At 53.4% G+C, this 56048-nt stretch carries 46 protein-coding genes (1 of these 46 running past the window's edge); 20 read left to right on the top strand and 26 right to left on the bottom strand.

Going from position 1 to position 56048, the window contains the following annotated elements:
- Window positions 1-384 carry the beginning of a glycoside hydrolase family 2 protein gene (locus DUE52_RS14240; RefSeq protein WP_114406676.1) on the bottom strand. The gene continues 2496 nt to the left of window position 1, outside the view, so only the first 384 of its 2880 coding nucleotides appear in the window; it begins with the start codon at window positions 382-384; the stop codon falls past the left edge of the window.
- An 18-nt stretch (window positions 385-402) separates the two neighbouring features.
- On the opposite strand from DUE52_RS14240, the gene DUE52_RS14245 reads away from it, so the two are divergent.
- Together DUE52_RS14245 and DUE52_RS14250 are read left to right on the top strand one after the other, a co-directional pair.
- Window positions 403-633 carry a hypothetical protein gene (locus tag DUE52_RS14245; RefSeq protein ID WP_114406677.1) on the top strand — a complete coding sequence of 77 codons (231 nt, stop codon included), beginning with the start codon at window positions 403-405 and terminating at the stop codon, window positions 631-633.
- The gene (locus DUE52_RS14250) at window positions 630-1091 is read left to right on the top strand and encodes a type II toxin-antitoxin system VapC family toxin (protein ID WP_114406678.1); all 462 of its coding nucleotides are present in this window, start codon (window positions 630-632) and stop codon (window positions 1089-1091) included. The genes DUE52_RS14245 and DUE52_RS14250 overlap by 4 nt, the downstream gene beginning before the upstream one ends.
- On the opposite strand, the gene DUE52_RS14255 is transcribed toward DUE52_RS14250, so the two are convergent.
- The 9 genes from DUE52_RS14255 to DUE52_RS14295 all read right to left on the bottom strand — a co-directional run bounded on the left by DUE52_RS14255 (window position 1073) and on the right by DUE52_RS14295 (window position 14876).
- Complete coding sequence (locus tag DUE52_RS14255; protein WP_114406679.1) at window positions 1073-1864, bottom strand: SDR family NAD(P)-dependent oxidoreductase; 792 nt, start codon at window positions 1862-1864, stop codon at window positions 1073-1075. The genes DUE52_RS14250 and DUE52_RS14255 overlap by 19 nt on opposite strands.
- 179 nt (window positions 1865-2043) lie before the next feature.
- Window positions 2044-3237, bottom strand: a complete 1194-nt coding sequence (locus DUE52_RS14260; protein WP_114406680.1) for an enolase C-terminal domain-like protein — start codon at window positions 3235-3237, stop codon at window positions 2044-2046.
- A gap of 58 nt (window positions 3238-3295) precedes the next feature.
- A complete protein-coding gene (locus DUE52_RS14265; RefSeq protein WP_114406681.1) occupies window positions 3296-4672 on the bottom strand; it encodes an endo-1,4-beta-xylanase in 1377 nt (458 codons plus the stop codon).
- Window positions 4673-4785: 113 nt separating this feature from the next.
- The gene (locus DUE52_RS14270; RefSeq protein WP_114406682.1) at window positions 4786-6234 is read right to left on the bottom strand and encodes a RagB/SusD family nutrient uptake outer membrane protein; all 1449 of its coding nucleotides are present in this window, start codon (window positions 6232-6234) and stop codon (window positions 4786-4788) included.
- A 96-nt stretch (window positions 6235-6330) separates the two neighbouring features.
- Window positions 6331-9330, bottom strand: coding sequence for a SusC/RagA family TonB-linked outer membrane protein (locus DUE52_RS14275; RefSeq protein WP_114406683.1), 3000 nt, complete (start codon window positions 9328-9330; stop codon window positions 6331-6333).
- A gap of 188 nt (window positions 9331-9518) precedes the next feature.
- Window positions 9519-10256 (bottom strand): IclR family transcriptional regulator, encoded by a 738-nt coding sequence (locus DUE52_RS14280; RefSeq protein WP_114406684.1) that lies wholly within the window; start codon window positions 10254-10256, stop codon window positions 9519-9521.
- Window positions 10257-10419: 163 nt separating this feature from the next.
- The gene (locus DUE52_RS14285) at window positions 10420-13224 is read right to left on the bottom strand and encodes a M14 family metallopeptidase (protein WP_114406685.1); all 2805 of its coding nucleotides are present in this window, start codon (window positions 13222-13224) and stop codon (window positions 10420-10422) included.
- Between the two features lie 159 nt (window positions 13225-13383).
- On the bottom strand, window positions 13384-14205 hold the full coding sequence (budA, locus tag DUE52_RS14290; RefSeq protein WP_114406686.1) for an acetolactate decarboxylase: 822 nt from the start codon (window positions 14203-14205) through the stop codon (window positions 13384-13386).
- A gap of 275 nt (window positions 14206-14480) precedes the next feature.
- Complete coding sequence (locus tag DUE52_RS14295; RefSeq protein WP_114406687.1) at window positions 14481-14876, bottom strand: Dabb family protein; 396 nt, start codon at window positions 14874-14876, stop codon at window positions 14481-14483.
- A 275-nt stretch (window positions 14877-15151) separates the two neighbouring features.
- Between DUE52_RS14295 and DUE52_RS14300 the strand changes: the two genes are divergently transcribed.
- Window positions 15152-16474, top strand: a complete 1323-nt coding sequence (locus DUE52_RS14300; RefSeq protein WP_114406688.1) for a DEAD/DEAH box helicase — start codon at window positions 15152-15154, stop codon at window positions 16472-16474.
- Window positions 16475-16548: 74 nt separating this feature from the next.
- Here the strand turns inward: DUE52_RS14300 and DUE52_RS14305 are convergent, their stop codons facing one another.
- On the bottom strand, window positions 16549-18117 hold the full coding sequence (locus DUE52_RS14305; RefSeq protein WP_114406689.1) for a serine hydrolase: 1569 nt from the start codon (window positions 18115-18117) through the stop codon (window positions 16549-16551).
- A 213-nt stretch (window positions 18118-18330) separates the two neighbouring features.
- Here DUE52_RS14305 and DUE52_RS14310 point away from each other — a divergent pair, with 213 nt between their 5' ends.
- A complete protein-coding gene (locus DUE52_RS14310) occupies window positions 18331-18726 on the top strand; it encodes a T9SS type A sorting domain-containing protein (RefSeq protein WP_114406690.1) in 396 nt (131 codons plus the stop codon).
- 76 nt (window positions 18727-18802) lie between these two features.
- On the opposite strand, the gene DUE52_RS14315 is transcribed toward DUE52_RS14310, so the two are convergent.
- Window positions 18803-19519 carry an SDR family oxidoreductase gene (locus tag DUE52_RS14315; RefSeq protein WP_114406691.1) on the bottom strand — a complete coding sequence of 239 codons (717 nt, stop codon included), beginning with the start codon at window positions 19517-19519 and terminating at the stop codon, window positions 18803-18805.
- 139 nt (window positions 19520-19658) lie between these two features.
- Between DUE52_RS14315 and DUE52_RS14320 the strand changes: the two genes are divergently transcribed.
- A complete protein-coding gene (locus DUE52_RS14320) occupies window positions 19659-20423 on the top strand; it encodes a cupin domain-containing protein (RefSeq protein ID WP_114406692.1) in 765 nt (254 codons plus the stop codon).
- Window positions 20424-20678: 255 nt separating this feature from the next.
- Here DUE52_RS14320 and pdxR read toward each other — a convergent pair whose 3' ends face one another.
- On the bottom strand, window positions 20679-22148 hold the full coding sequence (gene pdxR / locus DUE52_RS14325; protein ID WP_114406693.1) for a MocR-like pyridoxine biosynthesis transcription factor PdxR: 1470 nt from the start codon (window positions 22146-22148) through the stop codon (window positions 20679-20681).
- 87 nt (window positions 22149-22235) lie between these two features.
- Here pdxR and DUE52_RS14330 point away from each other — a divergent pair, with 87 nt between their 5' ends.
- From DUE52_RS14330 to DUE52_RS14365, 8 genes are all read left to right on the top strand, one after another.
- Window positions 22236-22856, top strand: a complete 621-nt coding sequence (locus DUE52_RS14330; RefSeq protein WP_114406694.1) for a pyridoxamine 5'-phosphate oxidase family protein — start codon at window positions 22236-22238, stop codon at window positions 22854-22856.
- Window positions 22857-22967: 111 nt separating this feature from the next.
- On the top strand, window positions 22968-23579 hold the full coding sequence (locus tag DUE52_RS14335; protein ID WP_114406695.1) for an RNA polymerase sigma factor: 612 nt from the start codon (window positions 22968-22970) through the stop codon (window positions 23577-23579).
- 69 nt (window positions 23580-23648) lie between these two features.
- A complete protein-coding gene (locus DUE52_RS14340; protein ID WP_114406696.1) occupies window positions 23649-24758 on the top strand; it encodes a FecR family protein in 1110 nt (369 codons plus the stop codon).
- Window positions 24759-24865: 107 nt separating this feature from the next.
- Window positions 24866-28261, top strand: coding sequence for a TonB-dependent receptor (locus tag DUE52_RS14345; protein ID WP_229312168.1), 3396 nt, complete (start codon window positions 24866-24868; stop codon window positions 28259-28261).
- Between the two features lie 13 nt (window positions 28262-28274).
- Window positions 28275-29717 carry a RagB/SusD family nutrient uptake outer membrane protein gene (locus DUE52_RS14350; RefSeq protein WP_114406698.1) on the top strand — a complete coding sequence of 481 codons (1443 nt, stop codon included), beginning with the start codon at window positions 28275-28277 and terminating at the stop codon, window positions 29715-29717.
- Between the two features lie 31 nt (window positions 29718-29748).
- Window positions 29749-31035, top strand: a complete 1287-nt coding sequence (locus DUE52_RS14355) for a polysaccharide pyruvyl transferase family protein (RefSeq protein ID WP_114406699.1) — start codon at window positions 29749-29751, stop codon at window positions 31033-31035.
- Window positions 31036-31123: 88 nt separating this feature from the next.
- Entirely contained in the window at window positions 31124-32398 is a 1275-nt protein-coding gene (locus tag DUE52_RS14360; protein WP_114406700.1) for a polysaccharide pyruvyl transferase family protein, read from the top strand.
- A gap of 88 nt (window positions 32399-32486) precedes the next feature.
- Complete coding sequence (locus tag DUE52_RS14365; protein ID WP_114406701.1) at window positions 32487-33758, top strand: polysaccharide pyruvyl transferase family protein; 1272 nt, start codon at window positions 32487-32489, stop codon at window positions 33756-33758.
- Window positions 33759-33778: 20 nt separating this feature from the next.
- On the opposite strand, the gene DUE52_RS14370 is transcribed toward DUE52_RS14365, so the two are convergent.
- The 7 genes from DUE52_RS14370 to tkt form a co-directional block, all read right to left on the bottom strand.
- Window positions 33779-34669 (bottom strand): alpha/beta hydrolase, encoded by an 891-nt coding sequence (locus DUE52_RS14370; RefSeq protein ID WP_114406702.1) that lies wholly within the window; start codon window positions 34667-34669, stop codon window positions 33779-33781.
- Between the two features lie 140 nt (window positions 34670-34809).
- On the bottom strand, window positions 34810-35544 hold the full coding sequence (gene pgl, locus DUE52_RS14375; RefSeq protein WP_114406703.1) for a 6-phosphogluconolactonase: 735 nt from the start codon (window positions 35542-35544) through the stop codon (window positions 34810-34812).
- A complete protein-coding gene (gene zwf / locus DUE52_RS14380; protein ID WP_114406704.1) occupies window positions 35544-37058 on the bottom strand; it encodes a glucose-6-phosphate dehydrogenase in 1515 nt (504 codons plus the stop codon). The genes pgl and zwf overlap by 1 nt, the downstream gene beginning before the upstream one ends.
- Window positions 37055-38482: an NADP-dependent phosphogluconate dehydrogenase gene (gnd, locus tag DUE52_RS14385; protein WP_114406705.1), complete on the bottom strand. Its 1428-nt coding sequence runs from the start codon at window positions 38480-38482 to the stop codon at window positions 37055-37057. Before gnd ends, zwf begins: the two co-directional genes overlap by 4 nt.
- A gap of 81 nt (window positions 38483-38563) precedes the next feature.
- Window positions 38564-39667, bottom strand: a complete 1104-nt coding sequence (gene tal, locus DUE52_RS14390) for a transaldolase (RefSeq protein ID WP_114406706.1) — start codon at window positions 39665-39667, stop codon at window positions 38564-38566.
- 155 nt (window positions 39668-39822) lie between these two features.
- Window positions 39823-40269 carry an RpiB/LacA/LacB family sugar-phosphate isomerase gene (locus tag DUE52_RS14395; protein ID WP_114406707.1) on the bottom strand — a complete coding sequence of 149 codons (447 nt, stop codon included), beginning with the start codon at window positions 40267-40269 and terminating at the stop codon, window positions 39823-39825.
- A gap of 118 nt (window positions 40270-40387) precedes the next feature.
- Window positions 40388-42400, bottom strand: coding sequence for a transketolase (gene tkt, locus DUE52_RS14400; RefSeq protein ID WP_114406708.1), 2013 nt, complete (start codon window positions 42398-42400; stop codon window positions 40388-40390).
- A 195-nt stretch (window positions 42401-42595) separates the two neighbouring features.
- Between tkt and DUE52_RS14405 the strand changes: the two genes are divergently transcribed.
- The 4 genes from DUE52_RS14405 (at window position 42596) to DUE52_RS14420 (ending at window position 46928) form a co-directional block, all read left to right on the top strand.
- Window positions 42596-44713, top strand: coding sequence for a S9 family peptidase (locus DUE52_RS14405; RefSeq protein ID WP_114406709.1), 2118 nt, complete (start codon window positions 42596-42598; stop codon window positions 44711-44713).
- Between the two features lie 82 nt (window positions 44714-44795).
- Window positions 44796-45116, top strand: a complete 321-nt coding sequence (locus tag DUE52_RS14410) for a DUF4377 domain-containing protein (protein ID WP_114406710.1) — start codon at window positions 44796-44798, stop codon at window positions 45114-45116.
- 21 nt (window positions 45117-45137) lie between these two features.
- Window positions 45138-45791 carry a hypothetical protein gene (locus DUE52_RS14415; protein WP_114406711.1) on the top strand — a complete coding sequence of 218 codons (654 nt, stop codon included), beginning with the start codon at window positions 45138-45140 and terminating at the stop codon, window positions 45789-45791.
- A 54-nt stretch (window positions 45792-45845) separates the two neighbouring features.
- The gene (locus tag DUE52_RS14420) at window positions 45846-46928 is read left to right on the top strand and encodes a Gfo/Idh/MocA family protein (protein ID WP_114406712.1); all 1083 of its coding nucleotides are present in this window, start codon (window positions 45846-45848) and stop codon (window positions 46926-46928) included.
- Window positions 46929-46938: 10 nt separating this feature from the next.
- Here the strand turns inward: DUE52_RS14420 and DUE52_RS14425 are convergent, their stop codons facing one another.
- A complete protein-coding gene (locus tag DUE52_RS14425; protein ID WP_229312169.1) occupies window positions 46939-47883 on the bottom strand; it encodes a YihY/virulence factor BrkB family protein in 945 nt (314 codons plus the stop codon).
- Window positions 47884-48016: 133 nt separating this feature from the next.
- Here DUE52_RS14425 and DUE52_RS14430 point away from each other — a divergent pair, with 133 nt between their 5' ends.
- Window positions 48017-48535, top strand: coding sequence for a thioredoxin family protein (locus tag DUE52_RS14430; RefSeq protein ID WP_114406713.1), 519 nt, complete (start codon window positions 48017-48019; stop codon window positions 48533-48535).
- A gap of 66 nt (window positions 48536-48601) precedes the next feature.
- The gene (locus tag DUE52_RS14435) at window positions 48602-49393 is read left to right on the top strand and encodes a hypothetical protein (protein WP_114406714.1); all 792 of its coding nucleotides are present in this window, start codon (window positions 48602-48604) and stop codon (window positions 49391-49393) included.
- A 459-nt stretch (window positions 49394-49852) separates the two neighbouring features.
- Here the strand turns inward: DUE52_RS14435 and DUE52_RS14440 are convergent, their stop codons facing one another.
- The 5 genes from DUE52_RS14440 to DUE52_RS14460 all read right to left on the bottom strand — a co-directional run bounded on the left by DUE52_RS14440 (window position 49853) and on the right by DUE52_RS14460 (window position 54758).
- Window positions 49853-51082 carry a DUF4374 domain-containing protein gene (locus tag DUE52_RS14440; RefSeq protein WP_114406715.1) on the bottom strand — a complete coding sequence of 410 codons (1230 nt, stop codon included), beginning with the start codon at window positions 51080-51082 and terminating at the stop codon, window positions 49853-49855.
- Between the two features lie 169 nt (window positions 51083-51251).
- Window positions 51252-51629, bottom strand: coding sequence for a DUF4890 domain-containing protein (locus tag DUE52_RS14445; RefSeq protein WP_133299841.1), 378 nt, complete (start codon window positions 51627-51629; stop codon window positions 51252-51254).
- A 163-nt stretch (window positions 51630-51792) separates the two neighbouring features.
- Entirely contained in the window at window positions 51793-52560 is a 768-nt protein-coding gene (locus DUE52_RS14450; protein WP_114406717.1) for a LytR/AlgR family response regulator transcription factor, read from the bottom strand.
- Window positions 52560-53588 (bottom strand): sensor histidine kinase, encoded by a 1029-nt coding sequence (locus DUE52_RS14455; protein WP_114406718.1) that lies wholly within the window; start codon window positions 53586-53588, stop codon window positions 52560-52562. Before DUE52_RS14455 ends, DUE52_RS14450 begins: the two co-directional genes overlap by 1 nt.
- Window positions 53589-53684: 96 nt before the next feature.
- Entirely contained in the window at window positions 53685-54758 is a 1074-nt protein-coding gene (locus DUE52_RS14460; protein ID WP_114406719.1) for an endonuclease/exonuclease/phosphatase family protein, read from the bottom strand.
- Window positions 54759-55033: 275 nt separating this feature from the next.
- Between DUE52_RS14460 and DUE52_RS14465 the strand changes: the two genes are divergently transcribed.
- Window positions 55034-55816, top strand: coding sequence for a phytanoyl-CoA dioxygenase family protein (locus DUE52_RS14465; protein WP_114406720.1), 783 nt, complete (start codon window positions 55034-55036; stop codon window positions 55814-55816).
- Window positions 55817-56048 lie beyond the last annotated feature (232 nt).

Below are 56048 nucleotides of genomic sequence, written 5' to 3' on the forward strand. Positions count from 1 at the left end.
AGAGGCCGGGAGGGGTACGGTTTTCCGGTAATACCAGACTTTTTCCTCCAGCCAGCGGTATTGCGTCGAGTTCTTGTGGTAATAGGGATGTGGTAATTTTCCGGCTTTGAAATACGCCCAGTGAACCGAATTAGGGACGGTAGTCGGGAACGGATCTTTCCGGGGCGTCTTCAAATCCGCTACGGGGGCATCGGTGTGCGACAATTCCCACCCGCTCCCCGACAACGCGATGTGCTGCGCTCCGGTGCGGGGGGTGATGCGGTACGGACTCCAGAGTTTCGGGCTTTTGTCATCCGACGGTGCCAATCCCGGCTGGGCCGAAACCGAACCGACCGTCAGCAGTGTTGTGAGTAGGAAGAACAAATAAATCGGATTATCTTTCATTGTTAAAAAGCTAAGGTCATGGAAGCACTCAAATTTGTACAAAGAGTTACCGACGATACGCTGGTGTTGCCGATGCCCCCATCGTATCGGGAGCAGGAGGTCGAGGTGATTGTTTTGAAGAAAGAATCGATTCCAAAACCGGAACTTACGAAAGAAGAAAAGCTGGAAATTCTTCGCAAATACAGAGGTACCTTACCAAAATGGGAGCCCGGCCCTGATTTTGAAGACGAAATGTATACGCAGGAATGAAAATATTTGTCGATTCTTCGATTTTGATAGAATACATCAAAGATCAAAAGACCGTACTGCTGGAAGAGATGTTCATTCAAAGTCTTCCACTTTATTACAATAGCATTGTTCTTACGGAATACATCTACTACTTTCTGGGGCATCACGGTACAAAATCTCCACGCACCTTGAAAGAAAATAAACGGATTCCTGAAATTGTGATTCAGAACGAACCGCTTGGACTGCTTAGCTTGTTTGAACAAGTTAATAATCCCGAGCCTTCTTCTTCGACTGTGATCCGTTTGATGAAAACATACAATTTGCTTCCGAATGATGCCATTATTTTGGCACATTGCCTGACTGCGGGTATCCATTACTTAGCTTCTTACGATTCTGATTTTCAAATTCCCTGCGCAAGCGAAGGCGTTACGTTAATCGACACCGTCGAGGTGTTTCACACTCATTTTCCGGCTTCGTAAGGCCCCGGTTTTCCGTATCCGCGCATCAGCAGCAAACCGCCGTCGAGGGTGATCGTTGAACCGGTCATGTAACTGCCCGACGCCACCAGATCGACCAGCACTGCCGCCACCTCATCGACCTGCCCCAGTCGCCCGGCCGGAATCCCCTGACTGACTTCCTGAAGCAGGGCCGGATTTTCCCAAACCGCCCGGTTGATGTCGGTCTGAATGGCTCCGATGGCGAGCGTATTCACCCGAATCTGGTGCGGAGCCAGTTCCATCGCGACGCCTTTCATCAGGGTTTCGAGCGCCCCTTTGGTTGCGCCGTAGAGACTCAGCCCCAAACCGGGTCGGATGCCGTTGACTGATGTAATCGTCCAGATGCTTCCCGGAACACCTTGCTTCACCATGTTTCGGGCCACCGACTGGGTCAGGAAGGTGGTGCTTTTGAAATTGACCGCGTTGAACTGCTCAAAATCAGCTTCCGTTACGTCCAGAAAGTGTTTTTTGTACGAAACCCCCGCGTTGTTGACCAGCACGTCCAGCGTCCCCGCCAGTTCCCACGCCTGTTCGCCCAGACGGATGGCCTGAGCGGTATGCTGTAAATCGGCCTGCAACACATGAGCAACACCGCCCTTCTGCCGGATCACGTCGGCGACGGTTTCGGCGTCGGCCCGGTTTTCGTGAAAGTGAATCACCACCTCACATCCTTCCTCCGAAAGCCGCAGCGCAACGGCCTTTCCAATACCGCCCGACGCCCCCGTAACCAGGGCTTTTTTACCCGTCAATCTCATTCAGCATTTCTATTAATGTTGTTCGCTAGTCGTTATTATTTTTGACATCATCGCATTCTGCCCCTAAATCCCCTGAAGGGGACTTTTGGCACCCGAGGTTTCTGCGTCCAAGTCCCCTTCAGGAGATTTAGGGGCAGAATGCGCTATTCGATGTTCAGTATTCACTGTTCCCTATTCCTTCACATCCCTCCCACCGTCGGAAACCAGTCCGGACGATACGGATCCTGGTGAAAACGGGCGTAGTAATCGCCTTTCTCTTCGTAATATTTTTCGTAATGCTTCATCTTGTCCTCATCGAGCGTGACGCCCAGCCCCGGCCCGGTGGGCACCTTGATGCAACCGTTTTCGTATTTCATCAAACCGCCTTCGATGATGTCATCAGTGAGGTAATGGTAGTGGGCATCACCGGCAAAATTCATGGTCGGAATGGTCGAAGCGGTATGTATCATGGCCGCCAGTTCAACACCGAACTCTGCCCCGGAATGCATGGCAACGCCCAAATTGAAGGTGTTGCAAACCGCAGCCAGGTCTTTCACCCCGCGCGGCCCTTCCCAATAATGCAGATCGGTCAGTACAATGTCCACCGAACCCATCCGAATTGCCGGAGCGAGGTCATCGAATTTGGCGGGATACATGTTCGTCGCCACCGGAATGCGAATCTGCTTGCGGACGGCGGCATTGCCTTCCAGTCCCCACGACGGATCTTCAAAATATTCGAGGTTCAGGTCTTCCATCCGGCGACCCATCTGCACGGCGGTTTGCACCGACCACAAGCCGTTCGGATCGATCCGCAAGCCGAAATCGTCGCCCAATTGCTTGCGGCAGAGTTCCAAAACCCGAACCTCCTCTTTGGGAGCCATCACCCCCGCCTTGAGCTTCATCGCCTTGACGCCCAGCGTTTCGTGCAGTTCCTGGCAATAGTCGGCCAGATCCTCGGCGGTTTCGTCGTGCTTGCCATCGCCCGGTCGGTCATACCGCCAGAACAGATACGCGATAAACGGCACTTCGTCGCGGATGCGTCCGCCCAGCAAATCGCTCATCGGGCGACCCAATACCTTTCCCTGAATATCGAGACAGGCCATTTCGAGGGCGGCATACAGGCGGGCATTGGACAGGTAATAAATGCTCCGCAGCACCTTCAACTTCATGACTTCCAGTTGAAACGGATCGAGCCCGATGATGCGCGGTTTCAGCTTTTGCAAAGCGCCCCGCTGGTCTCCACCGCCCACTTCACCCAGTCCGACAATGCCTTCGTCGGTGATGACTTCGACAATCGTCCGGAGAAAATAACCGGGATGCACGCCGGTATTGTGTCGAAGTTGGGCGTTGAGCGGAATGGCTACACAGCGGGTTCGCAGGTCAATGATTTTCATACTTGTTTTTTTGATTGCCGTATTCTACGATTTTAATACGAATCGACCATGAGCGTTTTCAGTCGAGCACCACGACCTGCGTGCGTGCGCCACTTTTCGGAAACTGAACCTCTTTCTCGTATTTCTTCCCATTCCGTTGCGTAACCACTTTATAGGTACCGTAGAAGCCCTTGTAACTTACCGCGTTATTTTTGGGCGAAGTCGTTACATTCGTGCGCCACTCTTTGTTGATAAGCCGGTCTAATACGTCGTAAGCGGGCTTTTTGGTAAAGTCCCGGTTCAACAGCCCGCCTTTCCATTTGTCTTCGCCGGGCACCACCGTACCGTCCGGTTTAATCCGGGCGGGCGCGGCTGTTCCATCTACCAGGTTCCACCAGATAATACCTTCTACTTTGGGGTGACTAAACCATAGCTTGTAATAATTCTCCGTCATGATGGCCTGGTATTCCGGGCCTTTTTCGGACAAAGCCGATACCGTAATTTCGGTAATGTGAATCGGCAAATTGAAGTCGGCGTACAAATCGAGGGTGTGGAACAAGGTAGAAGGCGTCATGGCTTTACCTTTCAGAATCTGCTCATATTCAGGCTCGCTGAAATTGTGAAACTGCATACCGATCGCATTGATTTTGGCATTCCGCAACAGCAGATTTTCAGTGAGCAGGTAATCGGCATTGTATTCGCGCTTGTTGCTACGTCCCCAGATTCCGGTAGTGAAGTTGAGCGTAAACACATTGCTGTTTGGGAAATGGCGCTCGCTTTCTTTGAATGCCTTGAACGCGAAATCTTTAGGCATCAGCACGTCGGGGTGGCGGTCGGTTACTTCATTGACAACGTCCCAAATCTGAATGTCGTGGCCATACCGCTCGCCGATTTCCTGGATCCGTTTGCTGAGTTTCTGCTCCATGATTTTTTCATCCTTCGGTAGCCAGGTTGGCAGCGACCAGCGTGGATTGTCCCACACGAGCGTATGGCCTTTGGGCGTCAGATTGTATTTCCGGACAAACTCCATCACGACGTCGGGTGCAGGACGGCGGTAACTATAGGGGCTGTCTTTTCCAAAACGGAGTTTTCCCGGCTCAGGCTCCAGTTCGGGCCAGTAAAACGGAATGGTCACGAAATTGAACAGTTTGGCAAAATGCTCCTCATACAGTGCATCTTCTTTCGGATTCCGGAACCCCTTCACCATGAAGCCGTTGGCTCCGAAGTAAAAATCGTGGCGGGTTTGTGTTAACGAAACCTCACCGGTTGAAATGGGATTCCCTTCTTTATCCGTAAACTGAATGGTGAAGGCACCCATCCGATTTTCGCGAATGCCATCGGCAATCCGTTGTTGGATGGCGGGGTCGTTCCACTGGTTTTTATACTCGTCGGAAAGCTGGGCCAAAGCCTGAAGTGCTGATAAGGTTAGTAATGCAGCCGTGACAATGTGTTTCATCTTCAATTGGTAACCGGTTAGTAATTGGCGGGCTGGTTGTTTTATCGAAATTTTTATTTGCCCGGTTGAGACTGTTTCAGTGAGCCGTCTTATCGGGTATCGAAAACCGGCGATCAATACCCCGGATTCTGGTCAGTCGCGGTAAGGGCGGTGTTGTAATTCAGCTCCGAAACCGGAATGGGCCAGAACAGGTGTTTATCGGCCACGTCTTTCCCGGTGGCGGTTTTGATCACCTCTTTCAGTTTGGCCGTTCCGAGCCGTTTCAGATCGAGCCAGCGTTTGGCTTCGTACTGCGTTTCGTAGCCCCGCTCTTTCAGCACCAGTTCGTGAAAAGTCGTCGCGGTATAGTCCGCCAGTTTGAAATCCACGTCCGAAGCCACCGTTGGCACCTTTCCGTAGGCCCGGCGGTGCACCTGATTCAGCGCTTCCATCGCAGCAGCCGTTGGCCCGGTTCCGGCCCGGCTGGCGGCTTCGGCATATAGCAGCAGCATATCGGCGTAGCGGTAGATTGGAAAATCATTGCCCGCGCCGTCGCTGGTGGCGGCAACGGGGTCCGAAAACTTCTTGCACAAAATGCTGTTTTTCCCCAGGCCAATGTCCCAGCTATACCAGAAGGCGGTTTTCCGTAAATCTTTTTCGTCCCAGGTTTTCTGCACCGGATTGCTCTGGGTGTCGCTGTAATGTGCATAAAAACCGCCCGCGCCGTGGAGTCTCGAACCCGGATGATGCGCAAACATCGCCAGATACATTCCCTGCCCGCCCTGACGGGTTGCTTTCAGGTACCAGATTTCTTCCGTCGAAGTAACGACCGTCGGGCCGAACACCTTGCTGTCAAAATCGGCGGCAACCGTCACCGGCACCAGCGAAAACTTCCCGGATTTGATGATTTCATCGGCCTTGTCGCGGGCTTCGGCGTACTGGTTTCGGGTAAAATACACTTCCGCCAAAACCGCCTTGGCTGCCCATTTGGTGGTCCGGCCCACTTGCGTACCTTTGTCGGGCAGGTTGGCTTCGGCTTCTTTTAAATCACTCAGGATCAAGGTATACACTTCTTCGACGGTGTTGCGCTTGACATTGGGTTCGCTGAGTGTCGCTTCGGTGCGGATCGGCACCCCGCCCCAGTTGCGGACTAACCAGAAATACGCGAAAGCGCGCAGGTATTTGGCTTCAGCCACATACTTCGTGACGTCGGCCGGGCTGATGCTGCTGCCTTTCGGGGCATTCTGAATCACCAGATTGGCATTGCGGATGCAGAGGTAGAACAACCGCCAGCCGTCGTCGGTCCGCGGAATATTCGTGCTGTTCAGTCCCTGAAAATCACTCAGCACCTGGTAGCTGCCCCGCCCGTAACTGTAATCCGTATACGCTTCGAGCTGCGCGCCCAACTGCCCCGTGATGCCATTGTTGGCCCGGAGCTGGGCGTATGCCGCATTCACGGCAGCTTCTACTTCATTGGCGGTATTGTAAAACGTCTCCACCGCAACGGCTTTGGGCTTCTCAACCAGTACATCCTCGCAGGACAACAGGCTAAGAATCAGGGGAAGGAATAGGATCTTTTTCATATTTTCTCAATTTTGAATGAGTGAATGATAGAATGAGTGAATAGCGCAGAGCGATGTTTTTTTTATTCTGTCATTCACTCATTCTATCATTCAAAATTAAAACCCGACCCGCAGGCCGAAGGTGACGGATTTCGAGGTGGGATAGCTGTAATGGTCGATGCCCTGGCCGATGGCGTTGGCCCCGCCCTGCGAGTTGGTTTCCGGATCCCACCACGAGTATTTCGTGAGGGTCAGCAGGTTCTGGCCACTGGCGTAGACCTGCGCCGTCCGCATCCAGGTGACGCCCATTTTCTGTAACGGCAGGTTGTAGGCCAGTTGAATGTTTCGCAGGCGCAAATACGACCCATCTTCGACAAAGCGGTCGGAATAGTTGTAGCTGTTGGCGCGGGAAATAACCGGGTATTTCGCCGTGGTGTTGGTCGGCGTCCAGTGGTTATACAACACTTCACGCGGCATGTTCAGCCCAAAACCGTAGTCGAGCGTGTTGTTGATCGAACTGACGTTGACCAGATTATTGCCCTGCGTTCCCTGCACGAAGAACGTCAGGTCGAAGCCCCGGAACGACATGGCCGAATTAAAACCGTAAATAAAGTCGGGGTTCGGATTGCCGATGATGGTTTTGTCGAGCTGATTGATCACGTTGTCGCCGTTCTGATCCACATATTTCACCTTGCCCTGTTCGGTGTAGCCGTTTTCCACGTAGCCGTAAAAAACACTCATCGGCTGGCCTTCACGCAGCAGGTTGGCGGCATCACTGATGAGCGTCACACCCACACTGCCGCCCAGAATGTCCTGCCCGCCGTTCAGCTTGACCACCTTGCTGCGGTTGAACGAAATATTGCCGTTGACATCCCATTTAAAGGCTTTGTCAAAAATGCGGGCTTCCAGCCCAATTTCCAGCCCTTTGTTCTGAATTTCACCGACGTTCCGAATCGTGCTCGTAAACCCAAAACCGCTCGGTAACTGCACCGTATTGAGCAGGTCGCGGGTGTGTTTGATGTAATAATCGAGGGTCAGACGGAAGCGGTTTCCCAGAAAACCCGCGTCGATCCCGAAGTCGGTTTGCTCCGTGGTTTCCCATTTCAGGTTGCCGGGCAACTGCGTTCCGGGGGCGAAGGTGTTGTAGAGCGCATCGTCGAACACGGTTTTCCCCGCCGACAGGTTGTTGAGGGTCGCATACGCCCCAATCGCCTGGCTACCCGTCAGGCCCCAGCTTGCCCGCGCCTTCAGGTCGGTAATGAACGGCACATTTTTCATGAACTCTTCTTCCGATACCCGCCAGGCCAGAGCGCCGGAGGGGAAGTAGCCCCATTTGTTGCCTTCGCTGTATTTGGAAGAACCATCGGCCCGGAAACTGATCGTAGCCAGATACTTATTGTTGTAGCTGTAATTCACGCGCCCCAGATACGACAGCAGCGTACTGAGCGAATAGCCCGTCCCCGGAATACCCGGTGTTGCCGCCGAACCCAGATTGGCGGTTTCGGTGATGTCGCTCAGAAAGCCCACGCCCGACGCGTTCAACGATTTGCTCAGAAAATCCTGGTAGGTGAACCCAGCCACCGCCGAAATGCTGTGTTTGATGGCCACGGTTTTGATGTAGCTAATCGTGTTTTCACTCAACAGGCTCATTCCCCGGCTCGTCGACACACTGGCACTGCCCTGGGAATTGACAAATTTGGTCGTTGTGTAGGAATCCGTGCGGTCATCGCTGTTTTCAATACCGCCGGAAATCTTGATGGCCAGGCCGTCGAACGGTTTGAACGTCAGGGCCGCGTTGGCCAGCACCCGGTTGGCATCGACATCGTCGGAAGACTGGTAGATGTAATTCAGCGGATTGGTCAATACATTGGAAATGAAGGGATAAGCCGTTGCCAGCACGCGGTACGAACCGTCTTCGTTATACGGCGTCAGCGTTGGCGGGGCCGAAATGGCCGCCGAGATGAGCGAACCGCCCCGGTTGCCGCCCCCCGAATTCTGGCGGCTCGTTGTGATTTTGGTCAGCGTAGCACCATACGACAGGTTGAGTTTCCGGCTGACGTCCGACGAGATGTTGGCCCGGAGCGAATACCGCTTGTAGTCACTGCCAATCACGATGCCCTGCTGATTAAAAATACTGCCGCCCACCGAATACCGCGTTTTCTCGTTACCTCCGCTGATGGTCAGGTTGTGCGTCTGCATGGGTGCTTTCCGGAAAATCAGATCCTGCCAGTCGAACCCTTCGCCAAACCCATCGATCTGCGCCTGCGTGAAATACGGGGTCACTTTATCGGTCGTGGCCTGTTCGTTGTAGAATGTCGCATACTCGCGGGCATTCATCAAATCCAGCTTTTTGCGCAGGGTCTGGGTGCTGTAGCTGCCTTCGTAATCCACCTGCATTTTGCCGGATTTGCCCTGTTTGGTCGTAATCAAAACCACCCCATTAGCGCCCCGCGACCCGTAAATCGCGGTCGCTGAGGCATCTTTCAGAATTTCAATGCTTTCAATATCCGTGTTGTTGATGATGGTCGGATTGCTGCCCGAAGTCGGAAAACCGTCCACCACATACAGCGGTTCGTTGCTGCCCTGAATCGAGTTGGTTCCCCGAATCCGGACGCTGATGCCGGCCCCCGGCGCCCCCGTGTTCTGCGTCACCTGCACGCCCGGCGCCCGGCCCGACAATGCCTGGAGGACATTCGTTGCCGGAAATGCGTTCAACTCTTTGGCCTTGACCTGCGCCAGGGAGCCGGTCAAATCCGACTTCCGGACGGTTCCGTAGCCTACCACGACGACCTCATCCAGTTGCCGGGAATCGACCACCAGCGCTGCATTGACCACCGACTGGTTTCCGACGGCGATTTCCTGCGCCACATAGCCCACCGATGAAATGACCAGCGTTGCATTGGCCTGATTGGGCAATGTAATCCGGTAATTTCCTTCCGCATCCGTTGTGGTTCCCGTTGTGGTTCCTTTGAGCGAAACCGATGTACCCGGCAAGGGCGCATTGTCGGCCGCTCCGGTCACCCGGCCCGTTATCACCACCGATTGCGTCCATCCGGTCGACGGGATCAGCAGAACCGCCAGACAGACACGAAGCCATCTATAAAGGTTTTTTTTCATAGGGTTCAGTGTTTAATTTTTATATTATAAAATCTAATTTTATTTCATTGCAATTCTAATCACAAATTTGGGTTCACTCCAAATTATTTTCAGTTTTTTTATAAAAAATAGTGCTTTCGGTCGATCGCTGGATTTCTCCGGACACAAAAAAAGGGCCCAAGCCCTGTTTCAATTCAATATAATTACCTTTAAACCAATCGCTTATTAATCTTTTCGGCCGAATCACGAAGTGAGGCAATCAGTTGTCTTTTGTCCAATGCCATGTAGCGGTATTCGGGCAGGTAGATGCTGAGGCTGGCCACCACCAGGCCATTCTTGTAAATGGGCACTGCCAATCCCATGACATGCCGGTTGGCAATCGTTTGCAAGGCCAGTTCTTCCCGGCGAATAAGCGCCAGGGTCTCCAGCAGATTCGATTCGGACTGAATTTCGGGCCAGGAATCGCCGGTTGGAAGACCAAATTTTGCGATAAACCGCTGCTTCTTTTCGTCGGGAAGCATCGCTATCAAAAGCCGCCCAGATGCCGAATCGTACACCGGTTTGATGTCGGTCGTCCGCACCTGCAAGTCCTGCTCGGCGAAGGTTCGATACAACGCAATCCGCTGATTATCTTTAAGAACGGCCAGCAAGCAGTTTTCATTGATGAGCAGCGTCAGGGCATCCATTTCTTCGCGCGCTGCTTCCAGCAAATCTTTCTGGTACGACTTATTCCCCGTTAAGTAATACGATTTGGCCCCCAGAATATACCCCTTTTTGGTGCCGATCTGCTCGACATATCCACGGGTTACCAGCGTCTTGAGAATGTTGGCGCAGGTACCGTGGTTCAGACTTAAGCCGTCGGCCAATTCCGTCAGGGATTTGGGCTTCTCCGGTTCGTTCGCAATTTGCTCCAGCAGGTCAAGAGCGCGGTTAATTACCTGAATCATTTTACATTAATTTTATAATGCAAAATAAATGTAAATTATAACAAACCAAAAATCATCCCGCCAAATCCTTAGCAACTGGCCCATAAAACAAAACTGGCCGGGATCAGAACTGCTTTTTGCAGATCCGATCCCGGCCAGCGGAATCACTCAGTTTCGACCCCGGTTAGGGCATCGACGTCGAATACAACTGGTTAAACAGCAGCTTGAATGTGCCCTGTGCCTGGGCGCGGAAGGTAATTTCCGGACCGAAGGCGTAGAGTTTGCCGGAACCGACGGGTGCCATGAAAGCCGCTACGCCGTCCTGCAAATAGGCCTGACCCCAGGCCCAGCCACTCCGCAGCGGTTTGTCGGTGGAGAACCACGCCAGCGGTTTTACGGTCCCTTTCGCCACAGCATCCGGGGAAATTTTGAAAACCGGGCTGGCGTCGAAATACACATCCGTTTGCTTCGCCATGCCCCAGGTTGCCTGCTGGGTCGAGTCCAGATCAATGCGCAGAATGCTGCCGGGTATGTAGTATTTTTCGTTCGACAAGGGCCGTTCCTGACCCGCGTTGGTCATTTCCACCAGGGCGTTTTTGACCGGCAAACCCAGGTGATAGGCGAGGTTGGTGCTGCTGCCAATGGTAACCACATTGCCACCCGCTTCCAGAAATTTCCGGAGTTCCGGGATCGACTTTTCGGCGGTAATCTTGCCCAGCCACGGCCGGAATTCGGCGGGCAACTCTTCCGCTTTGGGTTCCCGGCTGGCATAACCGCCACCGCCCTGAGAGGCACCGCCCGGGCCTGTGGCCGGAATGGCCCGGGTCACGAACACGATCACATCATATTTCTTTTTCAGATCACCGGCGTCGATGTCCTGCGAATACACTACCTGCATCGGAAAATGGTATTGTTCCATGATCCAGCGCACCCAGCCCGATGGCATCGATCCGCCGTAAGCATCCCACAAAGCAATCCGCATCGGGGCCACTTTGACCAGTGCGCCCGTCGGCCGTTTGGCCACACCCACTACTTCCAGCCCCAGTTCTTTGGCCGATTTGTCCAGAATCGACTTCGCTTTGGCCGAAGCCGGAACAAAGAACGTGCCCGCGCCGAGCGACGATTTCCCGCTAAAACCGGTCGGTAACCGGAAAACATCGACACCCGATTTCAGCAAATCATTGACCGCAATGAAGGTGTTATTGGCCTGCGCGCTCAGTGCGTAGCCAGCCGCAGCCGTCGCATCCATTTTCCCTTTCGGCGACTGCAATTCGCCATACGGCAGTTTTTTGAACGGCCCATCGAAACCCTCCAGAATCCGGTCGACTTTGACACCCATCTGGAACGCCAATGTCCAGCCAGCAGCATCGTAGGGACGAACCGGCGGGCCACCGGGGTATTGAAAATCGTTCGGGTGATCCTGCGGTTCGAACATGTCCAGCACGTGGGGCCGGAACGCCTGATCGGTTTTCACGACGTAAGAACCCGCCGGGTATTTCTTGCCCGCTACCGTAAAATCAGCCGTGGCTTCCTGAATCTGGATGCCAGTTTTGATGAGCGCATTGACAAACTTGACCGCCGTGGCAAAATCCGGCTGATCGGCCGAAATGATGAATCCTCGCGGGTCCCGCAGGGCCGGATCTTTCAAAACCGCATCGAAATATTTCACCGGAATTCCACCACCACGGGGTAGCAAACCGTATTGATCGGGCGTCGTGGCCCCAGCGGCTCCCGGAGCGGCTTTTTTCAAATCCGCCTGGTGCAACTGGTTGATCGCATCGACGCGTTTGGGCGAAAGCGTCCAGTAATCGGTGCTGCCGTGATCGATGGCGTTTTTGCCCATCTTGTAAATGTTGTACAGCAACTGGTCGCCGTGACGGGCCGCGTAATCCAGCGTGGCGTAATTGAGCGAGATCGAATAATCGATCGATTGCTTGAAATGCCATTTCTGGGGCGTCACCGGAAAAGGCGTATTGCCGTTGGGAATCAGCCGATTGGGAACCAGCGGCACCTCTTCCGGCGTCGGATTTCCGATGATTTCCGTCAGCAAACCGATCATGTTGTGGAAGTGCGTCGTGGTGCGCAACCCGCCGTTGTACCAGGTTGAGAAAACCGAACCGCCCAGACGCGTAAAACCGGGTTTGTTTTCGGAATTCAGGCGGTTGATCATGGCCGCGCCGAGGGCATCGATTCCGGTGATCATCAGCGGTTCGAAGACGTAATTGAACGGATCGCGGTAGGGCGGTCCCGCCAGCACCGAACCCGCCGGGCCGCGCTGGTGGTGGTTATACATGATCTGCGGCAGCCATTCGATAAACAACTGACGGCCAATATTTTGCGACTCTTTCATGTTCATGATGAAAAAGTCACGGTTGTTGTCGTGCCCCGCGTATTTCTGATACAGACGCGGCACATTTTCCAACAGACGCTTTTCCGGTTTGGGTTCGCGCATGTACCAGCTACTGACCAGTTCCTGTCCGTCGGGATTGGCGTGGGTGAGCAGAATCACCACATTATCCAGAATCCGCAGCGTTTCGGGGTCCTTGCGGCTCACCAGTTGCCAGGCGGTTTCGATCAGTTGCATGGTGCCGACGGTTTCGGTCGCGTGCAAGCCGCCGTCGATCCAGACCACGGCTTTTCCTTCAGCCGCCATCGCGCGGGCCTGCTCATCGCTGATGCCTTCGGCGCGGGCCAGTTTGGTGGAAATTTCCTTGTAGCGGTCGAGTTTTTTGAGGTTTTCGGGCGACGACACGATAATCATGTACTGGTGCCGCCCCTCTTCCGTCATGCCAATATCGACCAGTTTGGTGCGGTCCGAAGCCGCGAGTTTTTTGAAATACGCTTCGGTTTGGGTGTAGGTGGCGAGTTGGTAGTCGTCACCGATGTTGAAACCGAAATGTTCTTTGGGTGAGGGAATCGTTTGGGCCTGAACGGCGGTTTGGCTCAGAACGAGTAAGAAGAATAAACCTTGTAAAAAATGTCTTCTCATAGGAAATCGGATTAGTTCGTTGATAAGACGAAATAAGCTATTTTTCTGATTCTATAAATCGGTTACAAAATATAATTTTATCATTTATAACGATTGCCATATATTTTATGGAGAATTACAGAAAACAAAGCTGTTGCGTAGCTCTAAACGCCAAACCAGCTACTCAATCTTCTTCAGCTCCTCCTGCCGGTCTTTGTCCAGGCTGACTTTGTCGAAGTCGGCGTTGGTGTTCAGTTCCACGCTGTATCCCTGAATTTTGTCAATCTCGACGGTGAGGTTGTTCGTCGTAAAATCGAAGATATGCCCACCGGCTTTGTGGTCGTCGGTCAGGTAGTGAAAGTGAAAACCGGGGACGTTGACCTTCGCCAGATAGCCCGGCAACAGAAAGCCAATCACCACCCCACGTGTGTTGGTAAGGTTGAAAAGGTATTGTTCTTTGGCGAGGTGGTCTTTCAGCGACGGATACGGTTTTTTAGCGGCACCGGGGGCGCGGGCGGTCAGCTTCGGAAAGTCGCCTTTCATCCGGATGGCATATAGCTCGTTGGCGGGCAAAGCCGCCATCAGGTCTTTTTCAAGCTGGTCGAGCGTGGTTGTTCCTTTGATGGTATAGGTAGAATCCGCTTTGAAAAACTTCACAAAAGCAATCGACGTGCTGTCGGTGTCCGGCATCTCGTGAATGCTGCCGTCGGCACTTACCTTGTAAACCGTACCCTGATCGACGATCAGTTCGCCATCCACCCGGTTGAAGGTTCCGATCCCAAAATCGCCTTTGGTTTTTAGCTGCCCCAGCGTCAGATTGCCGTCGAAGACCCCGGCCAGCAAGGCATCGATGATGGAATACTGGTACATGAAGTCCGTGGCCGAAGTCGTATTGGCGGTTTCGGCGGGTTGTTTTGGGGTGCAACCCTGCATTAAAAAAAAACCACCCAGCAGAATGGTCAGAACGTTGTTTTTAGCCGCAGCCGTTGAGTAAGTAGTCATTTGAAGGAGAAAGGGTTATGTTTATTTACCCCGTAGGGGTTCAACAGCGAAGCGTCGGTAGCCCCCAACAACATGATTTAATTTTCTTAACGTGCCTTTAGGTGCGTAACGAGCGGAGCGGTAGCAGTTGCGTACCTATCGGCACGCTGGGAGCTTGAAATTAACTCCTGCATTACTACCGACGCGTTGCTGTAATGTCCCGATGGGACAACCGTTCGTAAAAATCAATCTGTAATTTCACCCTGTCAGGGTCTTCGACCGCTGACAGGGTGAAATTACCGCTTCGGGCCGACGGAATCGTAGACGATCACTTTTTCCCACAGGGCCGAATAGTCCTCAATAAATTTCAGGTGAATGGGGTGCGTCTGGTAAATCTCTTCATCCATCAGGTTGTTGAAAAAGCACAGCCACGAAACCGCATACGAGCGTTCGATCACGGAACGGGTGGTTGGCGCGGGCGTACCAATGTGTACGAACTTGATGGTCGGGACTTTAGCCAGTTTATTCAGACCTTCGATCAATTTGGCTTTATCGGACTCGCTGCCCGGATTTTTCAGGTAAAAATAAACGTGATGGACAAACAGTTCTTTCGGTGCGCTGCCTGATAAACCCAGACCAAGTCCGGCCCCGACACTGCTTTTGACAAAGGCTCTGCGTGATTGTTCTTTCATAAAAGTTTGCTTCAATACTGAAATTTCGTTGTGTTTTGCCCCTAAATCCCCTGAAGGACGGTCGGCCAGCCGGACTCTTAACATCCAACTTAAGATGCGTCCAAGTCCCCTTTAGGGGATTTAGGGGCAAACCACAAAAATGAACAAGATTCTCCGAATTACTCCCGGGGATTGTCGATTTCTGAAAAATACTTTCCTGAAGCGAAAACCGTTCCGAACACCAGGTTATTCCCGACAAACCATCGGGGTCGGTTAAAATCCCTTACTTTTGCAGGATGGAAACCAACCAAGACCTTGCTCCCCTGCTTTCGAACCTGGGAATTGAAGCCTTCAACCCCATGCAGCGGGAAGCCCGGGAAGCCATTGTGGCCGAGAAAGCGGTTCTGTTGCTGGCTCCGACCGGTTCCGGGAAAACCCTCGCTTTTTTGTTACCCATTCTGCAACTTCTTAAACCGGAGCAAAAAACAGTCCAATGTCTGATTCTGGCACCTTCGCGCGAGCTGGCGTTGCAGATTGAGCAGGTCTGGAAAAAAATGGGGACGGGTTTCAAAGTCAACGTCTGCTACGGCGGGCATCCGATGGCGACCGAGATTCAGAATCTGAGTACGCCACCGGCGGTTTTAATCGGGACGCCAGGCCGCATCGCCGACCACATCGACCGCAAAACGGTCGACCTCGACGGGATTCATACGCTGGTGCTCGACGAGTTCGACAAATCGCTGGAACTGGGTTTTCACGACCAGATGTCATACATCATCGGCGGTTTGCGAAATCTTCAAAAACGCGTACTGGTTTCGGCCACGTCCGGCATTTCCATTCCGGAGTTTACGGGCGTACGTTCTCCGGTCAAACTCGATTTTATTCCGGACGACGACCGTGACAAAAGCCTGACCACCAAAATCGTTATTTCGGAGGAAAAGGACAAAGTCGATACGCTGTTTCGGCTGCTCTGCGCGCTGGATTCGGAAGCGGCTTTGATCTTCTGCAACCACCGTGATGCCGCCGAACGAACCAGCGCCATCTTGAACGAAATGGGCATTGTTTCGACGTTCTACCACGGCGGCATGGAGCAGGACGACCGGGAACGCGCTCTGATTCAATTCCGAAACGGCAGTGTCAGTTACCTCATTACGACCGACTTGGCCGCCAGGGGGCTGGACATTCCCGAGATGAAATATGTCATCCATTACCACCTGCCGCTGCACGAACACGAGTTTCTGCACCGCAACGGTCGGACAGCCCGGATGCACGCTTCCGGAACCGCCTACATTCTGCTGCACCGCAACGAAGAGCGCCCCCGCTATCTGCCCGAATCGCTCGACGAGTTTGTCATTCCGGCCAATCAGCCGCTTCCCAATCCACCCCAATTCCAGACGATTTACGTCAGTGGCGGCAAGAAAAACAAACTCAACAAAATCGACATCGTCGGTTTTTTCTCCCAAAAAGGTGGTCTCGAAAAAGGCGATCTGGGCCTGATCGAAGTCAAGGATTTTATCTCCTTCGCGGCCGTCCGAAAATCCAAAGTCAAGGAACTGCTGGCAAAGATCAAGGACGAAAAAATGAAAGGCAAAAAGTATAAAATTGAAGTGGCGCGGTAGATTTTACATAGACAAGAGAGGTGAGACAAGAGAATAAAGACCGTCTCTATTCTCTTGTCTATACTCTCCTGTCTTTACTTCACTTTCGTAAACTCCAGGTCGTGGAAGTCGTAGCTAAAATCGGTTAAGGGCGAAATGGCCTTCATTTTCATCGAAACCGGTTTTCCTTCGTAATCCAGCCCGAACATCACAAACGCATCGGCTTCCAGACTCAGGTCGTTCCATTTGACCACGAAGGTGTTGCCTTTGTAAGGAAACAACTCGCCGGTTAGGCGCGGAGAACGCTTTGAGACAAACAGCAGTCTCAGGTTATCCGGCACAATGGAAACGTCGCCCAGCCACTTGTCGCGGTAGGTTCCGGTGTAGAAATGAATCGTCGGTTTTGCCGCCGTACTCTCCTTTTCAGCCGCAACGGTTTTCCAGACGTCATCGGTTACTTTGTCGGCGTTGGCGGTATTTTCGCGCAGCCGGTCGCTGTACTCTTTCACCCGATCGGTGCCAGTCATCCCGAAATAACTGTCGAGAATCTGGTTGGTAATGGCCGTGAAAGCCGCCCCGGACTGCTGGTTAGTCAGCACGATAATGCCGAGTTTCATTTCCGGCACCAGCATCACCTGCGTCACCATACCGGGCAAACCGCCGGTGTGCGAAATCTGTTTGTAGCCCTTCGCATCATTCAGTCGCCAGCCCAAACCGTACGAACTGAAATGGGTGTTGTAGGGGCCGGGATTGCGCACGGGAATGATGGTTTGGGGCGACCACATGTCATCCTGCACCTTCGTGCTGAACAGGGTTTTACTCAAACCGTCGCCGTATTTTCCGCCGTTGAGTTGCATGATCACCCATTTGCTCAGGTCGTTGATGCTGCTGTTGATGCCGCCCGCCGAATTCCCGACGTCCAGCCGACCGCGCCTGACCGTCCGCAGTTTGCCCTCGATCACGGCGTGGGCGTCGATAACGTTCGATTTATTTTTGAGCCGGGAAAAGGACGCTGCGCTGTTCTCCATCTGGAGCGGTTTCATGATCCGGGTTTCCACGAATTCTTCCCAGCTTTGGCCCGACGCCCGTTTCACCACCTCACCCGCCACCATATACAAGAGATTATCGTAATCGTATTTGGTCCGAAAACCGGACGTCTGTTTCAGATACCGCAGGTTATGAATCACGTCTTTCAACTGAAAATCACTTGAATCGGGAAAAAACATCAAATCCCCGGCACCGAGACCGAGGCCGCTGCGGTGGGTCAGCAAATCGCGAATCGTAAAATCCTCGGTGACGTATGCATTGTATAGCCGGAACTCCGGAATGTAGTCGATCACCTTATCGTCCCAGGTCAGTTTGCCCTCATCGACCAGGATGCCGAGCGTGGCCGCCGTAAACGCCTTGCTGTTGGAGGCAATGCCGAACAACGTATTCGCATCCACTTTCTGCGTGGAATGCATGGAACGGACGCCGTAGCCTTTTGAATGAATCACCATTCCATCTTTTACAATGGCGACGGCAATTCCCGGCACCTCGAAAGTTTTCAATGTTTTTTCGACCAGCTGATCGATTTGGGGCGACGTGATGACCTGCGCAAAAGCCGGTTCAATACTCAGAAAACTGACCAGCAGAAGGCCGATGAAGTGTCTTGGTGCTCTCATAAGGGGATTTTGATGGGTTTTTAAAGATACACAGTTCATACCGATTAATTATTCATCCCTTCAGCAAACCATTCATCGATCCGTTTAACCGCCGAAGTACTATGCATAGCAAGGTAGCACATTTCGCCGTTGTTTTGACCCATCGAAACGGCGAATCACAAGCTGCCGCAGACAACAACAAATACGAAACACAACACAAAAACAACAAATACCATGAAATCAATTATCGCTTCCGCTTTCCTCGCTTTGACCGTTGCCACTACTTCATCCAGCTTTGCGGCTGATCACAAAGAAACCGCCGGGGCTCAATCTACGTACCAATCGGTCGTTTACCCGGTGATCAACACGTCGAAAATTCGGGTGAATGTTAACAAGGACAAAAATGCCAAAATCAATGTCACGCTGAAAAATGAATCCGGCGAGATCCTGGCTTCGGAAAAATTGGGAAAAGGCCACGAGTCCTCGGCCATTCGATTTGACCTGAACCAACTGCAGGACGGTATTTATCAGGTTGAAATTTCGGACGGCAACACCAAACAGGTGAAAGAAGTAAAGTTGCAGACCTCATCGCCAACGGTGACTACGGAACGTCACATCGCCATGAACTAAGACCCGAAATCTTCGGGTGATAAACCAAAGAAGCCGACTTTTCAGTCGGCTTCTTTGGTATTTAAAAGTCATTCTCTCATTTGCCACCGGGCCGGGAAGGGCGCACCTCGATCTTGCTGGGGAGCGTCCGGGCGGGCATCCGAATCAGGTCAGCAACGATCTGGCCGATGTCTTCGGGCTGGATTTTCCAGGCGTCTTTTTCACTCGGCTCGTGGTTGTTGAAATACGAAGCCACCGAACCGGGCATGATGGTCGTCACCTTGATGCCTTCGCTGCGCAGGTCGAGCATCAGCGCCTGGGAAAAACCGACCAGCCCGAATTTGCTGGCGTTGTAGGCCGTGCCGTTTTCGAAGAAGTTGGTGCCGGCCAGACTCGAAATCGTGATAAAATAGCCTTCCGACTTTTTCAACTCGTCCAGCGTTGCCTTGATCGAATTGAAAACACCGGTCAGGTTGATGTCGATGGTTTCCTGCCATTGGTCGGAGGTCAGTTCCTGAATCGGCGCAAAGTGACCCACCCCCGCGTTGGCGATCACGTAATCCAGCCGACCCCACTGCTGGGTGATGGCATCGACAGCGCGTTGCTGGGACACCAGATCGCGGACGTCGGCGGCAATGCCCAGTGCAAAACCGTCTTTGATTTTGTTGAGCGAAGCGGCCGCTTCCTCGGCTGCTTCCTGCGAGCGGCTGGTGATGGCCACCCGGATTCCTTCGTTGATCAATACTTCGGCAATGCCGTATCCAATGCCTTTCGATCCGCCGGTAACGAGGGCGGTTTTGATGATTTCTGCCATACTGCTAAAAAAATAAAAATGAGTACTTGACGCTTGGTTAAGCTGAAGAGATAACCGTGAGTTTTACGGGAAAGTTTGGTTCATCTCAGTAACCGGTATCAGGATATTGCTTTTGAAGGAGTGATCTAAACCTTATTCCATGAAATTCCTTTTCCTTTTAAGCGCACTTTTAGTTATTAACCACACCGCCTTCTCCCAAACAATCCCTTCCAAAGTCTATTCCTGGGAAAAAGCGCCGGTGGTCAAAAAAGACGGCGTGATCGATCGGACGATTCTGGAAGGCACCACGCGGGATTTCAATGGTTTTTCCGTCCACGGCATCACGCTTCCTCCCAACCGAGCCCCGCAACCCGCCCAAACGCTGGACGATGAGATTCTGATCATTGTCAAAACCGGAGAGCTGACGGTTTCGCTCGGAAGCCGGATCAAAACCCTGGGCCCCGGCAGTGTGGTGCTGATCATGCCCGGCGATGCCCACCGGCTTGAAAACAAAAGTGCCGCGCCCGTCACGTATCACCTCATGCGGTATACCTCGAAAGAAGTGCCGGATCTGGATTTAGAACAAATGAAAGGGCAATCGTTCTGGGTCGACTGGAAGGATGTGGCGTATCAACCCAACGCCAAAGGCGGTCGGCGCAACATCTTCGACCGCGCAACGGTGATGTGTAAACGTTTCGAGATGCACGTTACGACGCTCAACGAAGGCTTGTGGAGTCATCCGCCACACACCCACCGGGCCGCTGAAATCCTGCTCCTGATTGAAAATACCGCCCAGGAAAGCATCGATGGCGTGATGCAATCGGCGAAAGTCGGCGATATTATTTTCCTGGAATCCAACGTTCCCCACGGTATTTTGAATACCACCCAAGGGTCGTGTACGTATTTCGCGTTTCAGTTTGAGTAGCGGCTGGATTGACAGTCAATATCATTCAAAAACGCTCCTCGATTTTCAATATGCCCCACGAGGGGCAAAACAGCGCAGCGTCGGTAGCCAAAGGGTTACGAATTTCCACGCGTGCCGTGAGGTACGCGACCGTCAGATTTCTGTGAATGGTTGCGTGCCTGACAGCACGCCGTGGTGCGGAATGCTCGTATTGGCTACCGAAGCTGCGCTGTTTAATCCCTACGGGACAACCGACGCGGTTATTTGAATGCATCCCTAACCCTTGACCAATTTCCGCAGAATCGCCACACTTTGTTCCAACTCGGTTTCGGTGCTGGATGCGAACCCCAACCGGGTGCTGTTCAACGCTTTCCCGGGCGGATTGTGCGCCAATCCATCCGAAAAGGTCAGCCCTTCCACTTTGGCTTTTTGGGCGAGTTGGGCGAGCTCGATCTGGGGATCGAATTTCGCCCAAACCGCCAGACCGCCATCCGGTTTAACAAATTGCAAACTACCCGCTAACGCACTGGTTAGCAATGAACAGAAGTAGTTACATCGGGACAGATAGGTCTGGTGCGCCTTTTTTAAATGCCGTCGCATATCGCCGTTTCGGAACAACTGCCCAATCGCAAATTCCAGCATCGCGTCGCCCTGCCGGTCGATGATCCGTCGCAAGCGGGCCAGTTCGTCGATGACGGTTTCGGACGCTACCACGTAACCAATCCGAAAAGCCGGGGCCACCGATTTCGACAACGAGCCGATGTAGATGACCATGCCATTTGGGTCGGCACTGGCGAGCGGCAAAACCGGTCGGCGGAGGTAGTGGAACTCATAATCGTAATCATCTTCCAGAATGACAAAACCGTGTTGCTGACTCAGTTGCAACAACCGGAGTCGCCGGTCGGGCGGCAAGGTAACCGTGGTCGGATAATGGTGGTGGGGCGTCACATACACCAGCCGAACCGGGCGACGCTGGCAAAGCTCCGCCAGCGCTTCCACATCCAGACCGTGCTGGTCGACGGGAACGGTCAGCAATTCGGCCCCGGCTTGCTGGAAATTCATGTTGGCCCCCGACCAGTTGGTTTCGCCCACCACCGCCGTCTGACCCGGTTTCAGCAGCAGCGTGCTGGCCAGGTGAATACCCATCATGCTGCCGCGCGAAATCAGGATGTTGTCGGCGGTTGTTCGCAACGCCCGGGTTTCGTTCAGGAAAACCGATAATTCTTCGCGCAAAAGCCGATTGCCCTTCGGATCGCCGTAACCAAAATGCTGCTGCGGATTTCCCCAGCGAAAATAGCTCCGGTACGCGCGGGCCAGTTCCTCCATCGGGGCCAGCCGGATGTCCGGAAAACCGTCGTCCAGTCGCAGCCCCTCTCCCATCAACAGCAACGGACGAACCAGGTGCGGCTTGGATTCGAACGGAAAACCGGGTTCGCGATGCGTCCGTTGCCCATCAATCTCTTTACCAAGGGTTTGCGGCCGAACCAGCGGCAACGGATCGGCCACAAACGTGCCGCTGCCCGCCCGCGATTCGAGCCAGCCTTCCGCCAGCAGTTCGTCGTAAGCCGCAATGATCGTTTTGCGGTGAAGCTGGAGCAGCTCGGCCAACTGCCGTGTTCCCGGCAACTTCTGGCCGGTTTTTAAAATACCATCGCCGATCAGCCGCCGGAGTTGTTCGGCCAGTTGCAGGTAAATCGAGGCTTCGGCAGATTTATCAATGGAAATCAGGGTTCTGAAAGGCAGCATACCGGACTACTTAGTTTTGAGAAACCGGATGATATAGATAGTCCGGTAAAGATGCAAATTTGCAGGGCAACTCACAATTTTAGACCCATGCAAACTCCACGTACCACACCCAGCCGCTCGGCGAAACGGGCTCATTATGAAGCCGAAACGATTTATTCCATTCTCGATGAAGCCCTCTATTGCACCATCAGTTATGCCATCGATGGACAGCCGGGATCGATTCCGACGGCCTATGCCCGGGTGGGCAACCGGCTGTTGATTCACGGATCGGTGGGCAGTCATTTTATTCGGGAAGTCGAAAAAGGCATTCCGGTTTGTATTTCCGTAACCCTGCTCGACGGCCTGGTGCTGGCGAAATCGGGGTTCAGCCACTCGGTCAACTACCGCTCCGTCATCATTTTTGCCACCGCCGAAAAAGTGGAGGACTATGACCAAAAAGTGGAAGCGTTGATGCTCATTACCAATAAATTGATTCCGGAACGGTGGGTTGATTTGCGGAAGGAAACGGAAAGTGAAATCCGAAAAACAACGGTTTTGTCGTTCTCGCTGGACGAAGCTTCCGCCAAAATCCGGACGGGTGGCCCCAACGACGAACCGGAAGATCGGGAGTTACCAATCTGGTCGGGCGTCATTCCACTGGAAACCGTTCGTCGGGCGGCTATTCCCGATGAATCGAGCGTGGCTTTACCCCTGCCTCCCTATCTTTAGTAAGAACAGCGTATAACGACATTACGAATGAACATTGTTTTTTTAAGAGTAGGAATTTTACATTCTCACGTTTAACAGGAGTCCGGAAGCTATCGTCCGGGCTCCTGTTGTATGAAGACCAGTGGAAATGCGTCGGCCGGAATGGACTTGCTGTTTTGGGAGCAGCTCAAAACCGGGAACGAAACCGGTTTGCGGAAATTGATTGAGAAGTATTTCAACGCTTTGCAGAACTACGGCTACAAATTTCTGCGGGATGAAGACTTCGTCAAGGACTGTGTTCAGGAGGTGTTCATCGAAATCTGGAACCGGCGCGAACGCGTGGCGGTCCCCGACAGCGTCCGGGCCTACCTGCTCAGTTCTGTCCGCAAGCGGGTGTTGCGCGAAGGCTACCGGCAGCGCATCAACCGGGACGACGAACCGACAGACCTCGAAAATGACCTGAATTTTGTGGAATTCTCACCGGAATGGTCGGTTATCGAACAGGAAAGTCTGGCCGAAACCACCAAACGGATTGCCGATTCGCTGAATCAGTTGCCCAAACGGCAGCGCGAAGTCATTTACCTCCGCTATTACCAAAACCTCGAACGCGACGAAATTGCCGAAATTATGGGCGTCAACCCCCAGTCGGTATCGAACCTGTTGCAGGCTGCCTTCAAAACCTTCCGCGACAACTGGGTCGGTTTTATCCTTTTTATCGACTTGATCAAAACCAGCACTTTTTAAATAAACGGACATGGGCGGGTATCAAAACGAATCATCCGCCATCTGTTCATAGCATGAACGCTTACCACCATGAGGACGCCCGATTATCGAAACTACAGCGTTGACGATTTGACGCGGGACGAGTACTTCCGGCATTGGGTCATCGACCGCAACGCCCAGAGTGGCGCGTTCTGGTCGGAATGGCTGGCCGAAAATCCGGATTGCACCGACAAAGTGCAGGTAGCCCGGGCTTTTTTGCAGGCGCTGGAGGAGAAAAATACCGCCTTACAACCGGCAGAACTGGATCAGATTTTTAATAATATCGTTCAATCCAATCAGCCGAACGTCGTTCCGTTGTGGCAAACTACGGTTTTTCGGGTGGCGGCTTCCCTTCTGCTTTTTGTTGGTTTGGGTTATCTGGCGTTCACCTATGCCGTTAAATCCGATGCGCGCCGACTGGCCGACTCCCGGCTTTCGGCCCTTGAAAACCTCAGCCCCGCCCTGGCGAGCGATTACACCGAAACCGTCAACGAAAGTTCCGAACCCCGGACGTTTGTGCTCCACGACAGCAGCACGGTGATCCTGTATCCCAATGGAACGCTGCGGTATCCGAATCTTTTTTCGGCCACCAAACGGGAAGTTTACCTGAGCGGGCGGGCGTTTTTTTCGGTTAAGAAAAATCCAAAAATGCCGTTCTGGGTGTATACCGACCAGATTTCGACCCAGGTGCTGGGCACCAGTTTTCTGATTACGACGGGTGAAACCAATGCCAAAGTAGAGGTTCGGTCGGGCCGGGTGTCGGTGTATATGCGGAAAGATGTGGAGAAAGAACAGCCCGCCCGCAAGAACGAGTCGGTCGGCATGGTGCTGACGCCTAACCAGCAGGTGGTGTTCTCGACGACCGATAAACGACTCGTGAAATCCGTCGTGGAGCAACCGATTACGCTTCAGAAAGTTACGAAAGAGGCTTACATTTTTGAAGAAGCACCGGTTTCGGAGGTGTTTTCGTTGCTGGAAAAAACGTACGGACTGACGTTCATTTACGATGCGGCCAACCTGAAAGACTGCTACCTGACGGCCAATCTCGCCGGTGAATCGCTGTTTGAAAAACTGAATCTGATCTGTAAAATCACCCGCTCGTCCTACGAAATGGTGGACGGGCAGATCGTTATTCACAGCGAAGGGTGTGAAAATAACTAGTTATAATTGAACCGATTAGGCCAATGCAGTAAATTTTTTCTAAAAAAATTACTGAAAAACAGTATCCAACTACCGCTGTCGCTATCCATGAGCAAACCCCTTTTCTCATGGATAGACTTTATAAAAAGCCCCTTTCCTTCCGGACCCTCATGAAACTATCGGTTATTCAGCTTCTGATGACGATCCTGTTTATGGGTGCCACGTATGCCCACGATGCCAACGGCCAGGAAGTACTGGATCAACGCATCGCGGTGAAAGCCGAAACCACCAACCTGAAAAAAGCACTGACGTTTCTGGAGCGCCATGCCAACGTCCTTTTCATTTACAATCCGCGCGAAATTCAGGTCAACCAGAAGGTCACGCTGGAAAACCGGTTTGTAACCCTCAAGGAAACGCTCAACGATTTGCTGACTCCGCTTCATATTCGCTATGAAGTAAGCGGGAAGCAGATCGCGCTATTCAAAATGAACGGAACGGGCAGCACGCTCCCGCTGAACACCCTGATTACCAGCGAGGTTCTGGCCGATCTGACCATATCCGGTACGGTTTCCGACGAAAAAGGCGAAGGCTTGCCGGGCGTCAGCGTGCTGGTGAAAGGCACGACGCGCGGCACGACGACCAATGGCGACGGGAAATACCAGATTGTGGTTCCCAATGAATCGGCCGTTCTGGTTTTCAGTTTTGTCGGGTTTATTTCGCAGGAAATGGCCGTCGAGAAACGCACCAGCCTCAACGTTTCGTTGAAAACCGACAACAAGAGCCTGGAGGAAGTCGTCGTGGTGGGCTACGGTACGGTGAAAAAATCGGATCTGACGGGGTCGGTTGCCAAAGTCGGCGAAGCCAACATCAAGGCCACGCCCATTCCTTCGCTCGACCGGGCCATGCAGGGCCGCGCTGCGGGGGTTCAGGTGGTGTCTAATTCGGCCCGGCCCGGCGGAAACTCCACCATCCGGATTCGGGGTTCGGGTTCGGTCAATGCCGGCAATGATCCGCTCTACGTCATCGACGGTTTTCCGACTACGGGTCTGAACTCCATCAACACCGACGACATTGAGTCCATTGAAATCCTAAAAGATGCGTCGGCAACCGCCATTTACGGTTCCCGGGGTTCCAATGGCGTGGTGCTCGTCACGACCAAACGCGGCAAGGCCGGCAAGGCGGTGATCAGCTACGAAGGCTATTACGGAAACCAGTCCGTGCGCCGGACGCTCCCGATGCTCAACGCCCGCCAGTTTGCCGAACTGGTCAACGACGCCCAGATCAACAATGGCGGCAAGGCGTATTTTGACGGCAGCACGGCGGATCGTCCGCTGGTTTCTACCCTGGGCGAAGGCACCGACTGGCAGAGCGTCGTTATGCGGGATGCGCCCATCCAGAACCACCAGCTTTCGGTTTCGGGGGGTGCTGAAAAATCCCGTTATGCGGTGTCCTTCGGCTATTACGGCCAGGATGGCATTCTGCTGAAATCGGATTTCAAACGCTACACGCTGCGGGCCAACCTCGACAACGATCTGACTTCGCGTCTGAAAGTGGGCGTCACCATGCAGGGCGCCTATACGCTGACCAACAACCCACGCACCGAGACCGATGGCAACCTGGCCGTGAGCGGAATCATCAGCTCGGCCCTGAATTATTCCCCCACGTTTCCGGTGCGGAATGCGGACGGAAGCTACTACAAAAACCAGGGTGCCCTGAACGGCCTGGGTGCCGACAATCCGCTGGCCGTCGCCAATGAATTTACGGACAAAACCGCCCTCATCCGCATCCTGGCCAATGCCTACGTGGATTACAAAATCATCGAAGGGCTGACCTTCCGGACCAGTTTTGGTACGGATTTGCAAAGCTCGAAAAACAATTACTACGTCACCCGGTTGGCGGTGGTGGGCGCGAGTCTGGGCGGTAGTGCCTCCGTATCCAACTCCCAAAGTGTCAACTGGCTGAACGAAAACATCCTGAATTACACCCGGCAACTCGCTCCAAAACACAGCCTGAATGCGGTTTTGGGCTATACGATTCAGGGCCTGGCTGTCGAAAGTGTGGTGGCCAATGCCAACACCTTTTCCGACGACTTTGCTTCGTATAATAACCTCGCAGCCGGTTCGACGCTGGTGGCCCCGCGCTCCGGGAGCAGCGACTGGCGGCTGATTTCGTATCTGGCGCGGGTCAATTACGGCTTCGACGACCGCTTTCTGCTGACGCTGACCGGTCGCCGGGATGGGTCATCGCGGTTTGGTCCGAATAACAAATTCGGCTTCTTTCCGTCGGGTGCCATCGCCTGGAAACTCGCTAATGAACCCTGGCTGAAAGACCTCACGTTTATTTCCGATGCCAAACTGCGGGCCAGCTACGGCCTGTCCGGAAATCAGGAAATCGGGAACTACCAGTACCTGGCCAACATCAGCTCGGCACCTTACGTGATCGGCGGGGCGCTGAACGTCGGATCGGCCACGGCGGGCATTGGCAACCCCGATTTACGCTGGGAAAAAAACGCCCAATTTGACGTTGGTTTTGACGTCGGTTTGTTCAATAACCGCGTTCAGGTGTCGGCCGATTATTACATCAAAAAGACCTCTGATCTGCTTTTCAACGTGGGTGTCCCTACTTCCTCCGGTTTTTCCACCACGCTGAAAAACCTGGGTAGTGTTCGCAACAAAGGGTTCGAATTTTCGATGAATACGATCAATGTGGACCAGGGCGGTTTTCGCTGGACGTCGGAATTCAACATCTCCTTCAACCGGAACAAAATCCTGTTCCTGGATGGCCGGAAAGAATTCAGAACGGGTTCGGATGCCACCATTTCCAACACCACCCAAAACCCGATTTTGCTGCGGGTCGATAGTCCGCTGGGCAATTTCTTCGGACTGGTTACCAACGGCATTTTCCAGAATCAGGCGGAAGTCGATGGGTCGGCCCAGAAAACGGCCAAACCGGGTGATCTGCGGTATGTGGACCGGAATGGCGATGGCGTGATCAACGATGCCGACCGCGACATCATCGGCAACAGCAACCCGGATTTCTTCGGCGGGCTGAACAACACGTTTTCCTACAAAGGCTTCGACCTGAACATTTTTGTGCAAGGCTCGTACGGCAACGAAATCCTGAATTTTGCCACCTTCGACCAGTTGAACCTGACGGGTGGCAACAACCAGTCGGCCCGTGCGCTGGACCGCTGGACGCCCACCAATCCCAGCAACACCATTCCCCGCGCCAACGCCGGGGGCGGCTCCCGACTGCTTTCTTCGCTACACGTTGAAGACGGTTCCTACCTGCGTTTCAAAAACATCTCGCTGGGCTATAACCTGCCCAAAAGCCTGTTGAACCGCCTGTCGGTTGGCTCCGCCAAAGTATATGTTACCGCCCAGAATTTCATTACCCTGACCTCGTATTCAGGCTATGATCCGGAAGTGAACCGCTACGGAAGTTCGTCACTGAGCCAGGGGCTGGACTACGGCGGCTACCCTTCCGCAAAAACCGTATTAGTAGGTCTGAACCTGAAATTTTAATGCATAGATCTCTATGAAAACCAACACCTTACTACTCGTTGTGGCCCTGCTGGCAACCGCCTGCGAGAGCCAGCTCGACCTGTCTCCTGTTACCAACTTAACGAATGCCACTTATTACAAAACCGCCGACGATGCCAAAGCGGCACTGGGGGCGTGTTACAACGCCATTGGCAACCTGGACCCGAACCTGGACATCACCACCACCGACGACGCCATTCCCTTTCTGACGGGTGATGCCAACCGGCCGCTGCTGTGGCGGTATGACATCACGCCCGCCAATTCCTTCGTCAGCCTGTATTCACCGGCCTACCGGGGCATCAACCGCTCCAATATCGTCATTGATCGTTTGCCCGGTATTGCAATGGATGAAACGCTGAAAAAGCGGTATATCGCCGAAGCGAAGTTTCTCCGCGCGTTGCATTATTTCAACCTCGTCCGGCTCTATGGCGATGTGCCGCTGGTGACGAAGGAAACCACTTCGCTGGAAGGGCTGGAAATTCCCCGGTCGCCGGTCAACGACATTTACGCCCTGATTGAAACCGATTTGAAAGAAGCCGAGAGCGTTTTGCCAGTTACGTATCCGGCCAGCGAGTCGGGCCGGGCTACGCAGGGAGCCGCCAAAGGGATGCTGGCCAAACTCTACCTCTGGCGCGCCGGAGCCACCGCCGGTTCACCTTTCTGGACGCAGGCAGCAGCCAAAGCGAAGGAAGTAATCGACCAGGGCGTCTATAGCTTGTATGACAACTATGCCGATGCGTTTGCGCTCACGGCGCGGGGTGGCAAGGAGAATATTTTCGAAGTACAGTACCTGACCGATGTGCGCGGCCACAGCATTGGACGCGGTTTTGGCGTCCGGGCCGCCCTGATTTACCCCAGTGGCGGAGCGGGCATTGCGCGGGTCAGCGCCAGTTTGTTCAATGCCTATTCCGCAAACGACAAACGGAAGCCGGTTACGTTCATCACGTCGTATGTCTACAACGGGGTGACGACCAATCTTTCCATCACCGACCCTGATCCCACGAAGGCGGTTTCTTTCCAGAAACTGTGGGACAAAACTGCCAAAACCAACGGCGGTGAAGGCACCAGCGTTCCGATCCTGCGCTATTCCGATGTGTTGCTGATGCAGGCCGAAGCGCTCAATGAAGTAAACAATGGCCCGAACGCAGAAGCCTATGCCGCCATCAACAAAGTCCGAATCCGGGCGGGATTGACGGCCTTGACGGGCCTGAATTACCAACAATTTAAAGAAGCGGTTTTGCTGGAACGACGGCTGGAACTGACGTTTGAGAACAACCGCCGGTTTGACCTCATCCGGACGGGCAAGCTCGTGGAGGCCGTGAAAGCCGACAACACGTTCAACCGGAATCCGGTCATCAAGCCTTTCCACGTTCTGCTGCCCATTCCGCAAGTGGATATGGATGCCAATCCGAGTCTGGTTCAAAATCCCGGCTATTGACATCGTGTGGGTTTACCAATCACCAAATCGTATGACAACCGATCCCATACATTCTAACCGACGCATTTTCCTGAAAAGTGCGGCCCTGGCAACGGCGTCACTCCTGGCGTCGATAAAAGGCATTTCCGGCAAAAAAGCCCCCGCCATTGTGCTGCGGTCGTCGTGGCAAACGGTCAACATCGGCGACATTGGACACACCCCCGGCGTCCTCTCGCTGCTGGAAAAATACCTGCCCGACGCCAGCATCCGGCTCTGGCCAAGCAGCGTCGGAAATGGCGTTGAGGAGTTGCTCAAACGCCGGTTTCCCAAGGTCGCCATCGTCCAGACACCGGAGGAGATTGCGGCCACCCTGAAAGAATGCGACTTTTTGCTGCACGGCTCCGGGCCGTCGCTCGTCGCCCGCAAGGATGTGGAACGCTGGTACAAGGAAACCGGCAAACCGTACGGGATTTATGGCATCACCTTTCCCGGTGTCTATGCGCCCGGCCCGGCTGCCAGCAAAGTCAATCCGTTGGACGTCGAGTTGTTGAACAATGCCCGATTTGCGTTTTTCCGGGATTCGGTTTCGCTGGGAATAGCGAAAGAAATCGGGATAAAAAGCCCAACGATGGCGTTTTGCCCGGATGGGGCTTTCGCGGTAGACTTCCGGAACGACCAGGCCGCCAACGCCTTTCTGTCGAAACACGGATTGGAAGCGGGTAAATTTCTGTGCGTGATTCCGCGCACCCGGTTTACGCCCTACTGGGAAATTCCCGCCAAAAAAACGCCCTTCGATGCGGAACGCCATGCGATCAACGAAAAGATGAAGGAGCACGACAACGCCCCCCTGCGGGAAGCGATCATTGCCGTGGTGCGCCAGACCGGGATGAAAATCCTGATCGTTCCGGAAGACGAGACCCAGGTCAAACTGGGCAAGGAAATTCTGCTCGATAAACTGCCGGAGGATGTGAAGAAAAATGTGGTGTGGCGCGACCGGTATTGGCTCACCGACGAAGCACTCAGCACGTATTTGCTGTCGGCGGGTTTGTTCGGGCTCGAAATGCACTCGCCCATCATGTGCATCGGCCACGGCATACCGGCCATTGTCTGCCGCTTTGACGAACAAACCAGCAAAGGCATCATGTGGCGCGATATTGGTCTGGGCGACTGGCTGTTCGACATGGACAAACCCGGGGAAGTCGCCCAGATCGTCCCGGCGGTTCTGGAAATGGCCAAAGCCCCCAAAGCCGCGAAGGCGAAGGCCCTGAAAGGCAAGCGGTTTGTCAATCAGCGGCAGAAAGAAACGATGGCAATTTTAAAGACAACCCTGATTAGCTAGCCCGTCCACCAAGCCTGAAAGGCTTGAAGATACTACCCCCGGGTTGCACCCGGGGCCAGCTACAATGACATTCTAAACCGTTGCTCTCATGCAAAACCGCCGATCTTTTCTCCAACAAACGCCCGCGCTCATCGGCCTGCTGATGAGCATTCCGTCTCTTGCCAACGTAGCTGGAGCCGCAAAAAAAACCATTCTGCTGCGTTCGGCCTGGCAAACTGTCAACATCGGCGACATTGGACACACGCCGGGCATCCTCACCCTGCTGGAACGGTACCTGCCCGACGTCACGATTCAACTCTGGCCGTCAGACATTGGCAACGGTGTGGAAGAACTCCTTCAGAAACGCTTTCCAAAAGTGATCATTCTGAAAGGTCCGGAAAAGATTTCGGCAGCTTTCAACGACTGCGACTTTTTGCTGCACAGTTCCGGGTCTTCGCTGGTGGCCCGCAAAGACGTGGATCGCTGGCACCGGGAAACCGGCAAACCGTTCGGCATCTATGGAATTTCGCTGCACGGCGTTTTCCCGACACCACTGGCCTCCAACGCCACCTCGGCGGCTGAGGTAGAACTGATCAGTAAAGCGCAGTTTATCTTTTTCCGGGATTCTGCTTCGTTGAAGTTTGCGAAGGAAAAAGGAATTACCTGCCCTATCATGGAATATGGTCCGGATGCCGCTTTTGCGGTCGATCTGCGGGATGATGCGTCGGCGAAGGCTTTTCTCGAAGCTCATCAACTGGAAACCGGCCAATTCATGTGCGTCATTCCCCGGCTGCGGTATACGCCCTACTGGAAAATTCCCGCCAAAAAAGCCGCTTTTGACGAGTTTAAGCACACCCGGAATGAGGAAATGAAAGAACACGATCATGCCGTGCTCCGCGAAGCCATCAGCGCCGTTGTCCGGCAAACACCGATGAAAATCCTGATTAGTCCGGAAGACGAAACGCAGGTGGCGATTGGTAAAGAAATGCTGTATGATCCACTCCCGGCCGATGTCAAAGCAAAAGTCGTCTGGCGGGATCGCTACTGGCTCACCGGCGAAGCCATCAGCACCTATATGCGGTCGGCGGGTTTGTTCGGACTGGAAATGCACTCGCCGATCATGTGCGTCGGCAACGGCATTCCGGCCATCGTTTGCCGGTTTGACGAACAAACCAGCAAAGGCATCATGTGGCGCGATATTGGTCTGGGCGACTGGCTGTTCGATATGGACAAACCCGCCGAAGTGGCCCGCATCGTCCCGACAGTTCTGGCAATGGCCAAAGACCCCAAAACCGCAAAGGCCAAAGCCGCGAGAGCCCGTACTTTTGTTGGAAAACGCCAGCGCGAAACCATGGCAGTCGTGGGCAAAACGCTGGCGGTCTAGCCATTCCACCAAGCCTGAAAGGCTTGAAGATGCTACCCCAGGGCGCAACCCTGGGCGGCTCCCCACCCTAACACCCAAACGATTCCCCATGCCAAACCGCAGAGAATTCCTGAAGCAAACACCATCGCTGATCGGGTTGCTACTCAGTGTTCCGTCCCTCGCCAACGCGACATTTCCCGCTAAAAAATCCATCATCCTCCGTTCCTCGTGGCAGACAGAAAACATCGGCGACATTGCCCATACACCCGGTGTTCTGACGTTGCTGGAAAAGTATTTGCCCGATGTCGAGGTTCGTTTGTGGCCGTCCAATGTGGGCAACGGCGTGGAGGAAATGCTGATGAAGCGGTTTCCCAAGCTGATCATTCTCAAAACACCGGAGGAAAAAACGGCGGCAATGGCCGAGTGCGGTTTTCTGCTGCACGGCTCCGGGCCGTCGCTGGTGGGTCGGAAAGAAATTGAACAATGGCGGGAAACCGGAAAACCGTACGGCATTTACGGCATCACCTGGCCCGGCGTATACGGTTTTCCGGCTGACCGCTGGAAGTTCAATCCGACGGATGTTGAGCTACTCACCAAAGCCCGGTTTGCCTATTTCCGGGATTCGGTTTCGATGGAATTTGCCAAAAGCAAAGGCGTTGCCTGTCCGATTATGGAGTTCTGCCCCGATGGTGCGTTTGCGGTAGACATCCGGGACGATAAAGCCGCCGACGCGTTTTTGAAGGAACACGGGCTGGAAACCGGCAAGTTTCTGTGTGCGATTCCCCAGTTGCGGTTTTCGCCCTGGTGGGAACTGCCGCAGAAAAAACTGTCGGTTCATCCGGAAAAACATGCCCGGAATGAAGCCATGAAGGAACAGGATAACAAGCCGATTCGGGAAGCCATCATTGCCGTCGTTCGCCAGACTTCGATGAAAATCCTGATCGTACCCGAAAATGAAACCCAGGTTCGGATTGGCAAGGAAATGCTGTATGATCCGCTGCCGGACGATGTGAAAGCGAAAGTCGTCTGGCGCGATCATTACTGGCTCACCGACGAAGCCGTCAGCACGTATATTCGCTCGGCGGGTTTATTCGGCATCGAAATGCACTCGCCCATCATGTGCATCGCACTGGGCGTTCCCGCCATCGTCTGCCGGTTTGAAGAACAGACCAGCAAAGGAGCCATGTGGCGCGATATTGGGTTAGGCGACTGGCTTTTTGATCTGGATACCCCCCAAGACGTTGCGGGGATTGTCCCGGCGGTTCTGGCGATGGCCAAAGACCCCAAAGCCGCCAAAGCGAAGGCCCTGAAAGGCAAGCAGTTTGTCAATCAGCGGCAAAAAGAAACGATGGCGGTGGTCAGGAAAAACGTCGGAGCCTAGGGGCGGTTTTCGTGTTTCCCCTACGATTTTGCGCCGACAAACTTTCGTAATTCCCGGTAAATGAGGTTATTTTGCCAGTAGAGCTGCGTCACCATGCCGACGTGTTTTTTACCCGAAAGAACCGTAAAGTCGTGTTTTACACCGAGTTCCTGAAGACGCTGGTGGAATTTTTCGGTGCTGGCGGCAATACTGGGATAGGTGCGGCTACCGGTGTAGATCAGCATCGGCGGACTGGCAGACGTAACCTGATAATGGGCCGACATCGCCCGCCAAACCGTGGAATCTTTTCCGAATGGAACGAGGTACTGCTCATCATTGGGATACTCCATTTTCCGGAGGTAATCGAACATATTCAATCCGGCCGGGTCATCGAGAATGGCACCCTTGACGGGATTAGGAGCCAAGCCGAACTTCTGAAACAACGAGTCGTCTGTTGCCAGCAAAGCCGCCAATCCACCACCTGCCGAGTGCCCCATGACGAAAATCCGGTTGGGATCTCCGCCAAATTCGGCGATGTGCTGCGTGATCCAGCGCACGGCGCGAACACAATCGTCGGCCATGCCGGGTACCAAAACCGCCGGGGAAAGGCGGTAATTGATGATTACGGCCACCACGCCCTGTTTGGCCAGGCGACGACCAATGAACGAATAGAGATCTTTACTGCCACCATCCCAGTTGCCGCCGTGAATAAAAACCACAACGGGAAAAGACCGCGCAGCTTTTTGTTTGGGCGCATACACATCGAGCACATGACGCTCTGCATCGAAATCCGGGGCATCGGCTTTTACGTACGGAATGTCTTTGGTCCGCTCGCTGGGTCGGGCCGTAGCATATTCATGGATGAAAATACTGAGCAAGCCCACGGCAAAAAATGCAACGGGAATTTGCCAGAGGAGTCGGAGAAAGGCCATCAGGCGAGTGGCTTGTACGGTTGTTTTTAAAAGGAATGATAAATGTAAAATGATGAACGCTAAATGTAAAAGTGCCGGATGGGTAACTACTTTTACATTTAGCGTTCATCATTTTACATTTATCATTCTATTCCAATTTTCTAAACCGATAACACCGATGCCGCCGGTTCATCCAGAAACCAGTGTACCTCGCCCTCAGCGGCCCGAATGAGTTGGGCGGGGTGGTTTTCGATATCCTCGGCCCCATTCAGAACCGCATCAACGGCTTCGGCTTTGCCTTTTCCGTAGACCAGAAAGGCCAGATGATGGGCCAGATTGATCAATGGCGCGGTCATCGTAATGCGATAGACGTTCTGCTCTTCCAGAAAAACCGCCTTCACCGAAACCGAGGTGTCGTGCAAAACCGGCGTGTGCGGAAAAAGCGACGCCGTGTGCGAATTGTCGCCCAAACCCAGCAACACCAGATCAAACCGGACCTGTTCCGCCTGATACCGATGCTGAATGGCCTGGGTGTACTTCAGTGCGGCTTCGTCCGGCGGCAGGCTCGTATCGACCGTGAAAATGTTCTTCGCCGGAATGTGCAGCGGGTCGAACAATGCCTTTTTGACCATCAGCGCATTGCTATCCGGATCGTCGGACGGCACGTAGCGCTCATCGCCGAAGAAAAAATCGACTTTGTCCCAATCCAGTTGGCTGCTGAATTCGGGCGAAGCGAGCAGTTCATACAGCTTTTTGGGCGAACTGCCGCCCGAGAGCGCGACCGAAAACCGCCCAGTTTTGGCAATGGTTTCTTTTGCCGTTCGGATGAAGAATTCGGCCAGTTCCAAAACCGCCAGATCGGCGGTTTTGGAAACGTGTAAAATCGGCTGGCTCATCAATGTTTTCCGTTTAGGGGTAGCGTAAACCAGTGAAAACCGTCCTGCGCAATGAGAGCTTCGGCGTTTTCAGGCCCCCACGAACCGGCGGGATAATTCGGAAAACTCAGGCTTTTCTTGCTTTCCCAGGCGTGGAGAATCGGCATAATCAGATCCCAGGCGGCTTCCACCTGATCGCTCCGCATGAACAAGGTCTGGTCGCCCAGCATCGTGTCGAGCAGCAGCGTTTCGTAGGCTTCGGGCGGTTTTCCGGCATACGTGCCGCTGTAGTCGAACACCAGATCGACCGGATTGAGCGTCATGTCCAGACCGGGCCGTTTGGCCTGCATCTGCAAGCGGATGCTCATTTCGGGCTGAATGCTGAACACCAGGCGGTTTTGCTGCCAGTTTTCGGCGGATTCGGGTGGAAAAATCGAGTGCGGAATGTTTTTGAACTGAATCGAAATGATAGACGCCGACTGCGCCAGGTGCTTGCCGGTTCGGAGGTAAAACGGAACGTCCTGCCAGCGCCAGTTGTCGACAAAAAATTTGAAGGCCGCAAACGTCTCCGTATTGGACTCCGGGTTCACTTCCGGTTCTTCGCGGTAGCCTGCCACTTCCTTGCCTTCAATCCAGCCGTGGCCATACTGCCCGCGAACGGCTGAAAACCGGATGGCGTCGGCATCGAACCGGCGCATGGATTTCAGGACATCCACCCGGCGGTTCCGGATTTCGTCGGCATCCATGTTGATCGGCGGTTCCATGGCAATCAGACACAGCAACTGCAAAATGTGATTCTGCACCATGTCACGCGTTGCTCCTGCGCCGTCGTAATACCCACCCCGGTCTTCGACGCCCAGTTGTTCGGTCACCGAAATCTGGACGTGGTCGATGTAGTTGCGGTTCCAGATCGGTTCCAGCAGGGCGTTGGCAAACCGGAAAGCCATGATGTTCTGCACGGTTTCCTTGCCCAGATAATGGTCGATGCGGTAGATCTGCTTCTCGTCAAATATGCCCTGCAATTGTTTATTCAGGGCTTTGGCCGATTCCAGATCATGCCCGAACGGTTTTTCAATCACAATGCGCGTACGCTCCATGCCGTCTTTCGGACATTTTTTAGCGATGTTGTCCGCAATGATCGGGAAGAAATTGGGAGCCACTGCCAGGTAATAAATCAGGTCGGCTTTCTCGTTCCATTCGGCTTCGTACGACTCGATCCGGCTCCCTAATTCCTGGTACGTCTTTGTGTCTTTCAGGTCCGAAACCTGGTAGTAGATGTTCTTGCTGAAGGTATTCCACTGCTCGGCTTTGGCTTTGCCGCTGCGCGAAAACAGGTTGATTCCCTCCAGCAGTTTTTCCCGGAACTGATCATCACTGAGTTGGGTCCGACCGGTTCCGATGATTGAAAAATGGGACGGCATCCAGCCGTCTAAGTACAGGTTGTATAAAGCCGGTGCGAGTTTACGCCAGGCTAAGTCGCCGGTTCCGCCGAAAATGATAAATACGGTGGGTTGCGGTGTGAGCGTTGATTTCATGGTTTACCGGGTAATGGCGTCCAGTGGGTGTGGAAAACGCCTTCTTTACCAATTAGTTCGTAGGTGTGAGCACCAAAATAATCGCGTTGCGCCTGAATCAGATTCGATGGCATATTTTCACTGCGGAACGCATCAAAATAAGTCAATGAAGCCGCAAAAGCCGGCACGGCAATGCCCGCCGTCAGGGCCGAAGCCACCACCGACCGCATGCCCGGAACGCTCTCATTCACCAGCGTTTGCACCGAATCGTCGAGCAGCAAATGCTCCAGACTCGGCGCTTTTTCGTAGGCGTTGAAAATCTCATTGAGCAACGTCGCCCGGATGATGCAACCGCCCCGCCAGATTTTGGCAATTTCGGCGAGGTTGAGGGTATAACCGTACGAAATCGAGGAACGATACAACAGATCGAGCCCCTGCGCGTAGGTCATCACCGTACTGAAATACAACGCCTGTTCAAGACTCACCAGCAGGGTATCTTTGTCAATTTCCAGAAGTGACGGTTCATCGCCATACACCGTTGCAGCTTTGACCCGCAACACTTTGTATTTGGACAAATTGCGCATCGACACCGCCATATCGATCGTCGGAATCGGTACTTCCAGATCCATCGCCACCTGCGACGTCCATTTGCCGGTTCCTTTCGATTTGGCCTGATCTTTAATCAGATCGATCAGATACTGGTCGGAGTCCGGCTCTTTGAATCCGAAAATATCCCGGGTCACTTCAATCAGAAACGATTGCAACCGGCCTTCGTTCCAGGTTTTGAAAAGTTCATATATTTCTTCGTTTTCCAAACGAAGCCCCTTGCGCAGCACCTCGTAGGTTTCGGAAATGAGCTGCATCAAACCGTACTCGATCCCGTTATGCACCATTTTCACAAAATGACCCGACGCGCCCGGCCCGATGTAGGTCACGCAGGGAACGCCGTCGACTTTGGCGGCAATGGCGTCAAAAATCGGTTTCAGGGTCAGGTAAGCCGCTTTGTCACCACCCGGCATCATGCTCGGCCCTTTCCGCGCACCTTCTTCGCCCCCGGAAATTCCCATCCCGAAGAAGTGAACCCCCTTGGAATCCAGCGCTTTGTCGCGGATGTCGGTGTCCGTAAAATGCGAATTGCCCCCGTCGATGATGATGTCACCCGGTTCGAGCAGCGGCACCAGTTTGTCGATCACGTTGTCCACCGGTTTGCCGGCAGGCACCAGCATCATGATGGCACGGGGCTTGGTCAGGCTCTGGGTCATGGCCGTCAGATCCGTAAAGCCTTTGACCGGTTTGCCTTCGCCTTCTTTTTCAAAACCGGCCACCTGGTCGGGATTGATGTCGTAACCGGCTACCGGGAAGCCGTGGTCTGCCATGTTCAGCAGCAAGTTGCGGCCCATCGTACCGAGGCCGATCATTCCAAAATTATACTTCGTTTCTGCCATTTGAGTCGTTTAAGGTTTGAGGTATAACGTTTAAGGTTTTTGGCCACGTCAAACGTTAAACCTCAAACCTTAAACGGCAGATCAAGCGGTTTCGAGCGATTTTTTCTGGGTTTCGATGGCCGCCAGCAGTTTTTCGTACGGCTTGTTGAATTTGTCGATGCCTTCGTCTTCCAGTTTCTGGGTAATTTCGTCGATGTTGATGCCCGCCGTTTTCAGTTGTTCCAGAATTTCGGTCGCTTTGTCGAGATCATTTTCCAGGCGGCTTTGCGCATCGCCGTGGTCGCGGAAGGCCACCAGCGTTTCCATCGGAATGGTATCGACGGTGTTGGGTCCGATCAGTTCTTCCACGTATTTGGTGTCGGGAATCGCCGGATTTTTGCTGCTCGTGCTGGCCCACAACAACCGCTGCGGTTTCGCACCGAGTTCCTTCAGTTTCGCAAACCGTTCGCTGCTGAACACCCGTTTGTAGATTTCGTAGGCTTTCCGGGCCGAGGCAATGGCGACCTGTGCTTTCAGTTCGGGCAGTCCTTTTTCGTCCAGAATCGGGTCAACCATCACGTCAATCCGGCTCAGGAAGAAACTCGCCACCGAGGCAATGCCGTCGATCGGCTGACCAGCGGCCGCGCGGGCTTCCAGACCGGATATATACGCGTCCGTAACGGCTTCATAGCGATCCAGTCCAAACAACAGCGTGACGTTGATGTTGATACCTTCACTGATGGCGGTTTGAATCGCCGACAAACCGGGGGCCGTTCCGGGAATTTTGATCATCACATTGTCACGATCCACGGCTTTCCAGAGTTCACGCGCCTGTTTGATGGTACCTTCCGTGTCCAGCGCTAGAAACGGCGACACTTCCAGACTCACATAGCCGTCGGCTCCGCGAACTTCTTCTTCATACACCGGCTTAAACAAATCAGCCGCCCGCTGGATGTCGCTGACGGCCAGGCCGTAAAATATATCTTCGTTGCTTTTGTCGCCTTTCGCCAGTGTCTTGATGTCCTCATCATAATCGGAACTGCTGCTGATGGCTTTTTCGAAAATTGCCGGATTCGACGTAATCCCGCGAACGCCATCTTCGTCGATCAGTTTTTGCAGTTCTCCGGAATCCATAATTTTCCGGTCAATAAAATCCAGCCAGATGCTCTGACCAAACTCATGAATTTGTTTTACGCGATTTGCCATGTGTGTAGTTTAAGGTTTATTGTTAATGGTTGGAAGTGGTATTTTTTTATGGCTTTATGGTTCTGATGGTTAAATGGTTGGCTGACGCGTTCTTTTTTATTCGTGCGTCAGCTAACCATTTTTTAACCATCCCAACCATTTTCAACCATCAGAATTTATCTCTTTTCCAGTTCAATCACTTTCTTCAGTCTCCGCAGGTGCCGTTCGGCACCGCTGAATTTTGCTTCCAGAAACGCCTGGACGAATTCTTCGGCGACCCGGTTTCCTGTAATACGTCCGCCGAGACAAATTAAGTTCATATCGTCGTCTTCCACACCCTGATGCGCCGAAAAATGGTCGTTGATCAACGCAGCCCGCACGCCCGGAATCTTGTTGGCGACAATGGCCGCCCCCACGCCACTCCCGCAAACCGCCACGCCCCGCTCCACATCGCGGCTGGAAACCGCCTGCGCCAACGGAATGATCAGATCGGGATAATCGTCCAGCGAATCCAGCCGGTATGCGCCGTAATCGACGACCTCATAGCCTAGGTTGGTCAGAAAATCGTGCAGCGTTTCCTTCAGTTCGAAACCGCCATGATCAGCGGCAATGCCTATTTTCATCTTTACAGTTTACGGTTTTCTTTACTTCATTATTCAGTGTTCGTTATTCGATATTCGTTATTCATTTTGTTAAGTTTTTAATATCGAATATTGAATATCGAACACCGTATATCGAAGTTTAACTACCAAGCAACGCCTTCGCCCGCTTCACCACATTCTCCACCGTAAAGCCAAACTTCTTGAACAAATCCTCCGCCGGGGCGGATTCGCCGTAGGTGGTCATGCCCAGAATATCGCCTTCGTCGGTGACGTATTTATACCAGCCCATTTCGGCACCGGCTTCCACCGCCAGCCGCTTTTTCAGGGCTTTCGGTAACACTTTTTCTTTGTAAGCCGCACTCTGCCGGTCGAACAGTTCGAAGGACGGCATGCTGACGACCCGGGCCGAAATATCGTCTTTTTTCAATTGTTCCTGTGCCTGGATCAACAAAGAAACTTCCGAACCGGTGCCCATCAGAATCACATCCGGCTCTTTTTCAGAATCCGACAGAATATACGCGCCTTTTTCCAGTTCCGTCGCCGGGGTGTATTTTTCCTGATCGATGACCGGCAATCCCTGACGCGTCAGCACAATCACCACGGGTCCGCCGGGATGCTGAATGGCTACGCGCCAGGCCTGGGCGGTTTCGTTGGCATCCGCCGGGCGAATCACCACCACATTGGGCATGGCCCGCAACGCCATCAACTGCTCGATGGGCTGGTGGGTCGTTCCATCTTCCCCCAAACCGATGCTGTCGTGCGTAAAGATAAAAATCGGGCGGATTTTCATGATGGCCGCCAACCGAATCGGGGGGCGCATGTAATCCGAAAATACCAGAAACGTCGCCCCGTACGGAATAACCCCTTTCGTAACGGCCAATCCGTTCAACACCGCTCCCATCGCATGTTCACGGATTCCAAAGTGGAAAATGCGGCCCTCCCGGTTTTCTACCGAAAAGGAATGGTAATTTTTCAGATCCGTATCTGTCGAAGGCGACAGATCGGCCGAACCGCCAATGAGGTGCGGCAATGCGTCGGCAATGGCGTTCAGCACTTTTCCGGAGGCTTTCCGGGTGGCAATTTTTTCGTCTCCGGCGGCAAAAACCGGGATTTTCTTTTCCCAACCTGCCGGCAATTTCCCGTTGCTCACCAGTTCATATTCCTTCGCCAGTTCGGGGTACTTTGCCTTGTAGGCCTTATAAAGATCGTTCCACTTGTCTTCCTTCTTCGCCCGTTCTCTGCCGATTTCCCTGTAATAATGCAACACGTCTTCCGGCACCACGAACGATTTTTCGGGATCGAACCCGAATTTCTCCTTCACCAGCTTGATTTCATCGGCTCCCAACGGCGAGCCATGTGCCTCCGCCGTATCTTCTTTATTCGGACTTCCGTAACCAATGTGTGTCCGAACCTTGATCAGCGAAGGCCGTTTGGTTTCTTCCTGCGCGGCTTTCACGGCCTGATACAACGCTTCCAGATCGTTGCCGTCGGGAACGACCTGCACATGCCAGCCGTACGACAGAAACCGTTGCGCCACGTCTTCCGTAAACGTCAGATCGGTGCTGCCTTCGATGGAAATGTGGTTGTCGTCGTAAAAATAAATCAGGTTGCCCAATTGCAGATGCCCCGCCAGGGAAGCCGCTTCGGCCGTAATGCCTTCCATCATGTCGCCATCGCTGCAAATGGCGTAGATTTTATAGTCGAATAGCGGAAAATCCGGTTTATTGTAGCGGGCGGCCAGGTGATACTGTCCGATGGCAAAACCAACGCCGTTGGCAAAACCCTGTCCGAGTGGCCCAGTCGTTATTTCGATGCCTTTCGACAACCCATATTCCGGGTGGCCTGGCGTCTGGCTGTCCAACTGGCGAAACTGCTTCAGGTCGTTCATACTCAGCTCGTAACCCGTTAGATGCAGATAACAATACTGCAGCATACAGCCGTGCCCCGCCGACAGAATAAACCGGTCGCGATTGGGCCAATCCGGATTTTTCGGATTGTAGTTCATGGCTTCCGTCCAGAGAATATGACCCATTGGGGCCGCTCCCATTGGCAAACCGGGGTGGCCGGAATTGGCTTTCTGCACGGCATCGGCGGCCAGAATCCGGACGGTATTGATGCTTAGCTGTTCAATGGATTGGGTTGGGGTTTTCATCGAAATGGGGGATAATAATACACGTAGCGTTGGCTTAGTTAACCCCCCGCCAAAAGGGTTTGTTCGCTTCGGCGGGGTTATTTCGCGGAGTTGAGCGGAGAAAAAGGGAGTTAAGCGGAGTTTTTTTCTCTGATAAACGCTGATTTACTCCGCTTAACTCTGCGAAATAACGCTTTTCATTGTATTTTCGACCATATGAAAACAGCCTTCTTTCGCTTTGTAGCCAGCCTTCTTCTATTATTTCCTGTTGTCACACAGGCGCAATCGTTCCCTTTAGAAACCGTTAGAAGTTATCCTTTCCCCTCCGACCTCACCAGTTCGGCCCAGGGGTCGCGGCTGGCGTGGGTGTTCAATGAACAGGGTCGCCGGAATGTCTACGTAGCCGAAGGCCCGGATTTTACACCCCGAAAACTCACGAACTACACCGAAGACGACGGACAGGAAATCACCAGTTTGGCAATCTCTGCCGACGGAAAATGGGTCGTCTACGTACGCGGTGGCGACCACGGTTCCAACTGGGACGAAGCGCTGCCGGTCAACACATCATCCTCGCCCAACCCCATCAAGGTCCATATCTGGAGTCTCCCCTTTGCGGGTGGCGAACCAAAGTCGTTATCGGAAGGAGATGAACCGCTGATTTCGCCCAAAAATGATCAAATCGCTTTTATCAAAGGCAATCAGGTCTGGACGGCCCCCATCGACGGATCATCCCCCGCCAGGAACCTCTTCACGGCCCGGGGCGAAAATGGGTCGATCCAATGGTCGCCCGATGGATCGCGGCTGGCCTTCGTCTGCAACCGGGGTGATCATGCTTTCGTCGGGGTTTTTACCAATTCCGAAACACCCATTCAATGGCTTGCTCCCTCCTTTTCGCGGGACCGCTCCCCCCGCTGGTCGCCCGACGGCACCAAAATTGCCTTCGTCCGGACAGCCGGTGCGGGTGGCGCACCCGATTCTCTGCTGGCCCGCAAACACCAGCCCTGGGGAATCTGGACGGCAGATGTCGCCACTGGGAAAGCCCTACCGCTCTGGCAGGCACCCAAAACACTGGCGGGGTCGTTGCCACCCACCCACGGCGGAACCAACCTGCACTGGGCCGCCAACGACCGCATTGTGTTTCTTTCGTACCAGGACGGCTGGCCCCACCTCTATTCGATGCCCTCTACGGGAGGTTCCCCCCTGCTGCTGACGCCGGGCGGTTTTATGGCCGAGCACATTCAGCTAAGCCCCGACCGCAAGTGGCTCGTTTTCAGTGGTAACACCGGCCCCGACAAACAGGACATCGACCGGCGGCACGTGGTTCGGGTTCCGGTCGACAAAGCCGCCGTGGAAGTGCTGACGCCCGGAGCCGGGCTGGAATGGACGCCGGTGGTAACGGGCGACGGGGCAACGATCGCGTTGATTAGCGCCACGGCCCAGCGTCCTCCGTTACCCGCCATCATGCTTTTTTCGAAGGGAACGCCCCGGCTGCTCGCCCAAAATCTGATTCCTGCCAATTTCCCAACCAACCAGTTGGTGACGCCCAAACAGGTCATTTTCAAAGCTGCCGATGGCGTAACGGTTCATGCCCAGCTTTTTGAACCGGCGGGCGGGCCTTCCAAAAAACCGGCGATCATTTACATACACGGCGGTCCCATGCGGCAGATGCAACTGGGCTGGAATTATTCCGATTATTATTCCAATGCCTATGCCTGGAACCAGTATTTGACGAGCCTCGGTTTTGCGGTTCTGTCGGTCAATTACCGGCTCGGCATTGGCTACGGCTACGCGTTTCACCAACCCGCCAGGGGCGGCAAAAACGGCGCGGCCGAGTACCAGGACATCCAGGCAGCCGGCGAATGGCTGGCAAAACAACCCCAGATCGACGCCAGCCGGATTGGGGTATACGGCGGTTCCTACGGCGGTTATTTGACGGCTTTGGCGTTGGGTCACGACTCCAAACTGTTTGCGGCTGGCGTCGATATTCACGGCGTACACGACATGACCAACGAGCGAACCGAACAGGTTTCCTACCAGATCGAGCAGATTCCGGATGCCAAACTGGCCGCAAAGGTAGCGTTTGAATCATCGCCGATTTCGGTGGTGAACACCTGGACTTCCCCCGTGCTGATCATCCACGGTGACGACGACCGCAACGTCCGGGTCAGCCAGAGTACCGATCTGGTCCGTCGGCTGGAAGCGAAGGGCGTCCCGATGGAGACGATGATCATTGTGGACGATACGCACCACTGGATGCGGCACGCCAATGCCCTGAAAGTGGGCAACGCCACGGCGGATTTTTTCAAGCGGAAACTGCTCAAAACCGGGAAGTAAATACTTTCCGGATGGCTTCCAACGCATCGCGGTTCAAAATGGTCACTACAGCATCTCCTTATCAACCAAATGCCAGTTTCCCATGAATCGCTTCTTTTTATTGTTTCTGATTGTTCTGTTTTCCAGTTGTGATAAAAGTGACCTCAAACCCGATCTGATTACGATGCAGGTGGCCGACCATTACCAGGATTGCACGGGTGTTGGCCCCATGAAATGCCTGTTGGTCAAAATAGACGGTGCCCCCAACTGGACGTATCATTACGCGGGTATTGAAGGTTTTGCCTATGAAGAAGGGTTCGAGTATAAACTGACCGTGAAGCGGGAGAAAATCAAAAATCCACCGGCCGACGGCTCCAGTATCCGGTATACGTTGGTCAACGTGATTGAAAAAATCAAACCATAACCAGGCAAAACCGCTTCGCCCATGAAAACCTTTACCCTTGCCGGTTTATTACTTTTTGGCGTTTATACCACCCAGGCGCAACACTGGCAGGGGCAGCTAGGCACCAATGTAGCCACCTTACCAGGCCGTTCGCTGGAACTCACCTCGGCCTGGAGTCCGAATCTGAACCAGTGGGCGCTGACGTTCCATGCCGGATACACCTACCACAATCCATTCGGCGGTTTTCGTTCCGGGTATGCCTGTGATTGCGGAGTCGACAACCTGAAAACATCGGGTGCCTTCGTTAAAGTCGGCTCCCGGTTCGACGTCATTCGCCGGGCAGGTAAACCGACTAAAGTAGGATTACCGATCGGCATTCATTTGATCGGTTCACAATACCGGCAGAAGGGCACGATTTCGTCCTTCCCCGACGGGCAACCGCGGACGCGTCTGCAAACCGCCAGCGGTTTTGTGCTGGGAATGGGCCTGACGGCCGCCCTCAACATCCGGTTTTCGTCGCGCTGGAATCTCGACCTGGGCGTTCAGAAGTTCATTGCCTTGCAAAAGCGGACAGACTATTTCCTGTTCGACAATTTCATGTCGCACCAGCCGGGAATTGGCCTCACCGATTGGAAAAGCTCCTTTCCCGGTTTGCAGGGGATTATCGGTTTGAATTATCGGTTGGGGCGGATGTAGATTTTTTTTATTCATCATCCCTTCCCAACTTGCTGCCCTTAATTCAATTATTCCATGTCAACTCCAAATTCCCCCGTGCGGGTTCTCGTTGTCGGCTGCGGCAACATGGGTTCTTCGCACGCCATAGCGTATTCCACGAACGACGGTTTTGAAATCTGCGGCATCGTTTCCACCGGCAAAAGCAAGGAAGTTCTGAACGAGCGTCTCGGCGGTGGTTATGCCCTGTTCACCGATCTGGCTACGGCCCTCGCCGACACCAAGCCCGATGCCGTTTGTATTTCGACCTATCCCGACACCCACGAAGTGTTTGCTATTCTGGCACTCGAACACGGCTGTCATGTGTTTATTGAAAAACCGCTCGCCGATACCGTCGAAGGTTCCGAGCGCGTGGTGGCTGCCGCCGAAAAAGCCGGCAAAAAAGTCGTTGTTGGGTATATCCTGCGCCAGCACCCTTCCTGGGAGAAGTTCATCGAAATTGCGCACGAAATGGGCAAACCGCTCGTGATGCGCATGAACCTGAACCAGCAAAGCCACGGCAGCATGTGGACCGTTCACCGGAATCTGATGAAAAGCCTCAGTCCGATTGTCGATTGTGGCGTCCATTACATCGACGTCATGTGCCAGATGACCCGCTCGAAACCGACGCAGGTGAACGCCATCGGTGCGCGGCTGACGGAAGAAATTCCGGCGGGCAACTACAACTATGGCCAGTTGCAAATCCGGTTCGAAGATGGGTCGGTTGGTTGGTATGAGGCCGGTTGGGGACCGATGATGAGCGAAACCGCCTTTTTTGTCAAAGACGTGATCGGACCGAAAGGTTGCGTTTCCATTGTGGCCAAAAACGCCGGAGCGGCCGGCAAATCGGACAACGTGGATTCGCACACCAAAACCGAATCACTCCGGGTTCACCACGCGCCCCTCGACCAAAACGACCAGTTTGTGCAGGAAGACACCTGGATCGACATGCAGGACGAGCCGGATCACCAGGAGCTTTGCAACCGCGAGCAACGGTATTTTCTGAAAGCCATTCGGGAAAACATCGACCTGACGGATCACTTGCAGGATGCCGTCAACAGCCTGCGCATCGCCTTTGCCTGTGATGAATCGGTGCGGACCGGCCAGCCGGTGATGTTGTAAATGCTGCTGGTCAAGCGGGGTCGCCCGGCGATTGCAAATCCTGACCAGCACCATCCGGGCTGTCTACTTCTGTAATTTGATACGCGACGGCGTGGGTGCCCGGTTCGGCTTCCAGATGAATCCATTGGGCAAAGTGACGGGTGAAACTCGCGCCGTAATAAAAAATCAGCGAGGAGTAGAAAACGAACAGGAGAATCAGCATAATCGACCCTGAAGCACCAAACAGGGACCGAACCGAACTGGTAATTAAAAACCGGTCCAGCACCTGTTCTCCGGCTTCGACCAGAATGCCCGTCACCAAAGCGCCCACCCAAACCGCCCGCCAACGAACGCGGATGTCGGGCAAATACTTGAAAATAACGGCAAACCAGACGGTCAGCATCAAAATCGACAGAAGATGCTGACCGACATCTGTCGACCAATCATACATCGCGCCCTGTTCCAGGCTATCTTTCAAGGGTAGAAACGTCCGGCGAACGGCCAGCGAAACCGTGAATAAAAAACCGGAAAACAGGATAATACCCAGTGCAACGACCCGATCGACCAACAGGTGCCAAACCTGTCTTTTAGCGACAGTCTTCACCCTCCAAAGCTGATTCAAAGAATTCTTGATGATGGCGAACAAGGTGGTGGAAGCGCCCAGCAAAAGCACAATGCTTAGGCCGGTTAAGAACGGGTTGGACCGCTCCTGTTGCAGATGCCGGGAAATATCCTGCAATTGACGGGCACTCTGATAACCAACCAGTTCAGCCAGTTTACGGATCAGCAGCACGTTCACGCGTTGGCCGTGTTCATTGAACAACTCTTCATACAACTGACTTAAAATGATGACGATGGGTGGTAAGGCAAACAGACTGAAAAAAGCCGTTGCTGCGGCCATGCGAATGGGGTCATTCGCTTTCAGATCCGAAAAAGCCCGAAGCGCTAATTGAAAAACAGGAATGGCTTTTTTCACGGTTGGTCAGATGACAATACTCCACGCTAACGCTGCGTTCAGACACATAGTTTAGACTTTTCTCCGCTCTTTTGATAGCCTATGCTACCAGAATAGCATATATCTTTACTTTTTCGATCAACAAGCTGATTTTATGAAAACCCTGCTGCTCGCCTGTGCTCTATTTTTCGGGGCATTCACTGCCGTTTATTCACAGTCGCCCGCCAAAGCCGACGCACCTAAAATTTATGACCCGACTGCCAATGCGCAGCAGGACATCCAACAGGCGGTTGCCAAAGCGCAAAAGGAAGGCAAACACGTGCTGCTGCAACTCGGTGGCAACTGGTGCGTGTGGTGCCTCCGGTTCCATGCCCTGACCACTACCGACACGACCCTCAATCGCTTACTGACCGACAATTATGTTGTTCTGCGCGTGAACTACAGTCCAGAGAACAAAAACGAGGAAACCCTGGCGCAACTGGGCTATCCACAACGGTTTGGCTTCCCGGTTTTTGTGGTGCTGGATGAAAAAGGAAACCGGATTCACACCCAGAACTCGGCCTATCTGGAAGAGGGAAAAGGCCACAGTCCGAAGTTGGTAGCGGATTTTTTACAGAGCTGGTCACCGAAAGCCCTGGATCCGAAATCATATCTCCCGAAAAAAAGTAAGTAACCAAACGAAGCGTAGCGGGTTCCCAGCGGTGTCACCTTCCTAGCAACTGTAACTACATTTTGCCCCATGCGGTCTTTAGTCCTCCTCTTGATCTCCTTTTTTTTCGCCACCGACCCGGTTTTTGCCCAAAAAGCCCACGAAATCCAGCGGTTTCAGTTGAAGGAAGTGAAGCAGGGCGTCGCCGTTGATGCCACTCACTTTTACGTTATCAACAACACTTCCCTTACCAAACATACGAAAACTGACGGCAAACAGGTGGCCGCCTGGCGGGATACAACGGGTTTATTGAAACACCTGAACAGTGGTGTTGTGCTCAACCGGAAACTCTTTTGCGTTCATTCCAATTACCCGGAAGTGCCGATGGTGAGTTCCATCGAAATTTTTGATGCCGAAACGCTTCGGCACATCGGTAGCCATAGCTTCGGACTGCTGCCCGGCTCGGCCACCTGGGCCGACTTTTACCAGGGCTACTGGTGGGTCGCCTTTGCCAATTACTCCGACAAAGCCTCCGCCGAAGGGCGCGACAACCGCTGGACGATGCTCGTAAAATTCAACGCCAACTGGGAGCGGCTGGAATCCTGGCAGTTTCCGGCGACGGTTTTGCAGGCTTTCGCCCCCAAAAGCACATCCGGCGGCACCTGGGGAAAAGAGGGGCTGATTTACTGCACCGGTCACGACAAACCGGAACTCTACGTCCTCAAACTCCCCGACCGTGGTTCTACCCTGCAACACGTAAAAACCATTCCGACCGTCAGTGAAGGGCAAGCCTTCGCTATCGACCGCAGCGTAAAGTCCAAACTGATTCTGTATGGAATTACCCGAAACGATAATTTTGTGGTGGTTTCGGAGGTAAAATAAAAATCTAGATGAGGTGCAATAATAATCTAAATACTGAATGTTGAATAGCGAATCAGTACTGTACGAAGGATTTAAAATGATTGGTAAACCGTTTTTCCTTCCCTTTTTTGGTCACGATTTTGCAAACGCTTGTCGATGCTAACGCAAATGAGGGGTGGTTGGCCGCGTAGCGGACGGATGTTTGTAGCCACAGTGTGCCATCAAGAAAGCCCGCGTGCCTTTGGGTACGCAATCACCTGCACCTGCCTGTTGCGTACCCAAAGGCACGCGGGAGGAACCGGGTAGTCTTTTCGTTACAAACATCCGTCCGCTACGCGGCCAACCATCCCTCATTCGCGTTACAGTATCAGAAAAAACCATTCTAAAGATCGTTCTACGCCAACAGCCAAAGAGGGTAAAAAAAATGCATCCTTCGTACACTACTGATTCAACATTCAGTATTCGATATTAAAAACCGATTCAAAGCTTAAAAATCCCCGTCACATATTTGGCGTTTACCCGGGCGCCGGGTTTGGCGGTGGCGGTGGCGATGTCGATTTCCCAGATGTACGTCCCCTCGGTGTAGCTCGTAACCGGCAGGTAGGTTTTTCCGTTTTCAACCGGTACCGACAGCGTAATGCCTCCCTGTCCGGCATGGGCCGGTATGCCGCCCGACACTTCTTTCACGGTTTTGGCATTCAGGTCGATGATGACGACGCTCAGGTTGACATCTTCGTAGGCCCACTGTCCGTTGACGGTCGGAAAACGGCCCATCTCGGCCAGCACCAGTCCGTTGCCCAGATACTGGCAATAATAGATTTTCCGGTTATTCGAAATTTCGTCCAGGTTGAAAAAATAGGTTGGATCGAAAACCGTCTCTCCGTTTTTAATCCGCAGAAAACCAGCCGGTTTGGTACGCTGCGAGAAGGTGTATGCCGACGAAGCCACGGTATAAATATCGCCGTTTTCGGTTTTGATCAAGCCATTGCTGCTGTTAGCCGAACCCGCCGGTCCCGTGCGAACATCCTTGATGACTTTCTCCAGCGTAAAAGCCGGATAACTGTAGATGGCGACATAAGCCGTGTCGGTAAAGGCCGTTTGCAACGTGGTCCGGTTCTGAAGGTAATACGAAACATAAGCTTTTCCGTCGCGAATCCGCATACCCGACGGCCACACCAGGTCGTCCCTAAACAGCGGGGCCAGTGAGTTTTTCACCTGACCCGTGAGCGTTGGCGTGGCAACCGTTGCCGTGTAGAACGTGGCACTGCGGTTTTCGGCCGCCGTCCGGGGAATCTGAATACCGCCGAGCGTATTCTCGTCGATGACCGTCGGCACGTCGAAGTATTTTTCGAAGGTAAAACTTCCCTTTTGAACCAGTTTGTTCGATGCGTCGAGCACAAAACCTACCGCCGAGGGCGTTCCCTGGTTCGTTCCGCTGCCGCCGATGCTGAAGATCGTTTTGCCCGCCTGCACGTACGTCCGGTTTCCCGTTTGCGCAATTCCCTGTCCGGCTACCGACAAGGTACCGCTCGTAATCGAGGTAGTTTGCAGCAGATAATCCGTTGACTGACTGGCTCCTACATCGCGGATGGCGACGACATACCCGCCGGTAACCGCCGGCGGATCAACCGGATCAGGGTCCTTGCTACACGAATTCAGCGACAGCCAGCAGCCTACAGCCACCAGCATCAGAATGGTTTTGTTGTACATAACGATGCATGATAATGGCTACAATTTACTGATAATTGTGGGCAAAATCCAGGATTTCACTCCTGCAACAAAGCCTATATTCTGTCAACCCCCCGGGTTCAACCGGTTTCCCTTTTTACAAATCAGGAGTTCGATTGTGCCATTCAATTTGAGAATGTTTTATTCCTTCTCATTTCTGTTTCCGGCGCTCTTTGAGTTCGGCTCTCATCTCTTCTTTGATGGCCTGATACTGTTGGTATTGATCAGCATTCAGGATCTTTTTCAACTCCTCGTCCTTCTTTTTCATCACAGCCTGAGCCTGCCGCGCCGTGCGGAGGTTTCGACCACCGGTTTCGATCAACACCTGGTTTTGTTTGGCATATTTCAGGTTGATAGCGGCCACCGGAGTTTCCTGCTCAGCGGACAGATTTAGTTTCTCTTTCATCCGCGCCGTCATTCGGGTGGCGCGTTCTTCGGGCGTTCCCAGTTCGCCCCGCTGGGCAAACGACGGGGCTGAAAGCAGGAGGAAGACAATGAAACAGACGGCTTTTGACAGGTTGGTTTTCATACTTTTCGACACGCGTTTCATTTTATTGGATTGGCTTTTGTTTGAATGGTCTGCGCGACCGCGAAGACGATACAAACGTAGCCTGCGGATAGACCGAATTCCTGAAAACCGCCGTGAAGCCGACCAATTCGGCCCTCAAAGCGCCATGACTCCGGGTGAAAGCTCAGAACTCCTCCATCCACTTTTTGAACTGGGGCGCTCGGTCTTTGCTAATCACCACCGAACCGCCCGGCAGGGGCTGAAGTTGCAATTGCAACCGGCCATTGAAATACAGCTCCGCTTCCTGAATGCTTTTCCGGAAGACGATAAACTGGCGATTGGCGCGAAAAAACTGCTGCGGGTCCAACTGATTTTCCAGATCGTCCAGCTTTTGATCGATGGGATAACGGATTCTGGTAAACAGCGTCGCGGAAACCACGCCCCCTTCAATGTCAAAATAGGCGATGTCGCTCACCTTGACCGGCAGCAGTTTATCCCGAAACTGAATCAGAAAGCTATTCCGGTAGGTTTTGGGCAGAAACACCCGGCCACTGAGCATTTCCTGCATCTGTCGCACCACATCGTCGGTGGCCGGGCGGGTCAGCGAGCGGTATTTCAGCAGACTGGCTTCCAATGCCTCCCGTTCAATGGGTTTCAGCAGGTAATCGATGCTGTTGAGCTTGAAAGCCCGGATGGCATATTCGTCGAAAGCCGTCGTAAAAATGATCGGACACGGCACCCGGACCTGTTCCAGCAGCGAGAACGACAGCCCATCGGCCAGTTGAATGTCCGAGAAAATGAGGTCGGGAGTGGGCAGACTTTCCCACCGCTCCCGGCCCTCGGCCACACTGTCGATGACCGCCAGAACTGTGAGGGAAGGTTCGATGTCCCGCAGCAAAGCGGCCAGGTGCGTTGCCGCCAGAACTTCATCTTCGATCAGTATAACGCGCATCAGACAGCCGGAATTAAGGGTAAATGAACACTAAACTCACGTTCGGTTCGAACGATCTGAATGGTCTTCCCGGTCAGCAGCCGGTAGCGGTTTTCCAGATTGGGCAGGCCGGTTCCGGTTCCATCGGCGGGTTCGGGTTTGGGCTGGTAGCCGTTGCTAACCCGGATGAACGCGCCCGACGGGTCGATAGCAAGCCGAATCGTCAACGGTTTGACGTTAGAAATAACGTTGTGTTTAACGCTATTTTCGATCAGAAGCTGCAACGACATCGGCGGAATCAGCCAGGACGCTTCGGTCGGCAACTCGTTGTGAATTTGCAGATTAGCACCAAACCGCATCGTCAGCAGGAACGAATAGGCCATCGTAAACTGCATCTCTTCGGCAAACGGCACCAGTTCCCGGTTTTGAACCTGGAGCGAATACCGCAACACCTGCGATAGTTTGGACAGATACGGCTGCGTGTTGGCACTGCCTTCCCGAATCAGCGAACTGAGGGCATTCAGCGAGTTGAACAGAAAATGAGGATTGAGCTGGGCGCGCAAGCCGTCGAGCTGGGCTTGCAGACTTTCCCGTTTCAGCCGCTCGTTTTCGGTCTGCATGCTGCGGTTTTGTTGCAGAACCGTCAGGAAATTCGCCACCAGCAAGGCCGTTCCCCACACGAAAAAACCGCGAAAGTAGGTGGTGACAAACACGAGAATCGGTCGCTCGGGGTACCAGGGCAAGACCAGCGCGACGAAGAGCGCATTGATTCCCAGAAACAACAGAAAGTTGATACCGTACCAGCCGGCGAGGTTGAGCCGGGGTTCGTAGCCTTTCCGAATCAGCACATACCGGTTTAGTTCAATGAAGAAGAAGGTGAATGCGATGTGAAACAGCACCCGGACGACCAGAAAAACCGTGTCCGGCAAACCGGGTATGACCGCCAGTTGGGTTTGGTTCGCCAGCCGGATCAACGGCAGGTTCACCAGAACCGCCACGATCACCGATGCGATCCCGGAAATTTGCCGAAAAGAGAAGCGCGCATTCATGCTGCAAAGATGACGCCTTCGGGGCTGAATCGGGTACGAATCAAACTGAAACCGGAAAATTCGACGGTCAATCAGCCAAAAACCGCCCTGAATTTCTTATTCCGTGGCCTTGTCAATGATTTCAGCGGCTTCTTTCATATCATCTTTTTCGGGCGTCGGCACATCCATAGGCACCGCGTCGGGGACGTAGGTCAGCGAAATCAGAATCGGAAAATGGTCGGAACCGCAGTTCGGCAGCCGGCGGATCAACCGCAGTTTGAAATGGTGGGACACAAAAATATGATCGAGCGGCCACCGCAAAAAGAAATAGTTGGCATGAAAGGTATTGTAAAGTCCCCGGCCGATGCGCGGGTCGAGCAGGCCGCTGACGCGCTGAAAAAGCCGCGTCGAGTGCGACCAGGCCACGTCGTTCAGATCACCGGCAACGATGATGGGCTCCTCCCGCCCCCGCACTTCCTTACCCACCACCAGCAACTCCGCATCCCGTTCCGTCGACCGGTAATGTTCCGTGGGGCTGGGCGGCATCGGGTGAATCCCGTAAAAATGAATCACCTGCCCCGAATCCAGCTCAAGCTGGGCGTAGATGGACGGAATATCATCCTGAATCAGAAACCGCACTTCGTGGTGCTGAATGGCAAACCGGGAGTAAAACAGCAGCCCGTAGGTATTTTCGAGCGGATGCAGAATCCGGTGCGGAAACTTCGCTTCCAGCGGTTCCAGTTCCGTTTGCCACCGCTGATTGGCTTCCAGAATCATGACCACATCCGGGTTGTGTTTTTCTACCAGTTTCAACACGTCGGGACAGTGGGTATTGTCCATGAACACGTTGGCATTCAGGATCCGGATGGTGTTGTGGTCTTCGGAACGGTCTGCGGTCGGTTTTCCAAAATACTTCACCTGCTTCCGGTGCAATTGCGTAAAGGGGTAGATCAGCCAGCCTTCGTAGACCAGAGCCGCCAGTAAACCCGTCACGCCCAGCAACATCGGCCATTCCGTATTCCGGCTCAGGGCTACCCACCCCAGTAGGCCCATGGCCGCCAGCACGGTGAGTTGCAGGTGGGGAAAATCCCAGATCCGAATCCACCAGGCATCGACCCGGATCAGATGTATGAAAGAAATGGTGGTTATGACAAATGCGTATCCAATCAGAAAAGTGTCTATCGTGCTCATTTCAGGTTCAGTGGGCCATTCGTATCATAAAACCGGAAAGCAAGTTAGAGGTTTAATCCTGAAATTAATTTTTAAGAACCGGCAAGATCGGGTGTAAACTATTTTCTGGCTCACAGTCTTGTAAAAAAAACGCTTTTGCAATAGTTTTGCAGCATGAGAATGGCACCAACGCTTTAATCTTCCCTCCTGCGGTCCTCCGACCATCGGCCTTTTTTGGCCTGTTTTCCTATTGTCTTCACAAAAAAACTGGCTGGCTCCGGCACAGCTCTCTACGTATGTCTGCCCTTTTCAATCAGAAAGAAATCGAACAATTCATCCGGGATGGATTTATTCGCATCGACCATGCCTTCTCCTCCGAAACCGCCCGACAAGCCCGAAATATTCTTTGGAAAGACCTGAACGCCGACCCGAACAATCCGGCAACCTGGACCCAACCGGTTATCCGGCTGGGCATGTATTCCCAGGAACCGTTCGTTCAGGCAGCTAACCCGCCCATTCTCCACCAGGCTTTCGATCAGCTCGTCGGGCCGGGCCGCTGGCTTCCCTGCCGAAGCATGGGGACGTTTCCGGTTCGTTTCCCATCAGACACTGACCCCGGCGATACCGGCTGGCACGTCGACGCCAGTTTTCCGGGCGACGATCCAACGAATTACTGGACATGGCGGGTGAATGTCCGGTCAAAAGGCCGGGGGCTGCTGATGCTCTTTCTTTTTTCGGATGTCAGCGAACGCGATGCACCAACCCGCATCCGCGTTGGCTCCCACCAGGATGTCGCCCGCCTGCTCAAACCAGCGGGCGAAGCCGGGCTTCCATTTCCGGAACTGGCCGGAAAGCTGGCGGAATTACCGCAACGAAACGAAGTGCTGGCCACCGGAAAAGCCGGGACGGTGTACCTCTGTCATCCTTTTCTGGCCCATGCCGCCCAGCCTCACCACGGCCGGGAACCCCGTTTTTTAGCCCAACCGCCACTTCTGCTCCGGCAAGAACTGCAGATTGAAGGATTGAAAGGGGCGTATTATCCGGTGGAAGAAGCCATCCGGCTGGCATTGATGTTGTAATTTCAAATGAAAAATGATGAATGTCGAATGTAAAGGTGTATGGCGTGTCCAGCTACTTTTACATTTAACATTCTTCATTTTTCATTAGAGTTTATACCGATTAAAGGTTTACTGAACACTTGAACTGGTTAGACGAAAATTGTGTAATCCGCAACAGATTTCCATTATGCGATCCTGAATGCCGGATTTCCAACAGCGAATTCGATCTTTGACAATGCGACAAATTTTGACC

Source organism: Larkinella punicea, assembly GCF_003334855.1.
Classification (GTDB): Bacteria; Bacteroidota; Bacteroidia; order Cytophagales; family Spirosomataceae; genus Larkinella; species Larkinella punicea.

What these genes read in the sequence shown, in the direction of transcription:
- DUE52_RS14245 (WP_114406677.1), top strand. Translation starts at nt 403, where the DNA reads ATGGAAGCACTCAAATTTGTACAAAGAGTTACCGACGATACGCTGGTG.
- DUE52_RS14250 (WP_114406678.1), top strand. Translation starts at nt 630, where the DNA reads ATGAAAATATTTGTCGATTCTTCGATTTTGATAGAATACATCAAAGAT.
- DUE52_RS14255 (WP_114406679.1), bottom strand. Translation starts at nt 1,864, where the DNA reads ATGAGATTGACGGGTAAAAAAGCCCTGGTTACGGGGGCGTCGGGCGGT.
- DUE52_RS14260 (WP_114406680.1), bottom strand. Translation starts at nt 3,237, where the DNA reads ATGAAAATCATTGACCTGCGAACCCGCTGTGTAGCCATTCCGCTCAAC.
- DUE52_RS14265 (WP_114406681.1), bottom strand. Translation starts at nt 4,672, where the DNA reads ATGAAACACATTGTCACGGCTGCATTACTAACCTTATCAGCACTTCAG.
- DUE52_RS14270 (WP_114406682.1), bottom strand. Translation starts at nt 6,234, where the DNA reads ATGAAAAAGATCCTATTCCTTCCCCTGATTCTTAGCCTGTTGTCCTGC.
- DUE52_RS14275 (WP_114406683.1), bottom strand. Translation starts at nt 9,330, where the DNA reads ATGAAAAAAAACCTTTATAGATGGCTTCGTGTCTGTCTGGCGGTTCTG.
- DUE52_RS14280 (WP_114406684.1), bottom strand. Translation starts at nt 10,256, where the DNA reads ATGATTCAGGTAATTAACCGCGCTCTTGACCTGCTGGAGCAAATTGCG.
- DUE52_RS14285 (WP_114406685.1), bottom strand. Translation starts at nt 13,224, where the DNA reads ATGAGAAGACATTTTTTACAAGGTTTATTCTTCTTACTCGTTCTGAGC.
- budA (WP_114406686.1), bottom strand. Translation starts at nt 14,205, where the DNA reads ATGACTACTTACTCAACGGCTGCGGCTAAAAACAACGTTCTGACCATT.
- DUE52_RS14295 (WP_114406687.1), bottom strand. Translation starts at nt 14,876, where the DNA reads ATGAAAGAACAATCACGCAGAGCCTTTGTCAAAAGCAGTGTCGGGGCC.
- DUE52_RS14300 (WP_114406688.1), top strand. Translation starts at nt 15,152, where the DNA reads ATGGAAACCAACCAAGACCTTGCTCCCCTGCTTTCGAACCTGGGAATT.
- DUE52_RS14305 (WP_114406689.1), bottom strand. Translation starts at nt 18,117, where the DNA reads ATGAGAGCACCAAGACACTTCATCGGCCTTCTGCTGGTCAGTTTTCTG.
- DUE52_RS14310 (WP_114406690.1), top strand. Translation starts at nt 18,331, where the DNA reads ATGAAATCAATTATCGCTTCCGCTTTCCTCGCTTTGACCGTTGCCACT.
- DUE52_RS14315 (WP_114406691.1), bottom strand. Translation starts at nt 19,519, where the DNA reads ATGGCAGAAATCATCAAAACCGCCCTCGTTACCGGCGGATCGAAAGGC.
- DUE52_RS14320 (WP_114406692.1), top strand. Translation starts at nt 19,659, where the DNA reads ATGAAATTCCTTTTCCTTTTAAGCGCACTTTTAGTTATTAACCACACC.
- pdxR (WP_114406693.1), bottom strand. Translation starts at nt 22,148, where the DNA reads ATGCTGCCTTTCAGAACCCTGATTTCCATTGATAAATCTGCCGAAGCC.
- DUE52_RS14330 (WP_114406694.1), top strand. Translation starts at nt 22,236, where the DNA reads ATGCAAACTCCACGTACCACACCCAGCCGCTCGGCGAAACGGGCTCAT.
- DUE52_RS14335 (WP_114406695.1), top strand. Translation starts at nt 22,968, where the DNA reads ATGAAGACCAGTGGAAATGCGTCGGCCGGAATGGACTTGCTGTTTTGG.
- DUE52_RS14340 (WP_114406696.1), top strand. Translation starts at nt 23,649, where the DNA reads ATGAGGACGCCCGATTATCGAAACTACAGCGTTGACGATTTGACGCGG.
- DUE52_RS14345 (WP_229312168.1), top strand. Translation starts at nt 24,866, where the DNA reads ATGGATAGACTTTATAAAAAGCCCCTTTCCTTCCGGACCCTCATGAAA.
- DUE52_RS14350 (WP_114406698.1), top strand. Translation starts at nt 28,275, where the DNA reads ATGAAAACCAACACCTTACTACTCGTTGTGGCCCTGCTGGCAACCGCC.
- DUE52_RS14355 (WP_114406699.1), top strand. Translation starts at nt 29,749, where the DNA reads ATGACAACCGATCCCATACATTCTAACCGACGCATTTTCCTGAAAAGT.
- DUE52_RS14360 (WP_114406700.1), top strand. Translation starts at nt 31,124, where the DNA reads ATGCAAAACCGCCGATCTTTTCTCCAACAAACGCCCGCGCTCATCGGC.
- DUE52_RS14365 (WP_114406701.1), top strand. Translation starts at nt 32,487, where the DNA reads ATGCCAAACCGCAGAGAATTCCTGAAGCAAACACCATCGCTGATCGGG.
- DUE52_RS14370 (WP_114406702.1), bottom strand. Translation starts at nt 34,669, where the DNA reads ATGGCCTTTCTCCGACTCCTCTGGCAAATTCCCGTTGCATTTTTTGCC.
- pgl (WP_114406703.1), bottom strand. Translation starts at nt 35,544, where the DNA reads ATGAGCCAGCCGATTTTACACGTTTCCAAAACCGCCGATCTGGCGGTT.
- zwf (WP_114406704.1), bottom strand. Translation starts at nt 37,058, where the DNA reads ATGAAATCAACGCTCACACCGCAACCCACCGTATTTATCATTTTCGGC.
- gnd (WP_114406705.1), bottom strand. Translation starts at nt 38,482, where the DNA reads ATGGCAGAAACGAAGTATAATTTTGGAATGATCGGCCTCGGTACGATG.
- tal (WP_114406706.1), bottom strand. Translation starts at nt 39,667, where the DNA reads ATGGCAAATCGCGTAAAACAAATTCATGAGTTTGGTCAGAGCATCTGG.
- DUE52_RS14395 (WP_114406707.1), bottom strand. Translation starts at nt 40,269, where the DNA reads ATGAAAATAGGCATTGCCGCTGATCATGGCGGTTTCGAACTGAAGGAA.
- tkt (WP_114406708.1), bottom strand. Translation starts at nt 42,400, where the DNA reads ATGAAAACCCCAACCCAATCCATTGAACAGCTAAGCATCAATACCGTC.
- DUE52_RS14405 (WP_114406709.1), top strand. Translation starts at nt 42,596, where the DNA reads ATGAAAACAGCCTTCTTTCGCTTTGTAGCCAGCCTTCTTCTATTATTT.
- DUE52_RS14410 (WP_114406710.1), top strand. Translation starts at nt 44,796, where the DNA reads ATGAATCGCTTCTTTTTATTGTTTCTGATTGTTCTGTTTTCCAGTTGT.
- DUE52_RS14415 (WP_114406711.1), top strand. Translation starts at nt 45,138, where the DNA reads ATGAAAACCTTTACCCTTGCCGGTTTATTACTTTTTGGCGTTTATACC.
- DUE52_RS14420 (WP_114406712.1), top strand. Translation starts at nt 45,846, where the DNA reads ATGTCAACTCCAAATTCCCCCGTGCGGGTTCTCGTTGTCGGCTGCGGC.
- DUE52_RS14430 (WP_114406713.1), top strand. Translation starts at nt 48,017, where the DNA reads ATGAAAACCCTGCTGCTCGCCTGTGCTCTATTTTTCGGGGCATTCACT.
- DUE52_RS14435 (WP_114406714.1), top strand. Translation starts at nt 48,602, where the DNA reads ATGCGGTCTTTAGTCCTCCTCTTGATCTCCTTTTTTTTCGCCACCGAC.
- DUE52_RS14440 (WP_114406715.1), bottom strand. Translation starts at nt 51,082, where the DNA reads ATGTACAACAAAACCATTCTGATGCTGGTGGCTGTAGGCTGCTGGCTG.
- DUE52_RS14445 (WP_133299841.1), bottom strand. Translation starts at nt 51,629, where the DNA reads ATGAAAACCAACCTGTCAAAAGCCGTCTGTTTCATTGTCTTCCTCCTG.
- DUE52_RS14450 (WP_114406717.1), bottom strand. Translation starts at nt 52,560, where the DNA reads ATGCGCGTTATACTGATCGAAGATGAAGTTCTGGCGGCAACGCACCTG.
- DUE52_RS14455 (WP_114406718.1), bottom strand. Translation starts at nt 53,588, where the DNA reads ATGAATGCGCGCTTCTCTTTTCGGCAAATTTCCGGGATCGCATCGGTG.
- DUE52_RS14460 (WP_114406719.1), bottom strand. Translation starts at nt 54,758, where the DNA reads ATGAGCACGATAGACACTTTTCTGATTGGATACGCATTTGTCATAACC.
- DUE52_RS14465 (WP_114406720.1), top strand. Translation starts at nt 55,034, where the DNA reads ATGTCTGCCCTTTTCAATCAGAAAGAAATCGAACAATTCATCCGGGAT.